Source organism: Nostoc sp. DSM 114159, assembly GCF_053470285.1.
This window is the reverse complement of record NZ_JBPFEH010000001.1, coordinates 1,501,957-1,559,627: the sequence shown is the minus strand read 5'-3', so window position 1 is coordinate 1,559,627 and position 57,671 is coordinate 1,501,957. Positions and strand designations below refer to the sequence as shown.

54 protein-coding genes (1 of these 54 running past the window's edge) are annotated in these 57,671 nt (G+C 42.4%); 27 read left to right on the top strand and 27 right to left on the bottom strand.

Annotated features, from left to right (window positions below):
• Positions 1–132: 132 nt before the first annotated feature.
• Complete coding sequence (locus tag ACR5KR_RS06230; protein ID WP_448265853.1) at positions 133–1,215, top strand: cupin domain-containing protein; 1,083 nt, start codon at positions 133–135, stop codon at positions 1,213–1,215.
• Between the two features lie 239 nt (positions 1,216–1,454).
• On the opposite strand, the gene ACR5KR_RS06225 is transcribed toward ACR5KR_RS06230, so the two are convergent.
• The 5 genes from ACR5KR_RS06225 to ACR5KR_RS06205 form a co-directional block, all read right to left on the bottom strand.
• Complete coding sequence (locus tag ACR5KR_RS06225; protein WP_448265852.1) at positions 1,455–1,796, bottom strand: transposase; 342 nt, start codon at positions 1,794–1,796, stop codon at positions 1,455–1,457.
• Positions 1,741–1,992 carry a hypothetical protein gene (locus ACR5KR_RS06220; protein ID WP_448265851.1) on the bottom strand — a complete coding sequence of 84 codons (252 nt, stop codon included), beginning with the start codon at positions 1,990–1,992 and terminating at the stop codon, positions 1,741–1,743. The genes ACR5KR_RS06225 and ACR5KR_RS06220 overlap by 56 nt, the downstream gene beginning before the upstream one ends.
• A 68-nt stretch (positions 1,993–2,060) precedes the next feature.
• Positions 2,061–2,540 carry a helix-turn-helix domain-containing protein gene (locus ACR5KR_RS06215; protein ID WP_448265850.1) on the bottom strand — a complete coding sequence of 160 codons (480 nt, stop codon included), beginning with the start codon at positions 2,538–2,540 and terminating at the stop codon, positions 2,061–2,063.
• Between the two features lie 186 nt (positions 2,541–2,726).
• On the bottom strand, positions 2,727–5,360 hold the full coding sequence (locus ACR5KR_RS06210; protein ID WP_448265849.1) for a tryptophan halogenase family protein: 2,634 nt from the start codon (positions 5,358–5,360) through the stop codon (positions 2,727–2,729).
• Positions 5,345–6,847 carry a tryptophan 7-halogenase gene (locus tag ACR5KR_RS06205; RefSeq protein WP_448265848.1) on the bottom strand — a complete coding sequence of 501 codons (1,503 nt, stop codon included), beginning with the start codon at positions 6,845–6,847 and terminating at the stop codon, positions 5,345–5,347. Before ACR5KR_RS06205 ends, ACR5KR_RS06210 begins: the two co-directional genes overlap by 16 nt.
• Before the next feature lie 402 nt (positions 6,848–7,249).
• Between ACR5KR_RS06205 and ACR5KR_RS06200 the strand changes: the two genes are divergently transcribed.
• From ACR5KR_RS06200 to ACR5KR_RS06180, 5 genes are all read left to right on the top strand, one after another.
• Positions 7,250–9,019: an MBL fold metallo-hydrolase gene (locus tag ACR5KR_RS06200; protein WP_448265847.1), complete on the top strand. Its 1,770-nt coding sequence runs from the start codon at positions 7,250–7,252 to the stop codon at positions 9,017–9,019.
• On the top strand, positions 9,019–11,334 hold the full coding sequence (locus tag ACR5KR_RS06195) for a lantibiotic dehydratase (RefSeq protein WP_448265846.1): 2,316 nt from the start codon (positions 9,019–9,021) through the stop codon (positions 11,332–11,334). The genes ACR5KR_RS06200 and ACR5KR_RS06195 overlap by 1 nt, the downstream gene beginning before the upstream one ends.
• 194 nt (positions 11,335–11,528) lie before the next feature.
• A complete protein-coding gene (locus ACR5KR_RS06190) occupies positions 11,529–11,699 on the top strand; it encodes a hypothetical protein (protein ID WP_448265845.1) in 171 nt (56 codons plus the stop codon).
• A 195-nt stretch (positions 11,700–11,894) separates the two neighbouring features.
• The gene (locus ACR5KR_RS06185) at positions 11,895–13,385 is read left to right on the top strand and encodes an MBL fold metallo-hydrolase (RefSeq protein WP_448265844.1); all 1,491 of its coding nucleotides are present in this window, start codon (positions 11,895–11,897) and stop codon (positions 13,383–13,385) included.
• 125 nt (positions 13,386–13,510) lie between these two features.
• On the top strand, positions 13,511–14,140 hold the full coding sequence (locus ACR5KR_RS06180) for a Uma2 family endonuclease (protein ID WP_445627307.1): 630 nt from the start codon (positions 13,511–13,513) through the stop codon (positions 14,138–14,140).
• A gap of 25 nt (positions 14,141–14,165) precedes the next feature.
• Here ACR5KR_RS06180 and ACR5KR_RS06175 read toward each other — a convergent pair whose 3' ends face one another.
• From ACR5KR_RS06175 to ACR5KR_RS06165, 3 genes are read right to left on the bottom strand one after another with little or no spacing between them, the layout of a single operon-like run.
• Positions 14,166–15,065: a glycine betaine ABC transporter substrate-binding protein gene (locus tag ACR5KR_RS06175; protein ID WP_448265843.1), complete on the bottom strand. Its 900-nt coding sequence runs from the start codon at positions 15,063–15,065 to the stop codon at positions 14,166–14,168.
• Complete coding sequence (locus ACR5KR_RS06170) at positions 15,065–15,697, bottom strand: ABC transporter permease (protein ID WP_445627309.1); 633 nt, start codon at positions 15,695–15,697, stop codon at positions 15,065–15,067. The genes ACR5KR_RS06175 and ACR5KR_RS06170 overlap by 1 nt, the downstream gene beginning before the upstream one ends.
• Positions 15,694–16,452, bottom strand: coding sequence for an ATP-binding cassette domain-containing protein (locus tag ACR5KR_RS06165; protein WP_448265842.1), 759 nt, complete (start codon positions 16,450–16,452; stop codon positions 15,694–15,696). The genes ACR5KR_RS06170 and ACR5KR_RS06165 overlap by 4 nt, the downstream gene beginning before the upstream one ends.
• A gap of 187 nt (positions 16,453–16,639) precedes the next feature.
• On the opposite strand from ACR5KR_RS06165, the gene ACR5KR_RS06160 reads away from it, so the two are divergent.
• Together ACR5KR_RS06160 and ACR5KR_RS06155 are read left to right on the top strand one after the other, a co-directional pair.
• On the top strand, positions 16,640–17,794 hold the full coding sequence (locus ACR5KR_RS06160; RefSeq protein ID WP_445627311.1) for an AAA family ATPase: 1,155 nt from the start codon (positions 16,640–16,642) through the stop codon (positions 17,792–17,794).
• Positions 17,791–18,396 carry a DUF4276 family protein gene (locus ACR5KR_RS06155; protein WP_448265841.1) on the top strand — a complete coding sequence of 202 codons (606 nt, stop codon included), beginning with the start codon at positions 17,791–17,793 and terminating at the stop codon, positions 18,394–18,396. Before ACR5KR_RS06160 ends, ACR5KR_RS06155 begins: the two co-directional genes overlap by 4 nt.
• A gap of 33 nt (positions 18,397–18,429) precedes the next feature.
• Here the strand turns inward: ACR5KR_RS06155 and ACR5KR_RS06150 are convergent, their stop codons facing one another.
• The 8 genes from ACR5KR_RS06150 to ACR5KR_RS06115 form a co-directional block, all read right to left on the bottom strand.
• On the bottom strand, positions 18,430–19,368 hold the full coding sequence (locus tag ACR5KR_RS06150) for an ABC transporter permease (RefSeq protein ID WP_448265840.1): 939 nt from the start codon (positions 19,366–19,368) through the stop codon (positions 18,430–18,432).
• Positions 19,369–19,519: 151 nt separating this feature from the next.
• Complete coding sequence (locus ACR5KR_RS06145) at positions 19,520–20,560, bottom strand: ABC transporter permease (RefSeq protein WP_448265839.1); 1,041 nt, start codon at positions 20,558–20,560, stop codon at positions 19,520–19,522.
• Positions 20,561–20,647: 87 nt separating this feature from the next.
• Entirely contained in the window at positions 20,648–20,857 is a 210-nt protein-coding gene (locus ACR5KR_RS06140; protein ID WP_445627314.1) for a hypothetical protein, read from the bottom strand.
• Complete coding sequence (locus ACR5KR_RS06135) at positions 20,850–21,425, bottom strand: zeta toxin family protein (RefSeq protein ID WP_448265838.1); 576 nt, start codon at positions 21,423–21,425, stop codon at positions 20,850–20,852. The genes ACR5KR_RS06140 and ACR5KR_RS06135 overlap by 8 nt, the downstream gene beginning before the upstream one ends.
• Before the next feature lies 1 nt (position 21,426).
• Positions 21,427–22,920 (bottom strand): ABC transporter ATP-binding protein, encoded by a 1,494-nt coding sequence (locus tag ACR5KR_RS06130; protein WP_448270104.1) that lies wholly within the window; start codon positions 22,918–22,920, stop codon positions 21,427–21,429.
• A 247-nt stretch (positions 22,921–23,167) separates the two neighbouring features.
• Complete coding sequence (locus ACR5KR_RS06125; RefSeq protein ID WP_448265837.1) at positions 23,168–24,223, bottom strand: BMP family protein; 1,056 nt, start codon at positions 24,221–24,223, stop codon at positions 23,168–23,170.
• Between the two features lie 161 nt (positions 24,224–24,384).
• Positions 24,385–24,780 carry a hypothetical protein gene (locus ACR5KR_RS06120; protein ID WP_229471082.1) on the bottom strand — a complete coding sequence of 132 codons (396 nt, stop codon included), beginning with the start codon at positions 24,778–24,780 and terminating at the stop codon, positions 24,385–24,387.
• A 142-nt stretch (positions 24,781–24,922) separates the two neighbouring features.
• On the bottom strand, positions 24,923–25,165 hold the full coding sequence (locus ACR5KR_RS06115) for a hypothetical protein (RefSeq protein WP_448265836.1): 243 nt from the start codon (positions 25,163–25,165) through the stop codon (positions 24,923–24,925).
• 259 nt (positions 25,166–25,424) lie between these two features.
• Here ACR5KR_RS06115 and ACR5KR_RS06110 point away from each other — a divergent pair, with 259 nt between their 5' ends.
• On the top strand, positions 25,425–25,670 hold the full coding sequence (locus ACR5KR_RS06110; RefSeq protein ID WP_448265835.1) for a hypothetical protein: 246 nt from the start codon (positions 25,425–25,427) through the stop codon (positions 25,668–25,670).
• Entirely contained in the window at positions 25,670–26,029 is a 360-nt protein-coding gene (locus ACR5KR_RS06105; protein ID WP_448265834.1) for a type II toxin-antitoxin system RelE family toxin, read from the top strand. The genes ACR5KR_RS06110 and ACR5KR_RS06105 overlap by 1 nt, the downstream gene beginning before the upstream one ends.
• Positions 26,030–26,376: 347 nt before the next feature.
• On the opposite strand, the gene ACR5KR_RS06100 is transcribed toward ACR5KR_RS06105, so the two are convergent.
• Positions 26,377–30,900 carry an NB-ARC domain-containing protein gene (locus ACR5KR_RS06100; protein ID WP_448265833.1) on the bottom strand — a complete coding sequence of 1,508 codons (4,524 nt, stop codon included), beginning with the start codon at positions 30,898–30,900 and terminating at the stop codon, positions 26,377–26,379.
• Between the two features lie 168 nt (positions 30,901–31,068).
• On the opposite strand from ACR5KR_RS06100, the gene ACR5KR_RS06095 reads away from it, so the two are divergent.
• Positions 31,069–31,290: a hypothetical protein gene (locus tag ACR5KR_RS06095; RefSeq protein WP_445627321.1), complete on the top strand. Its 222-nt coding sequence runs from the start codon at positions 31,069–31,071 to the stop codon at positions 31,288–31,290.
• Positions 31,291–31,753: 463 nt separating this feature from the next.
• Here the strand turns inward: ACR5KR_RS06095 and ACR5KR_RS06090 are convergent, their stop codons facing one another.
• A complete protein-coding gene (locus ACR5KR_RS06090; RefSeq protein WP_445627322.1) occupies positions 31,754–32,248 on the bottom strand; it encodes a DUF4363 domain-containing protein in 495 nt (164 codons plus the stop codon).
• 481 nt (positions 32,249–32,729) lie between these two features.
• Between ACR5KR_RS06090 and ACR5KR_RS06085 the strand changes: the two genes are divergently transcribed.
• Positions 32,730–33,014 carry a peptidase gene (locus tag ACR5KR_RS06085; RefSeq protein ID WP_174708855.1) on the top strand — a complete coding sequence of 95 codons (285 nt, stop codon included), beginning with the start codon at positions 32,730–32,732 and terminating at the stop codon, positions 33,012–33,014.
• A 95-nt stretch (positions 33,015–33,109) separates the two neighbouring features.
• Here ACR5KR_RS06085 and ACR5KR_RS06080 read toward each other — a convergent pair whose 3' ends face one another.
• From ACR5KR_RS06080 to ACR5KR_RS06070, 3 genes are all read right to left on the bottom strand, one after another.
• Positions 33,110–35,038 (bottom strand): ABC-F family ATP-binding cassette domain-containing protein, encoded by a 1,929-nt coding sequence (locus ACR5KR_RS06080; protein WP_448265832.1) that lies wholly within the window; start codon positions 35,036–35,038, stop codon positions 33,110–33,112.
• Between the two features lie 72 nt (positions 35,039–35,110).
• On the bottom strand, positions 35,111–35,527 hold the full coding sequence (locus tag ACR5KR_RS06075; RefSeq protein WP_445627324.1) for a DUF1824 family protein: 417 nt from the start codon (positions 35,525–35,527) through the stop codon (positions 35,111–35,113).
• 419 nt (positions 35,528–35,946) lie between these two features.
• The gene (locus ACR5KR_RS06070; RefSeq protein WP_448265831.1) at positions 35,947–36,795 is read right to left on the bottom strand and encodes a prohibitin family protein; all 849 of its coding nucleotides are present in this window, start codon (positions 36,793–36,795) and stop codon (positions 35,947–35,949) included.
• 335 nt (positions 36,796–37,130) lie between these two features.
• Here ACR5KR_RS06070 and ACR5KR_RS06065 point away from each other — a divergent pair, with 335 nt between their 5' ends.
• Entirely contained in the window at positions 37,131–38,939 is a 1,809-nt protein-coding gene (locus ACR5KR_RS06065) for an ABC transporter ATP-binding protein (protein ID WP_448265830.1), read from the top strand.
• A gap of 38 nt (positions 38,940–38,977) precedes the next feature.
• Positions 38,978–39,406: a beta-carboxysome assembly chaperone CcmS gene (gene ccmS, locus ACR5KR_RS06060; RefSeq protein ID WP_448265829.1), complete on the top strand. Its 429-nt coding sequence runs from the start codon at positions 38,978–38,980 to the stop codon at positions 39,404–39,406.
• 9 nt (positions 39,407–39,415) lie between these two features.
• Here the strand turns inward: ccmS and ACR5KR_RS06055 are convergent, their stop codons facing one another.
• A complete protein-coding gene (locus ACR5KR_RS06055) occupies positions 39,416–40,255 on the bottom strand; it encodes an Rpn family recombination-promoting nuclease/putative transposase (RefSeq protein ID WP_448270102.1) in 840 nt (279 codons plus the stop codon).
• 170 nt (positions 40,256–40,425) lie between these two features.
• Between ACR5KR_RS06055 and ACR5KR_RS06050 the strand changes: the two genes are divergently transcribed.
• Positions 40,426–40,596: a hypothetical protein gene (locus ACR5KR_RS06050; protein WP_448265828.1), complete on the top strand. Its 171-nt coding sequence runs from the start codon at positions 40,426–40,428 to the stop codon at positions 40,594–40,596.
• Positions 40,597–40,682: 86 nt separating this feature from the next.
• On the opposite strand, the gene ACR5KR_RS06045 is transcribed toward ACR5KR_RS06050, so the two are convergent.
• Positions 40,683–40,826, bottom strand: coding sequence for a tetratricopeptide repeat protein (locus ACR5KR_RS06045; protein WP_448265827.1), 144 nt, complete (start codon positions 40,824–40,826; stop codon positions 40,683–40,685).
• A complete protein-coding gene (locus ACR5KR_RS06040) occupies positions 40,810–43,200 on the bottom strand; it encodes a tetratricopeptide repeat protein (protein WP_448265826.1) in 2,391 nt (796 codons plus the stop codon). The genes ACR5KR_RS06045 and ACR5KR_RS06040 overlap by 17 nt, the downstream gene beginning before the upstream one ends.
• A 169-nt stretch (positions 43,201–43,369) precedes the next feature.
• Here ACR5KR_RS06040 and ACR5KR_RS06035 point away from each other — a divergent pair, with 169 nt between their 5' ends.
• From ACR5KR_RS06035 to ACR5KR_RS06025, 3 genes are all read left to right on the top strand, one after another.
• The gene (locus tag ACR5KR_RS06035; RefSeq protein WP_448265825.1) at positions 43,370–43,543 is read left to right on the top strand and encodes a hypothetical protein; all 174 of its coding nucleotides are present in this window, start codon (positions 43,370–43,372) and stop codon (positions 43,541–43,543) included.
• A 104-nt stretch (positions 43,544–43,647) separates the two neighbouring features.
• On the top strand, positions 43,648–43,875 hold the full coding sequence (locus ACR5KR_RS06030) for a hypothetical protein (RefSeq protein WP_448265824.1): 228 nt from the start codon (positions 43,648–43,650) through the stop codon (positions 43,873–43,875).
• 328 nt (positions 43,876–44,203) lie between these two features.
• Positions 44,204–44,896 (top strand): PD-(D/E)XK nuclease family protein, encoded by a 693-nt coding sequence (locus tag ACR5KR_RS06025; RefSeq protein ID WP_448265823.1) that lies wholly within the window; start codon positions 44,204–44,206, stop codon positions 44,894–44,896.
• 135 nt (positions 44,897–45,031) lie between these two features.
• On the opposite strand, the gene ACR5KR_RS06020 is transcribed toward ACR5KR_RS06025, so the two are convergent.
• Positions 45,032–46,414: a cytochrome P450 gene (locus ACR5KR_RS06020; RefSeq protein WP_448265822.1), complete on the bottom strand. Its 1,383-nt coding sequence runs from the start codon at positions 46,412–46,414 to the stop codon at positions 45,032–45,034.
• A 287-nt stretch (positions 46,415–46,701) separates the two neighbouring features.
• Here ACR5KR_RS06020 and ACR5KR_RS06015 point away from each other — a divergent pair, with 287 nt between their 5' ends.
• The 3 genes from ACR5KR_RS06015 to ACR5KR_RS06005 are packed head-to-tail and all read left to right on the top strand — an operon-like array spanning position 46,702 to position 48,381.
• The gene (locus tag ACR5KR_RS06015; RefSeq protein WP_194044647.1) at positions 46,702–47,334 is read left to right on the top strand and encodes a ParA family protein; all 633 of its coding nucleotides are present in this window, start codon (positions 46,702–46,704) and stop codon (positions 47,332–47,334) included.
• Positions 47,335–47,336: 2 nt separating this feature from the next.
• Complete coding sequence (locus ACR5KR_RS06010) at positions 47,337–47,975, top strand: hypothetical protein (RefSeq protein WP_448265821.1); 639 nt, start codon at positions 47,337–47,339, stop codon at positions 47,973–47,975.
• Between the two features lie 16 nt (positions 47,976–47,991).
• Positions 47,992–48,381 carry a tautomerase family protein gene (locus tag ACR5KR_RS06005; protein ID WP_445627341.1) on the top strand — a complete coding sequence of 130 codons (390 nt, stop codon included), beginning with the start codon at positions 47,992–47,994 and terminating at the stop codon, positions 48,379–48,381.
• Between the two features lie 297 nt (positions 48,382–48,678).
• Here ACR5KR_RS06005 and ACR5KR_RS06000 read toward each other — a convergent pair whose 3' ends face one another.
• Positions 48,679–49,566, bottom strand: coding sequence for an alpha/beta fold hydrolase (locus ACR5KR_RS06000; RefSeq protein ID WP_445627342.1), 888 nt, complete (start codon positions 49,564–49,566; stop codon positions 48,679–48,681).
• A 373-nt stretch (positions 49,567–49,939) separates the two neighbouring features.
• Between ACR5KR_RS06000 and ACR5KR_RS05995 the strand changes: the two genes are divergently transcribed.
• From ACR5KR_RS05995 to ACR5KR_RS05970, 6 genes are all read left to right on the top strand, one after another.
• The gene (locus ACR5KR_RS05995) at positions 49,940–50,251 is read left to right on the top strand and encodes a BMC domain-containing protein (protein WP_445627343.1); all 312 of its coding nucleotides are present in this window, start codon (positions 49,940–49,942) and stop codon (positions 50,249–50,251) included.
• Positions 50,252–50,333: 82 nt separating this feature from the next.
• The gene (locus tag ACR5KR_RS05990; protein ID WP_445627344.1) at positions 50,334–50,681 is read left to right on the top strand and encodes a carbon dioxide-concentrating mechanism protein CcmK; all 348 of its coding nucleotides are present in this window, start codon (positions 50,334–50,336) and stop codon (positions 50,679–50,681) included.
• A gap of 920 nt (positions 50,682–51,601) precedes the next feature.
• Positions 51,602–52,789, top strand: a complete 1,188-nt coding sequence (locus ACR5KR_RS05985; protein WP_448265820.1) for a HetZ-related protein 2 — start codon at positions 51,602–51,604, stop codon at positions 52,787–52,789.
• Positions 52,790–53,043: 254 nt separating this feature from the next.
• Positions 53,044–54,312 carry a GspE/PulE/PilB domain-containing protein gene (locus ACR5KR_RS05980; RefSeq protein ID WP_448265819.1) on the top strand — a complete coding sequence of 423 codons (1,269 nt, stop codon included), beginning with the start codon at positions 53,044–53,046 and terminating at the stop codon, positions 54,310–54,312.
• A 189-nt stretch (positions 54,313–54,501) separates the two neighbouring features.
• Positions 54,502–55,185, top strand: coding sequence for a Crp/Fnr family transcriptional regulator (locus tag ACR5KR_RS05975; RefSeq protein ID WP_448265818.1), 684 nt, complete (start codon positions 54,502–54,504; stop codon positions 55,183–55,185).
• A 113-nt stretch (positions 55,186–55,298) separates the two neighbouring features.
• The gene (locus ACR5KR_RS05970) at positions 55,299–57,338 is read left to right on the top strand and encodes a hypothetical protein (RefSeq protein ID WP_448265817.1); all 2,040 of its coding nucleotides are present in this window, start codon (positions 55,299–55,301) and stop codon (positions 57,336–57,338) included.
• 180 nt (positions 57,339–57,518) lie between these two features.
• Here ACR5KR_RS05970 and ACR5KR_RS05965 read toward each other — a convergent pair whose 3' ends face one another.
• Positions 57,519–57,671, bottom strand: the 3' portion of a protein-coding gene (locus ACR5KR_RS05965; RefSeq protein ID WP_448265816.1) for a vWA domain-containing protein. Its footprint extends 1,086 nt past the window's final position; 153 of the gene's 1,239 nt are visible here — the last part of the coding sequence; its start codon lies beyond the right edge, outside the window; it ends in the stop codon at positions 57,519–57,521.

The following is a 57,671-nucleotide window of genomic DNA, read 5'->3' as shown; positions in this document are numbered from 1 at the left end:
TTTAGCACTAACTTTGATTTTGAGAAATTAATTCAGCCTATCGATACCGTAACCTTCTTCAAAGAATACTGGGAGCGGCAGTGCCTTGTTGTTTCACGAAAAGAAACAGATTACTATTCAGGTCTGTTTTCTATGAAAGATGTTGACTCGCTCATTCGCTTTAGTGGCATTCGCTATTCTGACTTTAATGTATCCAAAGTGGCAGATGATTTTTCTAATCAAGCGAATAAATTAGGGGGAAAAGGCTCTATAAATCCCAATGCATCTCCTAGTATTTATCAATTTTATGATGCCTATAATCAAGGCAATACCTTGTGTATATTTCATCTGCAACAGCATTGGGAAGCGATCGCCACACTTTGCAGAAATCTGGAACAATATCTCAATCATCCAGCGAATGTCAATCTTTACCTGACCCCTAAAACTGCTCAAGGATTTCCTCCCCACTTTGATACACACGATGTTTTCGTTCTTCAGCTTTCGGGAACTAAACTCTGGCGCACCTATGATTCCTACTGGGATTTGCCAATGCTAGAAGATGCTCGGCGATTACCACAAGAAGTATTACGGGAGCAACTAAAGGCTCCTAATCATGAAGTTGAACTCAAGCCAGGTGATATGTTATATATCCCGCGTGGTTTTGTGCATGAAGCCAAGACGTTGGATACTTCCTCACTTCATATCACCGTCGGTATCGCTGTTTATCGCTGGGTTGATCTGATTCAAGAAGCTCTCACATCGATTGTGCAGCAAAATGTTGAATTTCGCAAAGCAGTTCCCGTTAGCTTTTTGCGTGACGATGATGCCAGGACGCAGACCAAAAATCAATTGAAAGATTTACTCAAAACCTTCGCTAGTAGCGTTGATATTGATGATGCAGTTGAACGACTAACTATTAAGTTCATTGGCTCACTGTCCCCACTCGCAGATAGCCATTTCAGTAAATTGGACGACTTGCAACAGATTGACTTGGATACTTACGTTGTCAAACGCCAAGGAATGATTTGCACAACCGTCAGAAAAGGAGATGTAGTGATGATTCAATTTCCCCAAAACAGAGTTGAAGGGCCAGCATACGTTGAGCCAGCTTTCCGCTTCATTGCTGAGTCAGAAGCTGCATTTGAGATCAAATCGCTGCCCGATTTTGCCAGCGACAATAGCAAGATCGTGTTGGTACGCCGTTTGCTCAAAGAAGGATTGTTAACGATTGTTTGAAAATAAAAATAGTCAGGACTTACGCTATTGCATTAGACTTCTTGCAGAAGTGGGGAAAAGCGTAAGGGGTAAAGGGAAAAGCGGCTCATAAAAACCCTTTTCCCTTTAACATGCATCCCTTTCCCCCCTCTTGCAAAAGTAACTTTTGCAAGAGGTCTATTAGTTCTGAAGGGTAAAAAAGTTCGTAGTAAGGACTTTAGTCCTGGATTTTTAAGCACTGAAGTGCTTATACCATTTCTTTATGAAGCTGCGCTAAATAAAGCTTCAAGAATAAAGTCGTAAGAAGTCAGAGAAGCAATCACCTCAGGTGTAATTGTTTTTAGTACATCAGTTAACTTCTGCTGTAGTTGCACAAGAGTTTTACAATTTTCCCATTGCAGTTTCGATTTGAGAAATTCCCAAACACGTTCAATCGGATTGAGTTCGGGAGAGTGAGGAGGTTGAAAAATAGGGATAATATTATCTGGACAATCGAGAGCTTTAGCTTTGTGAAATGACCCCTGGTCGAACTGTATGACTGCGATATCATCTCCTCTTGTCAGCAGACAGTAATTCCAAAAAACGTTGGAAACAATCCCCATTCAGGTAGGGAAACTCATAGAAAAAGCTGTATCCACTCAGAGGTTCGACAACACCGTATAGATAAAAATTCTGGCGTTGCCACTGGCTTAAGCCAACAGGTTTAACTCCTTTAGCTGTAATTAAACGTCCTGTAATTGTCTTTAATCCTAATCGTGTTTCGTCTTGACCGGAGGCGGAGCGTCTCCGGCTCCGCACAAGTACCTTAATCTCTTCCCCTCTCCAAATTCCTCCTGCAAGAATTTGAATGCTAGAGGAAGTTTTTTTTAAAGTGAGATAGACTTTCTGGTTGTTGTTTGGTGCTTTGAGGACGAGGTACTTTCAACGGGAGCACCTAAACGGTTGCGAACAACTTCATAGACCGTTTTATAAGCCAGTGAAAGCCCTAATTCGCTCTTGAGCCATTGTTGAATTTGACCATAGCTTTGAAAACCAGATGGCTCCTGTAACCGCTTTTTCAAGCGTTCTAAGTCTGAACCACTGATGCTCGGAGCTTTTCCGGGTGCATGTTTGACTTCAAGCAAGCCCCTTGTTCCTTCATCTTTATACTTTCTCACCCAACGAGTTATGGTTGCTTCATCACGCCCTAAACGTTCTGCCAGCGATCGCCTGCTGCTGACTTGACTACTCTTGAGCCAATAGAGCATTTGCAATCGTTCTTTGCTGCTTGCCGTTGTGGAATGTTTGAGAGCTTTCTCCAATTCTTCAAGGCTTTCTGAAATCTCGATTTGGAATGGACCACTCATCACAAAATTACTAAATGCATCCATCTATAAGTTTGACGTAGTTTGGCGCATCTTCATACAGAATTGGTATTACTACAAACTCAGAAATACAGCGTCCTCATATCAAGCCCCATTATTTAGTTATGAAGTTCCCTTTTCCCTTTCCCCTTTAACCTTTTCCCTACCCGAAGGGTTTGACATAGACCACTACGCAGGAAGCCAGGTGTGTAACCAACTATCTCGGCGCTTTGCGAAGTCGTAAAGTAAATCTTGCCGTTGCTCGCGCAAGCAGGAGAGGGCTTGATGTTGGGGCATGGCAGTGCTAGCCAGCCCTTTGAGTATTGCGAGTTGGCGTTGCCAAGTGGCTAAATCTTCCACGGGTTCCACAAAGCGAGCGGATACCTGTTGCCCAGCTAATAATGTGTCATAGGAGTGATCGTCAGAGAAAAACTCTGGCGGATGTAGTGTATAAAACATCGAATTTCGATAAGATAAGGGCGCTCGCTCGCTAAACAATGCTAATCGCTCTACTGCACCAGAGATATCTGTGTTTCTATTGGCTGCTTGCCAGAAGGGAGTAGATAGACGGTGATTGAACTTGTAGTGAATTCCAAGAAACCAACGCAGGGCATCCCAACGATCGCCAATTTTGCGGTTGAGTACAGATTTCACCCCCTCATCTTGCTTTGATGCTGGAAAGTTGGTAAGTAGGAGTTCCAATTCGAGAACGATCATGTGGATGGCTGTGGATTCTAAGGGTTCGACAAACCCATAAGAATTGCCGATCGCCACAACGTTGCCTTTCCAAAAATCCTCATGCCGCCCGGAACGAAACTTTACAAGCCAAGGATCGCCCATCCCCGGATTTTTGGCACGCATTTCCTCTAGGGCTTGATCGGCACTACAAAATGCTGAAGAAAACACATATCCCCGATGATCGGCATCTTCAAAAGGGATATTCCAGCACCAACCATTATTCATGGTTTCGGCGAGAGTATAAGGTTTAATAGTGCCATTATGAGGGACGGTAGCAGCGATCGCTCGATCGGTGTTGAGGGTATCTTGGTAACTTATGAATTTTGAGCCAAGTTTTTGCTCTAGCAACAACGAGCGAAAGCCGGAACAATCAATATATAAATCGTAAGTTAGTTTACGCCCATCCTCAGCGATTAGATGGGTAATGGTTTCACCATCGGCAGATATCTGGGCATCAGAAATTTGCACGTCAATATGCTGTATCCCGGCAGCGATCGCTTCCTCTTGTAGGTAACGAACAAACCGCCGATTATCGAGGTGATACGCCCAGCGAATCTGGTGAAGTAGAGACAATGGAGTACCATCGCCCCGATCGAAAATCGGAGCGCGATCGCCACTCATCAGCATTGCCCCTAATGACTGATTGTTCAGCGTTGAATCATAGAGAAGCGATTCTAGCAAGCGTCCGCGCTGAAACGGAAATGTAAATTCATAATCACCGGGCAGTCCCCACTGAAACTTAATCCCCAACTTCCATGTAGGAAGCACGCGCTGATAAAAATCAACGATGTCTAGCCCTAAAAAGCGGGGACTATGGAGAAACTTAACCAGTTCTGGAGTAGTTGCTTCGCCGACGCCGATCACCGGGATAGCACTTGATTCTAGCAAAGTTACCTTGATGTCTGGTCTGAGAGCGCGAAAGGCTAAAGCCGTGAGATAACCAGCTGTACCACCACCCAAAATGCCCACCGTTTTGCAAGGATCGGCTGCTGCACGGATTGTAGCATTGGGTGAGTTCGGCCAGATCCGACCGATTTCTTGGGCAGCCGCAGCGATCGCATTTCGTTGCAGCACTCCCAATGGTTCATCTAATTGCGATGTACACTGCTGACATTCACCGCTAGGAAGCAGCCGCTTAACAGTGCCATCGCCTTGTCGATTAATTTTTACAACGCTGGTGGCGCGAGTTGCTGTTAAGTTCAAACCTAAGATGGAAATCGCTTCTTCAATACATACCTGCGCTATGGAGGGCAAAAGTGGACTATTTGCCTGGTTAAGGATGGGGGTTGACAGTTGCGGCAAAATATCCTGTAAAACCGATGGAATACCTTCTAAGGTAATGACTCGACAACTAAAACAAGCAGTTGCACCCCGAATCACTGTTGGCCCGATGAGTGCTGTTTCTGGGGAAGCAGTGACAAATAAACACGGTGTGCCACTGGCTAGGGCTGATTTGTTGACATCGAATAGGGCTTGATACGGTACACCTTCCAAAGCGCAGATTACAAAGTCGAATTCTTGAAATTCAAGCCCAGAAACACTCACAGTCTCTAGACTATTTGCAGGCACTTTCCAAGAGCCATTGAGAAGTATCCGTTCTTGCTGGAGAGCGAGAAATTCCGGCGTTTGACAGGAAGCAAAATCTGTGAATGAGAAAGCGCGGTGATTTTGAAAACCATGTTTAGCAAAGGCTTGATTGAGAGTATCGAGTAACTGGTGATTGCCGATGATAGCGATCGCCTTTTGGCGTACTTGTTCGGGAACGATTGGCAATTTCCAGTCAGAATTTACGGGTGCAGTTTCAGTTACTACTTCCTCTAAGATATGCAACTGAGTTAAAGCCAAGACAATCTCATGTAAGTAGTTGCGATCGTAAGAATTTGCAAGTTCAGCATAAATTGCCTCAAGCGATCGCACCCCATCGATTAGCGCCAGTAGTTCCCGGATGGTACTGGGGCTAATGCCTTCGAGGGCGAACACTTCGCCGCCCACCCAGCTACAAACCTCACCCGTCTCACTGAGGATTAAATGGGCATTGGGGTTAACGCGAGGCACCTGGGGAATGGTATTTATGAAGTCAGCCATTGACATTTTCTTTCTTTAACAACCTGAATCGCCTCATGGATTGATAAGGCGTTAGTACACTGCTTCGTGAAATAATTTTGGATTTGTCGCCAACGATCTAAATCTAAGCTGTCATTGTGGCTTTGATACTTCGTAGCCACTCGTTGACCCATGAGTAAATTCAGATAACCGTTGTATCCAAAAACACTATTGGGGCAAAGCAGAATTTGACCAAGGCTTGATGGGCCATTGTGTTGAAAAAAGTCTACTATTGCTTCGGCATCACCAATATCAGTTTGATGCCAGCAGTGTTGCCAGAATTCTGATTCTACTCGGTGATTGAATTTGAAGTGAATCGACAAAAAATCACGAATATCATCCCACTTTTGGGCGATCGCTCGATTCGCAAGATTAATTAAGGCTGGGGTGGGTTGCTGGTCGGAATCAATCAACACATCGCACACACATTTAATGGTTTCGCCAATCATGTGTAATCCTGTTGATTCTAAAGGTTCTACGAAACCGGAAGCGTTGCCCACCGCGACGACATTATTTACCCAAAATCGTTGATGTCGCCCTGACTTGAACCTCACAATACTATGGCGATCGCTCATCAAAGGATTGTGCCGTTTCATCTCTTGCAGAGCATCATCATCATTGATAAAAGCGGATGAATATACATAGCCACGGTTGACTTTATCCGGCAAATCAATTTGCCAACACCACCCACTCTGCATGGTTTGGGCAGTTGTGAAAGGGTTGATTGCATCATCTCGCATCCATGTGCCTGTGACAGCAGAATCGCAAAACAAGCTGCTGGCAAAACTGCAAAAGGGTTCTTGCAGAATCTCTCCTAGCAACGTCGAGCGAAAACCAGAACAATCGACAAATAGATCGCCAGCCAGCATTGTGCCATCATCAAACTTGAGTTGGCGAACATAGCCATTTTCGGCGACTTCAATATTTACAACAGGTTTATCAATAATCTTGATATCAATTTCTGTTGCTCTTCTTTCTAAATAAGAAACGAAACTAACATTTTCAATATGGTATCCAAAGCGTTCATCAACTACGAAATCGCCATTTTCTCTGCGGAAGCAAGGTGACTTGCACTGCTCCATCAACAGTGAATAAAGGCTGGATTCTGTGGTGGAATCAAGGCAATAGTAAGCAGTGCTTTTGCTCAAAACACTGAGTTTATCCGCCAGATGAGTCACAAAAGGATAGTTGAAGTGAGACTGACTAGAATCTCCCCAAATAAACTTAATTCCTAGTTTCCAAATAGGTTGTGTTTCTTCATAAAATTGCTCTCGATTTAATTCTAGATACTTATGCAGAAACCAAGGTATCCAAGCGGTAGTCGCTTCACCCACTCCAATAATCGGAATGGTTGTGGAATGGACGACGACCACGTTCAAAGCTGGCATCTTCACCTTCAACGCTAAGGCAGAAAGAAATCCAGCACTCCCCCCGCCAAAAACTACAACATTGTGTATTGTCTTTTCCACACCTATGGCCAGAAATGTTAATGAGAACTTTAGCGCTTCTGGGTTGAGTTCAATACAGACCTAACCCCCAACCCCTTCCCTATAAGGGAAGGGGAGTAACATTCAAAGCCTCTCCAATAATAAAAGCTGCTCCTTTTCCCTCTCCTAAGAGGAGAGGGCTAGGGAGAGGTAGGAGAGAGGAATGAAAGTGAGGTCAAAGTGTATTGCATACAAACGAGAAGTGTTATATCTAATCTCAGTAATGCTCTATATTAGAGTATGCAAGCTTAATGGAATTTAGGAATTATTTGCTACCAATCTTAGCAATTGATATTTAGTTCTTAACTTCTTTAAACATTTCCATCTTTTGCTGTTTAAATCGGCTAGGATTTTTTGACAGTACCAGCTACGGAAACAATTCTCATGCGTGTCACTATCTGTGGTCATGCTGCTTTATACATCGAAACGATCGATCAACGCATCTTGCTCGATCCATGCTTTTCGGATACACTCGTCAAGGGTACGCTTACGTACTATCCTGGTCGAGTATTTGAGTTAGACAAACTGCCAAACTTAACAGCTTTGGTGGTAACTCATGGACACTTCGATCACTTTCACCTAGAAACGCTCGAGAAACTGCCGCGCGAACTGCCCGTAATTACTGCGGATGAACCGGCATTAATCGAACAGGTGCAAAAGATTGGGTTCTCAAAAATAATTATCTGTCAGCCTTGGCAAGCGATCGCCCTTGGACAAACTTACTTGCTCCCCACGCCTTCAGACCACGAAGAACCGGAGTTTGGGCTGTTAGTTCGAGATGCAACTGGCACATTCTGGCACATGGCAGATGCAGAAGTAACGGCGGAAATTGGCGAACGAATCACCCAAGAATACGGTGCGATCGATCTAATTTCCACCAAATATCAACCAGTAGTGCGTGCCAGCATGGGCTATCAGCACGGTATGGGAGCAACCTTCGATCGGCAAGGGGTAGTTAGTTGGTTGGAAGCAGCGTGTGCTTGCAACCCTGCGTTGGTTTTCCCTTATGCTTCCGGTCTGTGCTTTAGCGGTCGCCACGCCTGGTTTAACCGCTATGCCTTTCCCTTAAGTTCAGAAGAAACAGTTCGTTTGTTGCAGCGTCGGCTTGGTTCCCCAGAGCGAGCAATAACGGTGCGTCCTGGTGATGCGATCGAGCTGCGATCTGGGCAATCTCCGCAGCGACACGAACAGTCATCTGATTTTGTTCGGGCAAAGCCATCTCCTGAATTGCGTTGGGAACCAATCGATATCAGCACTCTTACAGGATTGTCCACACCTGAAGAACGGCGTACTTTGCAACGAAAACTGGATGCATTGCTGGCAGGATCTTTTATTTCATGGCTCAAACAAAAAGTCAAACAAGCTGATAGCAGTTGGGCTAGTTTCCCCGCCGAGCAAGTTGTTTGGCAGTTGGTGGTTCATGCTGGAGATGGAGAACGGCTAAATTATGCCATTGATTTCCGCTTAGAGGATTTTTCCGTGTTAGCGGGTGAGCATCCAGAAGCAAACTTCTTTACCCACATCGCCGGACAAGCTGTTGACGATGTGATGACGGGTAAAATGCCAGGGCTAATTTTTTGGCTGGCGGGTGAGGCTCGTAGTTATGAAAAGGTCGTTTGTGTACGCAATAATCGTTTCGAGTCTCCTAAGTGGCCGAAAACACCCGAAGATTTTCCATCAGACCCACTTACTTACTATCTGCGTCATTTTGGCACTGGAGAAACTTCTCTCGTTGAGTCGGAATTGGCTGATGGTGAGTTGGAGAAAGCATCAAATTCCCTTGAAAGTAGCGATGATATTCAAATTCTCACCCGCTTAGGTGAGAACGAAGAAGTGATGAGTAAAAAAGTCCTACTGGCTTATTTAGCAGTTAAAGAAGCAGAGCGTTTGGGGCTGAAGATTTCTGATGCGGAAATTCAAACAATGTCTGACTGCTTTCGAGAGCAGTTTGATTTGCTCGATGGCGAAGATACAGAGCAATGGTTAAGGGAAGCAGGATTGAGTCTTGAGGGATACTCAGCTGTAATGCGAGATTTTACCGCAGTAGTGAAGTTGGAGCAACATTACACTAAGGCGATCGCGCCACTGCTCACCAATCATCGCCGCGTGGCTACAGCGAGATATGCCCGCTCACGACGAGATATCAACGATTGATGAATCATCCCAGCAAACAATTTGAGCTTGCCCCCGTTGGCATCTTGCGGGCTGCTGCTTGGCCAATTGAGACTATTCAAAGTTTTGGCAATCAAGAACTCGCAAGCCTAGCGTTAGCAGCCAGCCGTACAAAGGATGCTGATATCTGGAAAGAATATGCAACAGCCTATCAACAGGTGCATGAAGACGATCGCCAGCAGCTTTGGCAGATGACCGCAGCAGATTCATGGTTTATGAAAGCCCTGCTGTTATCTAATCCGTCCCTGGTTACGGAGGTGCAGCGTGTAGCTTTCCCAAGGCAGGGAAAACGGACTAAAAAAATTCGCCATCTGGAGACGGCGCTGTATCGTTACCTAGCGCGGGCTGCGGGACGAACGACACCTTATGGTTTATGGGCTGGTGTGAGTTTAGTTGAGTTTACCAAGGCAGCACAGCATAATCATGCAGAAGCTCAGTATTCATTTACACCCGATCTCCGCCCTTTTCAAACAATATTGCGATCGCTAGCTCAACGTTCAATTTATCGTCAAAGTGCAACTTGGCGATTGAATCCTACCTTGAAGCGACAAGCAGATGGTTCCTGGCGGTTTTGGGGACGCACTTCAGATGGGTTAGTTGAGCAGCGCGAAATCGAGTCTCAGGAAATTGTAGACATCCTCTTGGAAGAACTGACGAAATTGGAGCTAGGGACATTAGACGAACTAAGCAAAACAGTAGCAGCCTCACCTCGTTGGAACCATGCAGCCCAAATACAAGATATTCTACATCTCTTAATTGATGGAGGTGTGCTTTTAGGCGGACTCGATCTGCCCCAGCGATTTGAAAATTGTTGGGAAGCATTAGCAGTTGTGGCAGACAAGCTGATTGAGCCAGATCGCTGTCTTTGGAACAGTGCTATTCAAGAACTGCATTCCCTTTGCGATACTCTGGCGGCAAAGCTTGATTTTATATCTCTAGATGCACTTACAGATTATCTACAACAAGCAAAGATTTATATCCAAGAACTCGCCCAAGCCCTTGGTGTTTCACTCGTTCAGCTATCCGATCTAGTGCTGCACTGTGATTTGGGGCTACCGTTCCGCATTGGCATCGATGAGGCGCAGCAAAACATTTTACTGCAAACACTCGCAGACTACGAGCGTTGCTGGATTCAGGGTGCGAGTCCAGCTTCGGCAATGCGGATGGGGTTTCGCGAACGACTGAAACAGGAATTTGCGGCGGGTATTGCACTTGGCGATCTCAAATCCACCCTGGTTTCCGAAATGAGAACGGCTCATCGCCACCCGGAAGCGATCGCTCGGTTGGAGGCGTGGGAGCGATCGCTGTCGCAAAATCAAGAGGTAGTCGTTCTCGAATCTGGCAGTAATTCGCCAAAGTCCGCTCTTTCCACAGCCCCTTTCGGTTGCTTATTCGCGGGTCTATTTGAGTCTTTCCAAGTGGTAGTTCACGGGATTAGTGACGATCCGGTGCCAATCTTTGCCCGATTTCAAGACTTACTCAATGGAAATAATTTATTATATTCTTGGTTTCAACAGAGGCTTGACTGTTTAGCCAGCCAACATCAAATTCAGGTTGCAGAATTACAAAGTCCCTTTGAGCCAAACCCAAATGTTTTAGCTCGTCCCAATTTCAATATTCTTCCTATTGAGTTGTGGGGCGCGAGTCAAGATAGTTTATCCCTAGTCGATGCAGAAATTTTTCTAGATCCAAAAACACAGTTGCCATTTTTAAAATTGCGATCGGCTTCGCTAAAACCTGTTGCAGTGTTTTGGTTTTCATTGGCTGCGGTTAATGCTCGCGACCCCATCTCTGAGCAGTTACTTTGGACTACCTTTCAAGATAACCCGATGGCAATCTTTCGCGCTGCCACAGTGCCGATGCAGATTGAACTGACTGTACCTCGTTTTACTCCTCGTATTCAGTTACCAAAAGAAGCGATCGTCCGTCCTCGGCGGACAGTTTTGAGTGGGCAAGTCTTAGCAGAACTCGCCCAATTGACTGGAATAGAGCGCTTTGCCAGATGGCAGCAATTAGCTGCTGAGTATGGCTGGCCGATGCTGCTCAATTTGCAAATAGAGGATAAGCCTTCACTGCTTTTACATCGGGACAGCCCTTTAGCCCTAGAGTCCTTTTTCAAAAAAGACTTACAAAAACACACCCGATGGTTAATTGTAGAAGAGTTAGTCAATCAACCTTGGCTAGTTGATTCTAAAGGGCAGCATTATATGGCAGAACTTGCCTTACCCTTTGCCCGCACCGAACATGGGTGGTCATCGCGTAGAGATGAAATGTCGATTATGAAGGTGGCTGGCTGAAAAAGAAACAGGACTTAGGAAAATCGAACCGCAGAGGACGCAGAGGACACGGAGGAGAATAAGAGTTTTAGAGATGTCTTGCGTAAGTTCTAAGAAAGGAGGAACAGGCGTACAGCTTGGTATTTCGTGCTTTAGACCTAGCGTGTACACACAAATCTTTTAGAGTTACTGTGTAACGTAGGGTAAATTAATTTTTGCAGGTCGATGCAATTAAGGTGCAGGTCGATGCAACTAAGGTGCAGGGCGATGCATTAAAGGTGCAGGGCGATGCATTAAAGGTGCAGGGCAATGCATCAAAGGTGCAGGGCAATGCAACTACGGTGCAGGGCGATGCCAATACAGTTTGGTTAAGGTTTTTTGATTGAGATTCTACATAACAAAGACGCGATAAATCGCCGTCTCTACAACAATCAATTCTTTGTAGAGACGGCGATTTATCGCGTCTCTTGCTTAACCGAACAGGTCGATGCAACTAAGGTACTTGTGTGTACACCTAAGGTACTTTAGATCAGGGCTAATCTTAAATTGTAGACTTTTAATTTTTAATTATTAACTTGCTTATGATACGTCAAAGATTAAGCAGCAACATTAAATTTCAACTCATCTATCAGGACGAAACCAAGTTTGGTAGTGCTGTGACTGGACAATGTGACAACACCATCCGTCGCTACTGCGCCAGCATCACAGCACACCGTAGTCGATATGGTCTTGCAAATGTGGTGGTTCATGCGCGTGAATTACTGGCACAGACAATGGTTTCGGGTGGTCTGGCGGATTTGTATCAGCGTCCTAATATCCTTTTGGAAGATTGGCTATATCCCGATCCTAAAGCCGTTAAACCCGTTGCCCTTGAGCTGGAACGCAATATTGGCGAAACTATCGTCATCCCAAAATTATCTTCCAATCTCCTATCTGAGCTTGCTTTGTATCTGGGAGAATGGCAACAAGGAAGTAATGCTCCAACTACAACCATTGCTCGCGAGTTATGGAACGCATTGGGTGATTATGGCGCACTGGTTGAAGTCAACGAATTATCCGTCAAGCCGCAACTAGGCCAAGCCACTTTTGTCGGTCACTCCACCCTCCGGCTCAGTGATGGCAACTTTAGCATTCTCTTCGATCCATTTCTGTTACCCAAGTCTGAAGTTTATCCGCCAAACTACCAACCCCTCAGCTTAGAGGAAATGGGACAACCCGATGCAGTATTTATCACCCATTCTCACCCCGATCATTTTGATTTAGGAACCTTGTTGCGAGTTGTTGCTAACACACCAATCTTTGTTCCCGAAGTGAAGCGAGAATCTGTACTGGCAATTGATATGGCGTTGCGGCTGCGTCAGCTTGGATTTGAGAATATTCACACATTACGCTGGTTTGACGAAACTCGAATTGGTGGAATGCGAGTGATTGCCCTGCCCTTCTACGGGGAACAGCCAACGGTTGCTCAAGCCCTCCACCCAGAGATTCGCAATGAGGGCAACACTTACCTGATTGAGTATTGCGATCGCCGTGTTGCGCTCACCGCAGATTCAGGGAGTGACTGTCTAGGAGATGTCAAAAAACTCGCAGCCGTAGCCTTAGAGCGTTATGGTTTTCTTGATACTTTATTTGGTGGATATCGAGGTTTTGGACTGTATCCGATTCAGTATCTCTTTTCATCAGTCGCTCGCTATCTTCCTTTTGTGCCGGAGAACAGCTGGCAAGTCCGCCAAAAGATGATGTGCGATGCCGATGATTTAATTGATGTAGCGGAAATTTGGAATGCCAAACGAATTGTACCGTACTCTGATGGCGGTGCGCCTTGGTATTGGCAGCGCGGTCTTGGCCCTTGTCTTGATGGATCGCAAGCACACATTATGGCAGTCGATCCAACCCCAGAGCATGTTTGCCAGGTAGCAACTGTGCGCTCTGGAACCCGCAAAGATGGAGCGATCGCTTCTCCTGTACCGATTTGCTTGCTTCGCCCTGGAGATGCCCTTGCGTTTGCCCAAGAGGATACGCAAGTAATTCAAAACCAATCTTGGCCATATTCTATGATTATTGACAACTAAAGTTATTCCAAAAATCGATTCAGGTAGCGTTATCCTTGATGTAATGCGATGTCTGGCGACAAGCCGCTTCTCTACGAGAGGCTTTGCCAACGCGTCTGTGCCAATATCTAAAATGTGAGCTAGCTATGGATACCGTAATTACACCAGAAAGAATCGAGTTACCACCTGGCGCAGTGTTGAAGCTTTTGGGAGATTGGAAAGACTATCAAGTATTGAGTCAGCAACTAGGCGATCGCTCCTCGCCTCGCATTAAATATCGCAAAGGAGAAATTTTACTGATGGCACCGCTACCAGAGCATGGAAGAGATGCGAGTTTGCTAGCAGATATTGCTAAGGTTTTGCTGGATCATTTAAACCGTGCATACGAATCATTTACGCCCATTACCATGAGCTTGCCAGAAATTAGTGGTATTGAACCAGACTTTTGCTTTTATATTGAAAATTCCAGAGCAGTAGTAGGCAAAAAAAGAATTAATTGGGAGTCAGATCCACCACCAGATTTAGCAATTGAAATAGATGTGACAAGCTACACTGACGTTAATGATTTCTTGCCTTATCGAGTGCCAGAAGTTTGGATATTAAAGAATAATCGGTTATTAATTTATCGATTGCAGGGAGAAAGTTATGCACTTACAGAAAGCAGCTACTTTCCTAACGTCAGAGAAATTGTGCAGCAATGTCTCCAAAGAGCTAATGAACAAACAACAAGTGAAGTCATTAAGTGGTTAAGGAACTATTTACATGGACAACAGTAAGAGCGTCATTACGAATTACGAATTATTATAATCCCTTCGATTTCCGAAACTCCTGGACAACATCTTTAACATTACGTAATTCTCCTTCAACTAAATAGTTTAATTGCCGCATTTCATCTGCTGAAATCTTGCCAGCGAGGGAAGCGATCGCTGTTCTTAATTCGGGATATTTTTTTAAAGTTTCTTGTCGAACAATTGGTGCAGCTTCATAAGGAGGAAAATATTTTTTATCGTCCTTTAGCACCACTACATCCAAGCGGGAAATCTGCCCATCTGTGGAACTACCCGCCACCATATCTACTTGTTTTTGAATCAAAGCACGATACACTAAACCCAAGTCCATAATTTGGGGAGGTTTAGCAAAAAGTAACCCATAGGTTTTAGCTAATCCCGGAAAACCATCTTCCCTTTCCAAAAATTCATAGCCAAAACCGCCGCGCCACTGAGGTGTATATTGAGAAGCTTGGGAGAGAGTTTGAATATTGTTACGCTTGGCATCTTCACCCCGGATAATCATCGCAAAAGTGTTTTCAAAACCCAAGGTTGGCATGACTTCTAAATTAAATCGCTGGGCATAAATTTGTTTTAACTTCTGATAAAGTTCTTTAGGGTCATTAATTGCTTTTTGCTTTAAAATTCCAGTAAAAGATGTGCCTGTGTACTCAATATATGCATCAATTTTTCCAGAAGTAATCGCACTATGACAGATAAAAGAACCACCCAAACGGAAGCGACGATCTACTTTTAAATTAGTTGTCGCCTCAATTTGCTGTGCTAATAGTTCACCTAAAATATCTTGCTCGGTAAAATCTTTGGAAGCAACAACTATATTACCACTGCTACTACTATTTAAATTCGGCGTGCAGGCAGCGATCGCCAATAACAAGGCAAAACTCAAAAAGCAAAGTGTGAAAAATCTCTTCATTAATTTTTAATTTTTAATTTATTCTCTATCCAGCCAATTACAAAGTCAGCCAATAATGCAATTACTGCCGCCGGAACTGCACCAGCTAAAATTAACTGATCGTTTACTACTGATATGCCGCGAAAAATAAATACTCCCAAACCACCAGCCCCAATTGCCGCGGCAATAGTTGCAATACCAATGGCAATTACTGTTGCGACTCGCACACCTGCTAAAATTACTCCCATTGCCAAGGGAATCTCAACTTGCAATAACAATTGTCTATCTGTCATTCCCATACCTCTCCCAGCTTCTCGAATAGCTGGATCGATGCTAGTTATACCTGTGTAAGTGTTACGAATTATCGGCAGCAAAGAATATACAATCAGGGCAACAATTGCTGGTACTGCACCAATGCCGCCAATTATGGGAATAGGAATGAGTAAGCCAAACAGCGCCAAACTGGGAATAGTTTGGAAAATATTCGCGATGCCAAGAATTGGTTGACGGAGATAAGTTTTACGTGTAATTAAAATACCTAATGGAATGCCTACAAGGATGGCAATTCCAATGGCGATGCCTACTAAAAAGAGGTGTTCTAGAGTATGCTGAAGAATTTCTGGGGCATACTTAACCAGGAAGAAATTTTTCATAAAGTATCTTGCAGGGAACGCAGACATTCGAGAAAGGCGAGGCTTTCTGGGTGTTGCGATCGCATAAATTCATCTTTTGTCCCCAATACTATCAATTTTCCGCCAGACATTAAACCAATTCTCGATGCCAACACAAAGGCTTCTTGAATATCATGGGTGACGAAAACAACTGTTTTGCCTAACTCTTGCTGCAAATGCCGAAACTCTTGTTGCAGTTCGAGGCGCGTAATTGGATCGAGTGCGCCAAAGGGTTCATCCATCAACAACACCGGCGGATCTGCTGCTAAAGCCCTGGCTACACCGACTCTTTGCCTTTGTCCTCCCGAAAGTTCGTGCGGATAACGTGTGGCGAATTGTGCTGGTTCTAAGCCTACCAATTGCAACAGTTCATAAACCCGCATTTTAATTTGTTTCGGTTGCCACTTTTCTAAAGACGGGACTAAACCAACATTGCGTTCGACAGTGAAATGGGGAAATAAACCAATTTCTTGAATGACGTAACCAATTTTTCGCCGCAGTTTAATTTCATCCCATTCAGTTGTGGGAATACCATCAAATAAAACTTCGCCTTGTGTAGGTGTAAATAGGCGATTGATCAACTTCATTGTCGTGGTTTTACCGCTACCACTGCGCCCAAGTAATACCAGTGCTTCTCCTTGGCGAATGGTGAAATTGAGGTTTGACACCAATGGGCGATGATTGCGGCTAAGGGTGACATCGCGGAATTCGATGGCGGTTTGGTTATTTTGCGGCATGAGTGGCTTTTGGTATAGGCATATATCACATTATTTGTTGATTTTGCTATTATGCTAACGCCTGCGTTGACCTATTCAGATTTTGGCGCTACTGCTAAGAATTGCCTTAAGGCTTTACAGTAGGGAAAAGATCGGAAAGTACAGACAGTAGAAAGCAATAGGTACAACAGTTGGTAATAACTATATTATGAACTCGTTTGAAAGTATAACAATTCAAGGATATCGTCGCTTGTATAATGTACAAGTTGATATGCATGAACGACCCCTGACGGTGATGATTGGTGCTAATGGTGTAGGTAAAACCTCTCTGTTAGAAATTTTTTCACTTTTAGCAGCATCAGCAAATGCTCAACTAGGAACCAAAATTTCCGAATTGGGTGGACTGGGTGATATTATGACGCGCGATCAAGCTAGAAGTATAACAATTTCCTTGTCCATGAGTGTGCCTGGTTATGCACCACTCGACTACTCGCTAGAAGTTGCTCCTAAAGGGTTAGCATATGAAATTGCTTTAGAAACACTTACTCAACAAAACGATCGCCATGCATCAGAACCCTTTAAACACATTGACTCTCGTGGTTTAGATGTTAAATATTTTAATACAGAAGATCAAAAGCTATTGCGCCCAAATTGGGATCATAATCCCTTAGAAACTTCTCTTGCTCAAGTTCCCAAAATGTACCAAGAGCCAGAAAATCTGCGAAAAAGATTAGCTTCTTGCACTTTTTATGGAGCATTAAATGTTGCTCCTAAAAGCCCAGTTCGTTTACCACAATCAATGCGTCCAGTGACCTTACCAGGTTCTCATGGAGAAGATTTAGTTTCCTGTCTTTATTATTTGCGAGAAACTGACTCAGAACGATTTGAAATTATTGAAGATACCCTTGCTGCTGCATTTACAGATTTTGAGCGTTTATCGTTTCCGCCAGTAGCAGCAGGAACTTTAGCAATGACTTGGAAAGACAAAAATTTTTCTAAGCCTCTTTATATGCACCAGTTGTCAGAGGGGACTTTACGATTTCTTTGGTTAGTAACACTGCTGCAAAGTCCAGATTTAACTGCTGTCACTCTTATTGATGAGCCAGAAGTCAGTTTACACCCAGAATTATTAAGACTATTAGCTGATTTAATGCGCGAAGCTGCCCAACGAACTCAGCTAATTGTGGCAACCCATTCAGATAGATTAATAAAATTTTTAAAACCTGAAGAAGTTCTAGTTTGTGATTCTGAGGATGGTTTAACAACTATGAATTGGGGTGACTTTTTTGATTTAGAAAAATGGCTAGAAGATTATAGTTTAGATCAAATTTGGGCGATGAACTTAATCGGTGGTCGTCCATGAGAATAGCAATTTTAGTTGAGGGTGCAACAGAAAAAGCTTTTGAGCCGATTTTACGAGATTTCCTGAAGTCGCGCTTGCAACAAAAAATGCCTAAACTTCAGTTTATACCTGATGATGGTCGGATTCCCAAAGAAGAAAAACTCAGGCGTAAGGTTGAGAATTTACTGACAGGGAGAGATGCTTTCAATGCTGTGATTGCACTAACAGATGTTTATACAGGAACCAATGATTTTCAAGATGCAGCAGATGCTAAAGCAAAAATGAAAATGTGGGTGGGGAATAACCCAAATTTTTATCCCCATGCAGCGCAGTATGATTTTGAAGCTTGGCTACTACCTTTTTGGCCAACTATTCAAAAATTGGCTGGACATAATAAGTCAGCACCAAGGGGATTACCTGAGCAGGTGAATCACAATAAACCTCCGTCATATCATATTAAAGAAATATTCGAGTTAGGTAAAAAACGCAGTTATAGTAAAACTCGCGATGCTGCCAAGATTTTAAAAAACAATAATCTAATGGATGCAGTCAATCTGTGTGCTGAATTAAAGGAATTTTTGAATACTATTCTGTCTCTTTGTGAGATTGATTTGATTCCATGACTGAACTGCCTCAATTAAACGGCTCGCGTTAAATTAGTCTGAGTGGTGATTTTCGCCAAAGTAGGGAGTACCTAAAGCTTTCGGGGGTGTAGATTTCCCCAGCTTACCCACTAATGCCAATAAAGCGATCGCATAAGGTAGCATGACTAAAAATTGGTAAGGGATATTTGCCCCTAATGCCTGAATTCGCAGTTGTAAAGCTTCTGTAGCCCCAAACAGCAAACAAGCTAAAGCACTACCAAAAGGATGCCATCTGCCAAAAATTAATGCGGCGATCGCAATAAATCCTTTACCTGCACTCATCCCCTCGGCAAAAAATCTTACTTGTACCAGAGTTAAATAAGCACCTCCTAAACTTGCAAGAGTGCCACTGATCGCTACAGCGATATAACGAACAAATGGTACGGAAATTCCTGCCGTGTCAGCAGCTTTCGGAGATTCACCCACTGCCCGCAATGTCAGCCCAAAGCTAGTTTTAAATAAAATGTATGTAGTTAAAATAACTAAGATAAATAAGAAATGTACTAAAATATCTTGCTGAAATAGTAGCGGCCCAATCAGGGGAATATTAGCTAAACCAGGAATCATAATTGTCCCAATTCCAGGTAACTGCTGCGTACTACTGCCATTAAACACTAATCGAGCTAAAAACGATGTTAACCCAGCTGCGACAAGATTAATTGCTAGCCCAGATACCAATTGATCGACACGCAAAGTTACACACAAAATAGCATGGAGTAGTCCGACTAATCCCCCCGCAATCAAGGATGCAAGGATACCAAGCCAGGGATTGCCGGTGTAGAAAGTGGCAGCAGCACTAGTAAAAGCACCTGTAAGCAACATTCCTTCTAAAGCGATATTTAACACCCCCGATCGTTCCGAGTACAATCCTCCAAGGGCTGCAAATGCTAAGGGGACGGCTAAACGTAAGGTAGCTATTAAATAATCAGAGAAGAAGTTGAGATTATCCATAGAGTTATACCATTGTAGAGACGCGATTCATCGCGTCTTTACCCAAGGATATGTTGCAATCATTAATTGAATTGGTAGTATTTTTTTTAAACGCAGAGGAACGCAGAGGGAAGCGCAAAGTATTGCAGAGTTTTCTTTGTGTTCCTCTGCGTTAAACCTTTGCGTCCCTTTGCGTTTTTACTCTTATTTCTCTTTCGACTGCCAAACCGATCGCAATAAATAACACCATAAACCCCTGAATCGCGTAAACTACAGTTACCGGGACACCTGCACTACGCTGCATCACATTTGCACCACTGCGAAGCGCTGCAAAAAACAAAGAAGTTAAGACTACACCGACTACACTACCACGACTTAAAAAAGCGATCGCAATGGCATCAAATCCATAACCTGGGGAAACTTGTTCAAATAGCCGATATTTCAACCCCATCACCTCGCAACTTCCAGCTAACCCAGCGAAACCACCCGCAGCAGCCATCACCAGCATAATGGTACGTTCAACTGATATGTGGGCATAACGGGCGGCAATTGGGTTAAATCCCACTGCTGTAATTTGATAACCTAGAGGCGATCGCACTAACAATACCCATAAAATACCTGCGGCAATTAAACCGAATAAAATACCAGCATGGGCCAGGCTTTGGGGTAATATAATTGGCAAACGCGATGTCTTAGCAATTAATGGCGAATAAGGACTAGGCGCACCTGTTGCCATTAATGGGTTTTGGACGAGGTAACTAACTAAATTCACGGCGATATAGTTGAGCAACAATGTAGTAATTACCTCATTTACTCCACGCATTGCTTTGAGATAACCAGGAATCCAACCCCAAACTGCACCAAAGAAAAATCCTGCTAAAAGTGCTAAGGGGATATGAATCACCGCAGGTAATCCTTGCACGTATAACCCAATTAAAGTACTTCCCAACGCACCCAGATAAATTTGTCCTTCTCCACCGATATTAAATTGCCCAGCCCGCAATGCTATTAATACGCCTAAACTAGCGAACAATAGCGGTGTCATTTTGGTGAGGGTGTTACCAAATCCAAAGTAGGTAGAGAGAGATTCTTGAAATAAGATGCTGTATGCAGTGATGGGATTTGCCCCAGCAATTAGCATCAGGATAGCACCGACGATCAGGGCGGAGGCAATGGCAATTAGCGGTGATAGGATTGGTAACAGGAATTTCATGCGATTACTTGCGATCTTTAGGTTTGGAGATATGATTTTTTATGCAGTTCATTCACTCCTCAAAGTTGAATCAAATTGAACAATTCATCAGACATCTATCAGGTTAATTTTGTTTTGAGTGTTCTGCTGATTTTGAAATGCTGCAATCTCATCAGCAGTTAAAGTCACAACCTTACCATTTTGCATAATACTAATTGATTGCCCAAGCTTACGATGTCTTTCAATCGCTGCTGCAATTGCGGCTTTGACTCCAGCATCAATTTTGCTTGATAAAAGCTCTAATTCTTGTTCAGCCATTTTCCTGTCCTCTGATTTGATTCCAAATTGCATTTTTATAAACAACTTGTTGTTGACCACGACAATACTCAGCTACTAACTTAGTATCATTGTTACAGTTATCATAGATAATCCAGCGATCGCACAAAGATAAGTATAAAGAAATCAAATTTCTTCGCCCTTGTTGGTAGCGTCTACGAATAACATATTCTGGAATCGAGTGTCCACCACTAGCAACCCTTGCTGCTACTCGTTCTACTGCTAAGTCAACGCTTTGTAACCAAAAGTATATCAAGTTAATTGTGTAGCCTTTTGCTTTACAATCAATAATAAAAGGTGCAAAACTTCTAGCTGCTAGCGTCGTTTCAAAAGCAAAATCACTACCGGAATTAGATAATGTCCGCAATCGCATAATCATTAATCTTCCTGCTTCTATAGCCATTGAATCGGGATTTAATGGAGATAGTCCAGCAGCAATAGCATCTGCATTTACGTATTCAAAACAGTCTAGAAAATTTGGTAACAAACTCATCGATACGGTGGTTTTTCCTGAACCATTTGCACCACCGATGATATAAAGACTCGGCATTTTACTCTCTGGGTGTGCCCCCAGCCATCAACAAACCAATATCTTCTACCTTCGCCGTAGCTGCATCCAAAATAGCCACAAACTCACCTCTGTAGATTACAGCAATGCGATCGCTCATCGCCATCACTTCTTCTAACTCAGTAGAAATATACAAAATTGCGGCACCGCGATCGCGTTCTGTTAAGATTCGAGACTGCACGGCTAGTGTCGCGCCGACATCTAACCCCCTGGTGGGTTGCATGGCGATAATTAAAGCTGGTGTTTGCGCCAGTTCTCGCGCTAACACCACTTTTTGTTGATTTCCTCCCGAAAGCTGACTTACCTTGATATCAATGCTATTCGCCCGAATGTCAAACTCTTGCATTGCAGCTTGGGCACGATTTGCGATCGCTTCTGGTTGTAACAAAAAACGGCGACAAAATGGCAGATATTTAAAAGCTTTTAAAATCAAATTTTGGGCGATGCTAAATTGCAACACCAATCCCATTGTCTGCCTATCTTCTGGGATATAGCCCACTGAAGAATGTTTGGACTTAAACTCAATTTTACCCTGTTTAATAGTTCGCACAAGAGCGATGTCTGCGACGGGCTTTGCCAACGCATCAGCTAATTCTCGCTGTCCATTGCCATCGACACCAGCAATTCCTAAAATTTCTCCCGCCCGCAGTTCAAAAGATACGTTATTTACAGCAAGAATATTTCTTTCATTAGTAACTTGTAAATTTTGCACCGATAAGATGATTTCTCCTGGTAATGTCGGACTTTTATTTAACTGTAAAGCTACTTCCCGTCCTACCATCAATGTTGCTAACTGCTGAGGTGTCGCCGCTTCAGTTGATGTTGTTCCTACTACTTTTCCCTGACGCAAAACTGTGACTGAATCACAGAGATTCATTACCTCTTCTAATTTATGACTGATAAAAATGATTGTATTCCCTGCGGCTGCTAATTGGCGCAAAATAGCAATCAATGATTCTACTTCTGGCGGTGTCAAAACTGCTGTAGGTTCATCAAGAATCAACAACTTTGCTCGACGGTAGAGAACTTTCAGAATTTCTACGCGTTGTTGTGCCCCAACAGATAAACTTTCAACTTTGGCAGTGGGGTCAATTTCTAATCCGTAAGCTTGGGATAAGGCGGCAACTTCTTGCTGTTTATCTTGTAGATTTAACCGCCAGGTTTTCTCCATCCCTAAGATGATATTTTCTGTAACAGTCAATTGCGGTACAAGCATGAAGTGTTGGTAAATCATGCCAATGCCCAATTTAATTGCCTCATTTGGTGAGGGAATTTTTCTTGGTTGTTCTTGAAGATAAATCTCACCAGCATCAGGTTGATAGAGTCCAGTAATAATATTCATTAAAGTACTCTTACCTGCGCCATTTTCCCCTAGTATTGCATGAATAGTTCCAGATGCAACAGAGAGGTTGATATTGTCGTTAGCAACAAAAGACCCAAAGCGTTTGGTAATATTTTGTAAGCGTAAATAGTTCATGTTCACAAAACTGATAGTTCGTTGAGGACTGTAGTATACCTCTTGCAAAATTTCCTAACATCCACCCCCAACCCCTCCCCTTGGTAAAGCTAAGGTGTACACACAAGTCAGATCCAGTTTTTAGGGATAAGCCCCCATTGTAGAGACGCGATTCATCGCGTCTAAAATACTGGCGCATTAGACAGACGCGATAAATCGCCGTCTCTACAAAGACAATTATTCCTGTTTTTAATATAGTCTGCTAAACCTACGTTGTTGCTTTCTTCACACAGCGCGTATCCTTACCAGCCTCTTTGCAATCTTCAAAAACGATTTTTTTATTAACAATCTCTTGCTTTGCATTCAATACCTTTTGCTTAACTGCTTCCGGTATGATTGCTCCGAATTGCCCTAAAAATAATATCTCTGCTCTTTCTAAACCAATTGTATATATTTGTCCTTTGATTTGTTTTTGTTTAGCTAATTCTGCTATGTAAGCAATAGCTAAATCTAAGCGTTTGACAGCGCTGGTTAAAACAGCTTTTGGTGCAACATCTAATTGATCCTTGGTGTTACCAAAAGCATATACTCCTTTTTCACCTGCTGTTTGTAAAACTGCGGCTGAGGCATTATCTAACCATTGATAGATGACATCAGCCCCGGAAGAAATTAATGCCAGAGTCGCTTCTTTAGCTTTAGCAACATCATTCCAATCACCTGTAAAAGTAGAGGTAATTTGGATATTTGGTTTAACAGACTTTGCGCCTAATTCAAATCCCCGCAGTTCTCCCTCAGTAGCAGGAAACTTCTCTCCAGCAATATAAGCTAATTTATTAGATTTAGTCACAGAAGCACCGATAATGCCGCACAAATAACTAGCTTGTAAGTGATCTATTCGTAAAGAAGCAATATTCTCAGCTTTGAGATTACCATTTACTCCCACAAAAAATGTGTTGGGGAACTGTGAAGCGACTTGTTCAATTGCGGCATCAAATTGTCCGCCATGCGCAAAGATGAGATTGTAGCCTTTACGAGCAAAATCTGTTAATACTTCTGTTTGATCTGCTTGTGCTACTTTTTCGACATAGGCGGTTTGGGCGCCTAACTTTTGTTTTGCTAGATTGATTCCTTCATAACCAGATTGATTCCAGCCTTTATCGGTAATCACTCCAGGGAGAGCGATCGCTATTTTAAATCCTTCAGCACCACCCTTTGTTATCGCTGTTGGTGGCGTTTGATTACTACAAGCTTGCAGCAGGAAGCTGGTACCAAACCCTGCTGAACCAAGCAAGATAAATTCACGCCGACTAAAGTTTGTTGTCATATCTCGCCTTCAGATAGCTATTTGAGTTATTTCAACACTCTAAAATCGGAGGTGGTACTTTGGAAACAATTTCTCTGGGATTTATTAAAGACGCGATAAATCGCCGTCTCTACAATAATTAGTCTTTTGTACACACGGCGATTCATCGCGTCTATTGCATTTTATGCAGTTTTAGCATTTTCATCAGATGCTTGTTCTGCAACATTTTTCAAGCGGCTCGATCTGATTTTGCGGATGCGATCGCTATAGCGAACACCACCCGCCATTTCATATTCGCGGCTGTCTTTGCCGTACTTGATACCAACCACCATCAGCATCTTCTCAGAAAGTTGACTCAAGTTTTTTTCCATCTCTTCAATTTCAGTTTTAGAAGAGTCAACTACAGACAGAGCAGTATTATAAACATCAATTTTGCTGCGTAACTGGTCGATTGACTCAACTAATTTTTCTAGACTATAATCTTCATCAAATTTGACGCTTGGAACAATCGATTTCAGTCCGGCGGATCTTAACTGAGCTTTTTCTAAAATGCGGGATGTGCGTTTTTTACGAGACATAAAACTACTCCTTTAAAATTCTTATAGAGCTAGCTTGCCTCAATTAAACTGCATTCTGGTTCAGCAAAACTCGCAGTTTTTGTAATAAATTTTTCAAGTTATAGCAGTAAATTTTCGGAATTTTATTACTAGATATTGGTATTTATATAGATAATTGTCTAAGCTTCATCAAAACTTTAAGGGACACTGCTCCCACAAGTTCTGTAGCTGCTCCCGTAAGTTCTGTAGCTGCTCCCACAAGTTCTGTAGCTGCTCCCACAAGTTCTGTAGCTGCTCCCACAAGTTCTGTAGCTGCTCCCACAAGTTCTGTAGCTGCTCCCACAAGTTCTGTAGCTGCTCCCACAAGTTCTGTAGCTGCTCCCACAAGTTCTGTAGCTGCTCCCATAAGTTCTGTAGCTGCTCCCGTAAGTTGGGGAGTGGGTAGGCAAAAATCTTGTAAGCGATCGCTTTATTCTGTCAGAAAGACCGATATAGGCGATCGCAGTTTAGACAAATCCAATTACTACGCCATACCACACAAGCACGAAATTTAGATGCATTTGTCCTGAAACACAACTCAAAGACTTTCAGCTTGACAAAAATATAACTGTTAAAATCAGCATAATGGTGTCAAAATGCGAAACAATACACCCAATAGGAGAAAAATGCCAGCCATTGTTAAACTACAACTCTCCTTAGAAACTTTAGCAGAAGCAATATCTTCTCTTGATTTAACAGAAAAACGTCAACTTCAAGAGTTAATTGAGCAACAAATTTTTGAAGCCGAAGAAGCGTTGTACGAAGACGATGCAGAAACACTGGCAGAAATTGAAACAGTTCGCGCTGAGTATAGCGATGGTGAGTCTGTGACGATAGATGAATATCTTGCTAACCGCTCAGAGCAGAGATAATGAGTTATGCGATCGCTATTTCCAAGTCGGTACAAAAGCAGATTGATAACTTACCAAATGATATAGCTCTGCATGTTATTGAGAAAATCCAATATCTTGCTTTGGAACCACGTCCCGATGGAATTGTCAAGTTAAAAGGTTTTGATAACGAGTATCGTATTCGGATAGGTGATTATAGAGTTCGTTATGAAATTGATGATGAAAGTCAACTCATACAAATTTTGCAGTGCAAGCATCGGAAAGATGTTTATAGAAAAAATTATACCAATTTGAAAAAAAATGCAACAAATAGACCACTTGTAGAGACGCGATTCATCGCGTCTTTCTTTCCCCAAGGATGTGTTGCAATCATTAATTGAATTGGTATTAGTTTTGAGATGCTCAACGTCAACGCGATCGCCTAGTATTTTGTAGGAAAGACCAATATAGGCGATCGCTCATCGACAGTCTAGACAATTTCTGGTGATGATTTTATGACTAATTGCGATCGCTCACTCATCGACACCAGAGAGAGTTTGTAAATTCGATACATGCTTGATGGTTGAGTAGCTGTAAAAGGCGATCGCACTTCGCTTAAAACTATAGATCCTGCATCCCCTTATACCAATTGACCAAAATCAGGCTACAGATGCAAGTTAAATCTAACTCTCTTAAATTACGAATTAGGTTGCCGAGCGAAGCCGAGGTACGAATTACGAATTACAAATTATTTCCACCATCGCCCCACATCCACAATCGCACGAGCAATTTCTACCGTTGCTGCTTCGCCACCTAATGCAAAGATAACTGGAAACAATGCTTTGATATCTTGCAGCAAATCACGACGAGTGCGAAGGGATAGCTCATGAAGTGTATTTTGCCAAAGGGGGAAAAGTTCCGTAGATGGCATTTGTGACAAACTCTCAGCTAAGGCCCTCAAGGCATTAGCACGATAACGCTCATCCTGAATTGCCCTGGCAGCAGCAAGGGCTTCTGGCAATAACTCTGGCAGTTTGTCAGCTAAGGCACTCAAGGCATTGGCACGATAATCCTCATCCTGAATCGCCCTGGCAGCAGCAAGGGCTTCTGGCAATAACTCTGGTGGCAGTTTCTCAGCTAAGGCACTCAAGGCTTCGGCACGATAACGCTCATCCTGAATCGCCCTGGCAGCAGCAAGGGCTTCTGGCAATAACTCTGGTGGCAGTTTCTCAGCTAAGACACTCAAGGCATTGGCACGATAACGCTCAAACGGAATTGCCCTGGCAGCAGCAAGGGCTTCTGGCAATAACTCTGGCAGTTTCTCAGTTAAGACACTCAAGGCATTGGCACGATAATACTCAAACTGAATCGCCCTGACAGCAGCAAGGGCTTCTGGCAACAACTCTGGCAGTTTCTCAGCTAAGGCACTCAAGGCTTCGGCACGGTAATGTTCATCCTGAATTGCCCTGGCCGCAGCAAGGGCTTCTGGCAACAACTCTGGCAGTTTCTCAGCTAAGGCACTCAAGGCTTTGGCACGATTCGACTCAAACTGAATTGCCCTGGCAGCAGCAAGGGCTTCTGGCAACAACTCTGGCAGTTTCTCAGCTAAGGCACTCAAGGCTTTGGCACGATTCGACTCAAACTGAATTGCCCTGGCAGCAGCAAGGGCTTCTGGCAACAACTCTGGCAGTTTCTCAGCTAAGGCACTCAAGGCTTCGGCACGATAACGCTCATCCTGAATCGCCCTTGCCGCATCTAGGATTTGTGGCAAAAACTCTGGTGGCACTTTGTGGGCTAATGCTATCAGGAAATTAGCGTGAGCCGACTCAGACTGAATTGCCCTAGCGGCAGCGAGTGCTTTTGCCAACAAATCTGCTGGCAGTTTGTCAGCTAATGCAATCAGGGCTTCGACTTGATCGCTCTTATCCTGAATCAACCTTGCAGCCTCTAAGAGTTTTAGCAACAACTCTAGTGGTAGTTGATCGCTTAATGCAATCAGGACTTTGGTACGATAAAACTCATCCTGAATTGTCGTTGCTAGTTCTACTACTTGTGACAACAACTCTGGTGGTAGTTTGTCCGCTAATGATATCAGTAAATTAGCGTGACTGCTCTTAGACTGAATTGTCGTTGCTAGTTCTACTACTTGTGACAAAAACTCTGGTGGTAGTTTGTCCGCTAATGCTCTAAGGGCACAGGCACGATAAAACTCATTCTGAATCGTCCTTACCGCCTCTAGTAATTGTGACAACAACTCTGGTGGCAGTTTGGCGGCTAATCCACTTAGGGCATAAGCACAATAAAACTCATCCTGAATCGTCCTTGCCGCCTCTAGCAATTGTGACAACAACTCTAGTGGTAGTTTGTCGGCTAATGTTATCAGGACTTTAGCGCGATAAAACTCATCATCAATTGCCGTTGCTGCCTCTAGAACTTGTGGCAGCTGATCGCTTAATGTAGACAGAACTTCGTCGCCATCATACTCATCTTTAATTGCTCTGGCAGCAGTGAGTTTTTCTGGCAACAATTCTGGTATTTTCTCGACCAATACGCTCAGGACTTTGACGCGATAAAACTCATCCTGAATCGCCCTTGTCGCATCTAGAACCTGTGGCAATAACTCTGGTGGTAGTTTATTAGCTAATATCCCCAGGATTTCAGCGCGATATTCCTCATACCAAATAGCCCTTAATGCCTTTAGAGCTTGTGGTAAGACTGAGGGCAGTTTATCAGTTAATGTACTTAAGGCAAGGGCATAATACCTCTGATCCTCAATCGTCCTAGCTACCTCTAAGGCTTGTGGCAACAAATCTAATGGTAGTTTATCCGCTAATCCAAACAAGACTTCGGCGCGATATTTTTCAGATTGAATTGCCTTTGCTGCGGCAAGTGCTTGTGGCAACAAATCTAATGGTAGTTTATCCGCTAATCCAAACAAGACTTCGGCGCGATATTTTTCAGACTGAATTGCCTTTGCTGCGGCAAGTGCTTGTGGCAACAAATCTAATGGTACTTTGTCCGCTAATGTGCTTAGGGCATCGGCGCGATATTTCTCAGACTGAATCGTCTTGGCAACAGCAAGGACTTCTTGCAATAACTCTGGTGGCAGTTTCTCAGATAAGGCACTTAAGGTTTTGGCAAGAGAATCATCATCTTGAATCGCCCTGGCAGCAGCAAGGGCTTTTTGGAGTGCTAATTTTTGAAGATTTGGTGACAAATAATTGACTAGTTCTGCCAACGAATTGACTTTCTCTTGTGATTCTGGTTTTTGCAGGGCATAACCTAGTCCTTGTTCAGCAGTCCACACCTTTTTTTTGACCAACGCTACCAGTAGATTTGCTGCTAGATTAGCTGCCAAACTATTCATCGATGCAGTAATCAAAGCATAACGACACTGCAAGCTTATTGTCGATTCAGTCCGATTCGCTTCTGCTAATTTCCATGCACGAGAAATATCTGTGATGTAACCGCCAGTTTGTGCCAATTGTTCTCGCACTTCATACCAGCCATTGCTTCCAGTTGCAGACTCTTCCCGCAATAACTGGTGAATCTCTTCTAACTGTCCAGCCTTTTCCAAATGCCAAACTAAATGCTGATAAATGTAACCATCATCGAGTAAAGTATGCCATAAACCATTCTGGGTTTTCTGCCGATATTTCTCCAACAAACCAGCGTGAACATCAGCAAGGTTTAAACCCAACCCAGCCAAATCTCCTGGGCGCTTTGGCTGTGAGGGAGCAGTTAACAAATTACAAGCTAAATCGTGGAATAAGTCATGTAAGCGATAGGTAGGCATACCATCAGCAAGCGGTACTCCTGTTAATAGCAATGCTTTATTCCGTAAATATTGCAACATCTTGGCAGCATCACGCTTATCCATCTGCCACAGCGTTGCCGCCATCATCTTATTAATGTTGACATCCTCCGGCAATACCCCTAACCAAGAGAAATGCTGCTGCTTTTCTGGTGGCATTCTCTTGACACTCAAATTTAATGATGCCGTTAAACTCAGGCGTTTTAAACTAGCCTCATCAGTAATTTCTTCGGCTTCCGGTCGGTCAAAACTTGTTAATCTGGCTACTTCTTGCTGAATATCTGCCAACAGTTCATTCCAAGTCGTACCACAGGCAACTTCGGCGGCTGCAAGTTCCAATGCTAGGGGGAGATAACCAACACCTTTGGCTAAATTTTCTGCTGAGTGACGTTCTATGCCAGTAATCTCGCGTCTTAATTTCTTCGTCAGCAATTCCATTGCCTGGTCTGGTTTCATTATATCCAGGCTGTAGATGCTAGCTGCTAAGGCATCGGCAATGTGACCTTCACGAGTAGTTACTAAAACTTGACAACGGGCACCACCAAAATTAAATGCTCGTGCATCTTCGGTATTCCAAGCATCATCCACCACCAGCAACACAGCTTTGTCATAAAGCAGAGTCCGCAAATGCATAGAAGTTGCTTCTACACTTGTCGGTTTAAAGCTATAGTCTCCTAGTGCTTGCACCCAGCCACTAAGTAAAGCCAGCACATTGGGTTGTTGACCTAATGTTGCCCAAAGAATGCCATCACAAAAACGAGATTGTATTTCTGCATTATGGGCTAAAGCCGCCGCTAAAGTAGATTTGCCCACCGAACCCAAACCGTGAATTGCAGTAATTACTAAAGTGCGACTGTCAGCCGATGAATCATTTAAAAGACGAGTCTTTAAATCATCGCTATACTCTGGACGTTCTACAAAGTATGTGGGTAAAGGTGGCGCTTGAAATATACTTGTGTGACCTAACCCCCTAACCCCCTTCCCTACAAGGGAAGGGGGAACATTCAAAGCCTCTCGAAGAGTGGGGGAGAGGTTTGGAGAGGGGTTATTTAATTTCGATTTCTTTGGTCTACTACTTTCCCAAGCCTCATCAAACCGTTTTAAGTTCTTTCCCCTATCTCTTGACCATAGCTTGAGTGTAAAGTGCCATTCCTCAACACCCTGAGTTTGGAGACGGTTATCTTCCAGAATCTTCAAAAAATCCTTGAGCAAATTCAGCGCTTCTCGAATTTGCGCTTTAGTTAACTTGCCAGAATATTTATCTTTTTGCGTCAGCAACTCCAATGTGACTAAGGTAGTCTGCACAGTCAGCTTGGGGTTAGCACTGTCTGCTTCTTTCCAGTCGTACTCAATTTTAAAGTTAGCGTCTTCAAATTCTCCATCGGCAAAACAAAGCAACGCTTCTAAGAGACGCTTGACTCGCTTTTGAATTTGAGGCCCATAGGTAATTCGTGGCATTACATCCAAAAAATTGAGTAAGAAATTTGGGGCTACCCCAGATTGAAACTACCACCCCAAACTCATGTAATCCAGATTCTAAGGCATTTTCAGCAAGTTTAGGGTATTTGCATCAGGGCACAACCCCAAAGAGAACCTATATCTATCAACTCTTTGGGGCATAATCAAATGCAAGTCCGTCAAATTCTCGGTAAAACCATTGGTTTGTTGCTGGCAATGCAAGTATTCTTAATTGGTCTACAAGCTAAAAGCCGAATTGACCAAGGTAACTCATCCATTGAGGCGTTGATTTGGATGACTCAACAATATATTTCAGTGCTGGTTAAAATTCGCAGCTTGCAGGATAAAAGGGAGAAAAACGATTCTCCAAAGCTCAAAAGTAAAAGATGAAATGGTAGGTTGTGTTAAGCAGAGGCGATGCCGACGGCGGTAAACTACGCAGTTTATCAGAGATAGTAGCATATAGTGGAAGTGCGATCGCCATTCTCATAACTTCCAAACCAGAAAAACCCTATCCCATCAAAGTTACGCTTTGTCTCACATCTTCGCAAGCAAAGAAGGGGTGTACAATAGACCTCTTGCAAAAAGCACTTTTGCACTCTTGGGGGAAAAGGGTAAAGGTTAAAGGGGAAGGCGACTTTTGCAGTACCTTTTTCCCCTTCCCCCTTTCCCTTTTTCCGACTTATGCAATAAGTCTAATGTCTAAGTTAATTTTGATAGCTTGTAGTAAGCACTTTAGTGCTTAAAATAATCAGGACTAAAGTCCTTACTACAAACTTGCTTATCTATCAAATTCAACTTGACGTACTACTAGCAAACTAGCCAACAAATACTCAGTCTATGTATTTGGCTCTTAAGGCTTGGCTACACTAGTGACATCCTTGTTAAGAACCCCTAAAGCTGTTGACAATTTCGGTTTATTTGGTGCGGAAGCTTTCAGTCCTGCCTTAATCTCATCAGCTTTATCTTCAATTTCTTTGTAGGTAGTGGGAGATTTAGCTTTCACTCCATCCTCAACCTTTGACCAGAAATCTTCAAATTTATCAAATTCCCCTTTAGCTTTGGTAAAATCTCCCGCCTGAACTGCGGCCTTAGTATTGGTAACGACACCTTGTAGACCTTGAAATTCGCTTGTCGCAGCCGGAGTGGCTGCTGCATTAGGGGTGGTTGTCGCAGCCGGAGTGGCTACTGCATTAGGGGTAGTTGTCGCAGCCGGAGTGGCTGTTGTATCAGAGATAGAACTCCCAGCAGGTGGCGTTTGTGCAGTAGGTTCTTCAGCCTTATTGCATCCAACCAAAGTCATCATGCTGATTGCAGCAACTATTAGTACTGGATTAAAACGATTCATTCTAAACTCCTCATCAAAACTCGTTTGTGTAGACTAGTAGTTCGCCAAGTGAACTTGGCGGGGTAAAGGGCAAAGGGGAAAGGGGAAAGGTTTTAAATCCCTTACCCTTTCCCCAGCCCTCACAAGCGCATTTTTGGGTTGCCATACTACTAGTACCGCAAAGCGGAAATCAAGGCTTCTCTGCGAGAGGCTGCGCCAACGGCTTCGCTCAACCTTGACCCTGAGCGCAGTCGAAGGGTCAAAAGTCTTTCATTTTGGGCTTTCTAGCTGTAATGAAATATTAGGTTTTTTTCCGCCGACTGGTACTAGCGTTCATATTTTACGCTGACTATCAACAAAAATATTACCTAATATTTTTGTCATTCAAATATTAATGCTATCAAGGTAAAAAACTCGATTTTTCTCATTTCATTTGCATTTCAGGTGATATTGAGCCTACATTAGCGTATTGGGAAAAAGTTTCTACTACCGGAAAAAGACCATGAAACGTTCATTTCGTAAGTATCATCGCATCCTTGGCATTATCCTATCTGTGCCACTGATGTTAACCGTGCTGACTGGAATATTAACAACCTTTGTCCGCGAGTGGTCTATTGGTATAGGAGTTCCAGCTAGCTTCCTGTTAAGTATCCATACAGGCGAAATCTTTCATCTGCAAGGAATCTACCCAATTTTGAATGGATTAGGACTTCTGGGATTGTTGGTGACAGGATTAAATATGTCTGGTTTATTTGGTAAAAAAACTCGGCAAAACCCTAATAATTAAACTAAGAGTTCGTAATTCGTAATTCCCATTGTGTAAGGGTTTTAGACATTTCAAATGGGTAACTAATTTACGCCGAACTGTACTAGCGAGTAATTTCAAGACTCTATTTCAGCTAATTCTAACCAGCGTTCAGTCGCTACATCGATGGCGTGCTTGAGATTTTCCACCTGATTATAGAGTTTTTGCACTTCGCTATAATTCCCCGGTGAGACATTCGCCAGTCTTTTCTCGGTTTCTGCTTTCTGGTCCTCTAACTCGGCAATTTTAACTTCCAACTGCTCAAATTCTTTTTTCTCCCAATTCGATAATCTCCGCCGCTTGGTATTCTCTACCTGTTTGGGTGAAGCCGCACCATTTTGGATTTCGGCATTTTTGGGCTTCTCTTTAGTAGTAGCAGCTTGTTGCTGTGCTTCTTCAGCTTTCTTATAGTCCAGATAAATCGAGTAATTACCTGGATATTGCCGCAGATTACCGCCTTCTTCAAAGGAAAATACTGTGTCGATGGTGCGATCTAAAAAGTAGCGATCGTGAGAAACTACAATTACACACCCGACAAAATCTTCTAAATAATCCTCTAATACTGCCAAGGTCTGAACATCTAAATCATTTGTCGGTTCATCTAAAATTAAGACATTGGGCGCACTCATCAAAACCCGCAACAGAAATAAACGGCGTTTTTCCCCACCCGAAAGTTTACTAATTGGGGCATACTGCTGATTACCAGGAAACAAAAACCGCTCCAACATTTGGGAAGCGGTAATTTGAGTACCATCGGTAATTTTGACAAATTCTCCTTCTTCTTTGATGTAGTCAATCACGCGCTGATTTTCGTTTAAGGCTGTGAGCAATTCTTCCGAATGCTGGTCAAAATAACCGATGTGAACTGTAGTCCCAATTTCTGCAATGCCGGAATCTGGCTTAACCCGTCCGGTAATGATATCCATTAAAGTGGATTTACCAGCACCGTTAGCGCCAATAATGCCGATGCGGTCTTCTGGACTAAATTCGTAGGTGAAATTATTAATTAGGGTGCGTCCATTGTATGCCTTAGAAATGTTATCTAACTCAATAACCTTTTTCCCAATGCGACGACCAACTGTCGAAATATCAACTTTACCCTGAACTTGTTTAAATTCAGTATCCCGCAGAGCGTGAGCGCGGTCAATTCTCGCTTTTTGCTTGGTACTTCTAGCTTTTGGGCCTTTTTTGAGCCATTCCAACTCGCGGCGCAATAAGCCTTGATGTTTGCGTTGACTGCTGACAGCAGATTCTTCAGCTAAAGCTTTCTTTTCCAGGTAATATGAATAGTTACCTGAATAGGTGTAAATGTCGCCTCGGTCGATTTCAATAATCCGGTTGGTAACGCGATCTAGAAAATAGCGATCGTGGGTAATCAGAAACAATGCGCCGCGATAGCGATTTAAATAACTTTGTAACCATTCTACAGAAAGAGCATCAAGATGGTTTGTCGGTTCATCCATGAGCAAAGCATCTGGTTCTGATAGCAAAGCTGATGCTAAAGCAATGCGTTTGCGATAACCTCCAGATAAAGTACTTATCTTGGCATCAAAGTCAGAAATTCCTAATTTTGTCAGAATGATTTTGGCATTAGTTTCTAATTCCCAAGCACCAGTCGTATCCATCTGTTGCATGACCACAGAAAGGCGAGACATCAGTTGACTATCATCTGGATAGTGAACCAATTTATCAGAAAGTTCTTCATACTCGCGTACTAAAGCCATGTGTTCGCCACTGTCGGCAAAAACTTGCTCTAAAACTGTGTGATTTTCATCTAAATCTGGCTGCTGGGGTAAGTAGATAATTTTAGAACCGGAGTTAATTAAAATTTGACCGCTATCAATGGATTCTAACCCAGCGATCATTTTTAATAGAGTTGATTTACCTGAACCGTTAGTACCAATTAATCCAACTTTATCGGTAGCATCAAGGCTAAAGCTAGCATCTTTTAAAATTTCCTTGATTCCAAAGTCTTTTTTTACTGATTGTAGTGTAATAATACTCATAAGATTGAAGTCATTAATTATTTTTCATTAGTGAGTAGGTAAGGTATTTGCCTTACCTACATTCGCAAAACTCTATACAAATAAGTCCAAGGGAAGGTGTCCATACATTTCGTTGATTCCATCTTCGTCATAAGACTGGCAAGATACTAATACACCACGATGATGTCCATCATAGGAATCAAGATAACACAAGCCGTTTTTGCCATTTAATTTGATATAAACTGGCCCTTCGGGTGTAAGTAAATTGTTTGGTGGTTCGTAACCCAAAGCCAGAGAATAGGTTTTCATTGCCAATATTCCTTCTTCTGCGGTATCAGCACAAATTCCCAAAATTTGGTAATCAGTAAGCTTGGTGAGCAAAATTAAGGCATTACGAATTACTATTTTTTCTGATGAGTTGAGGATAGGGGCAATGTCTAGACAGTTGAATTTGTTCAGGAATTTTTTCGCTTCTTCGGCAGTGAGATTTTGAGGATTGGAGGTTGACATAAACTTCGACTATTTTCTGGTTAGTTTTTCTGTGGTGTTTGAGTTGGGACTAGTACCGCAAGGCAAAAGTCAAAAGTCATACCATTTTGGATTTTAGATTTTAGACTTCGGCTCCTTTCGACTTCGCTCAAGGCAAGTCGCTCAGTCGAACGATTTTGGATTGTGAAACATCTATTGGATAAATGTTTCAGTTTTCCATCTGTCGCAATCATTTTTCAAATTGGTATCACTCATGCTTAAATTTTGTGCTTTCTGGCTGTAATGAAATGGAACGTTTCCACTGACCTGTACTAACCCAACTTATACCATTCTGGATTTTAGGTTTTTAATTGGAAATAGTCCAATGTATTGTAGAATTTGTCTGAGGTCAGAGCAAATTCCATAATTTTAGACCTTGCGATCTCATGCCCACTTCCCTTTTATGGTTGATTTTGGACATTCCCAAGGTTGAATATAAAGGGTACGCCATTTTTTGAGTCATTACCCATAACCAAGACTTTCGGCATCTGAGCGCCACCCGTCTTCCAAGCTTCAATGGCTTCTTTTTGCAGAACCAACTGCCCTCCTTGAGCTTTGAGTGTCTCTGCTAAGAGTCTTTGAGCTTCTGCCCTACCTTTGGCACGATTAATGTCTGCTTGCGCTTCTTGTTCGGCTTCTCGTGCTACATAAACGGCTCTTTGCGCCCGTTGTTCAGCAATTTGTTTTTCTTCGACTGCTCTGGCAAATTCTGGTGAGAATGCTAAATCAACTACGCTAGTGTCTAATACAATTATCCCATATTTGTCTAAGCGATCGCCTAAGGCATTATCGAAGTCTTCTTTTAACTCACTTCGTTTGGTAATCGCTTCTTCTACTGTTCTTCTAGCTGCGGCAATTTTAAATGCTTCTTGTGTCTGAGGGGCAATGATTTTTGAGACAATATTCTCTAATGTTCCTTGTTTTCTTCTAACTTCAACTACCTGTATCGGATCGAGGCGAAAGTTAATTGCAAATCTTGCAGATAAATTTTGCAAATCTTTAGTAGAACTCTCTGCTGGCACTTCAAACTTTTGCACCGTCAAATCATACACATCTATTACGGAAATAAAAGGTGGTTTTAGGTGAATACCTTCTAATAAAGCGCCATCTCTGGCTTTACCCAAGATGCTGATTACTCCTGCTTGTCCTGGGTTAATAATAATAAAGGAATTTAGCCCAATAATCACCAGTGTTGCTAACACAATTCCCAAAACTGTGGTTTGCCAATTTCCCAATTGCTGATTTTTCAAATTCCTTTCTCCAATATTTAGTTAGTCATTTGTCATTTGTCATTTGTCATTGGTCATTTGTCATTGGTCATTTGTCATTGGTTATTAATTCTTCTCCCTCACTCCCCCATCTCCCCCATCTCCCCCGGTTACTGAGCGTCTTGTCTTGAGTTTCGACTGCGCTCAACTACCGCGAAGTCGAAAGGAGTCGAAGTATGCTCCCCTGCTCCCTAGTCCTTGAATAAACTCAGTTACTAGTTTCTCATTAGTCTGTCTGAATCAATTTTCAGACTCAGGACTTAGGACTCAAGACTTTGTTCCGTGGTAATATCAGTCACACGAAACCGCAAAAAACCGTGGCTACTGTATTAAAATCTCATCGGGTATCAAGAAGGCGTAAACATTCAACGTATCCTCTCCTGCGTTTGTTGGAGTATGGACACGAGTATCGCAAACAAATTTGGCTGGCGACTATTTATTCTATCCTCAATAAATTTTTCGATTTGGCACCACCTGGCTTAATTGGTGTGGCGGTGGATGTGGTAGTTAAGCAACAGGATTCCATAATTGCACAGTTAGGGGTGCGGGATGTCTTTGGACAATTTTTGATTATTTCCTTCCTGACTGTGGTCATTTGGATACTAGAATCGGTTTTTGAGTACGCATACGCTCGACTTTGGCGAAATTTGGCTCAGAATATTCAGCATGACTTGCGTTTGGATGCATACAAACATTTGCAAGAGTTGGAATTGGCTTATTTTGAAGAACGCAGCACTGGCGGTTTAATGTCTATCCTCAGTGATGATATTAACCAATTAGAGCGGTTTTTGGATGGAGGAGCGAATGATATTATCCAAGTTTCTGCAACGGTTCTAATTATTGGCGCTGCTTTCTTTATTCTGGCTCCTAGTGTAGCGTGGATGGCCTTGTCACCGATGCCATTTATTCTCTGGGGTTCTTTTGCTTATCAACGACTACTTGCGCCTCGCTATGCTGATGTCCGCGAAAAGGTAGGTTTTCTCAATTCGCGGTTGTCAAACAATATCAGCGGAATTACTACTATTAAAAGTTTCACATCTGAAGCTTATGAAGCTTATCGTTTGGAATTAGATAGTGACGCTTATCGTCGTAGTAATAGGAGAGCAATTACTCTTTCTGCTGCTTTTGTGCCGTTAATTCGGATGCTAATTTTGGTGGGTTTCACAGCATTACTTTTATATGGCGGAATGGCAGCGGTTACTGGAGCTATGTCTGTAGGTACTTACAGCGTATTAGTGTTTTTAATCCAGCGATTGCTGTGGCCTTTAACTAGATTAGGCGAAACATTTGACCAATATCAAAGGGCAATGGCTTCTACTAATCGAGTTATGAATTTATTGGATACTCCTATTGCCATTCATACAGGTAATGTATCTTTACCTGTAAATGAAGTGCGCGGAGAAGTGCAATTTAAAAATGTTTATTTTGCCTATAAAGATAGATTCCCAGTAATTAAAAATCTGTCTTTAAACGTTCCGGCGGGGAAAACCATTGCGATTGTCGGTTCTACTGGTTCTGGTAAAAGCACTTTAGTCAAACTCTTGTTGCGGTTATATGAAGTGCAAGCTGGAAGCATTACTCTCGATGGCATTGATTTGCAAAATTTGAATTTGCAAGATTTACGTCGCTGCATTGGTTTGGTGAGTCAAGATGTGTTTCTATTTCATGGCACTGTAGCGGAGAATATTGCTTATGGTAGTTTTGAGACTAGAGAGCAAGAGATTATCACGGCGGCAAAGATAGCCGAGGCGCACGACTTTATTGTTGAATTGCCCCAAGGTTATGAGACAATTGTGGGGGAAAGAGGACAAAAGTTATCTGGTGGACAAAGACAACGGATTGCGATCGCCCGTGCAGTTCTCAAAAATCCGCCAATTCTGATTTTAGATGAAGCGACCTCGGCGGTGGATAATGAGACAGAAGCAGCAATCCAGCGATCGCTAGAACGGATTACAGTAGATAGAACTACAATTGCGATCGCTCATCGTCTTTCCACTATTCGCAATGCTGATTGCATTTATGTCATGGAACATGGGAAATTAGTAGAGTCGGGAACCCATGAGCAATTGCTAGAGAAAGACGGTATTTATTCCGGCCTCTGGCGCGTACAGTCGGGTTTGAAATAAGTTGCGCCTATTGTCTGTGTCTTCATTACGAATTATTTATGTTTTTTGGTAATAGTCAACCAGAATCAGGTGATAACAAGTGGCGTCGCCAGTTGGATAAGTTTGTCAAAGCAAATCAGCAAGAATTGGCGGCGCTGTTTTGGGGATTGTGGTTAGCAAATGGTGACAGTCAGGGTACTGTTGGTATTGATTTGCAGCCAACGCCGCATTTTGTTTATTGTCCGAAAGAGCAGATAGAGAATTTAAATAATAAGGTTGAGAATCGGCTTCAGGAAATTTTGGGAATTGTCGAGAATCACAAGCCGGAAGTAGAAGTTGTGATGATTGGGATTGGGAAGGGGGAAATTAAGTTAATTCAGTTTGCACCAGAACCAGCGCCGCCGATTTGTTTTGAGCAAGCTGGGAAGGATGTGGATGAGTTATTGGATGTGCTGGAAGAGAGGATGAGGGAGGAGATTGTTTTTTAACGCAGAACATCACGATTCAAATATTTGTCTCACTTCCTCTAGAGTTTCAGCTATGAGAATAGAACGTTGAATTGCCTTGAGTTCTTCGATATCAGATTTTTGAGAAATTTTTGGCATAAAATTCAATCCTTCATTGCCGAATTTTACTTCTAAGGTTAATTCGATGCTCGATAGCCTATCTTCTCGTTGTGCACCCTGGAATATTTCTTCATACCAGGGCGAAGAACGTAATACTGTCATATCCCACCTCATAATTTGTTGGACTAAAGCACTATCTAATACAAACGTAGCAAAAAATGCTAAGACCGTTTCAAGTTGATTTAATTGTTCATCTGTTTGCAGTAAATGCAATGCTTCTCGGATTGCAGACTCGTTTCCACCACCTTTAAGAATTGGAACAAACGGAAGTAACGAAGGTAAAGGTTGTTCAAAGGCGATGCTAACATCTACTTCCCAGAGATTAATAACGCGGTAATCTTGGCGTACTTGTAACCCAGCAATATTAGACTCGTATTGTGTGGGTATTTCTACATCACTCGTTTTGAGGATATTGATGAGTACGGGATAAGTTGGTAATTTATATTTTTCTTCTGCCAACCCTGCGTATGCACGCATCCGTCTTGGCATTTCGGGTTTATAGCGCAATTGCAATTCATTGAGAACGAGAAATTTTCCATACTCTTGACTTTCGACGCGGATAAGTACATCACTTTCTCTACTAATCCACTGAAATTCAGAATTGAGGATTTCCCCAGCAACGACATCAGGAATTTGTGTCACCCATTTTACCCAATTGTTGGGTGCGAGGCTAATTAAGCGTTTGGTGCTGACATCAGCAGGTTTTGACATGGAAATAACGGATGCACTCAAGAACTGCAACTCATGATACTTGATGTAGTTTAGTAATATTTGGTAGATCGCTTCTCGGTTTACAATCTAAATAACAGCGATGTCTTTGACGGGCTACGCCTACGCCCTCATAACACCATCATTCCACCTCAAAACAAGAATATTCTCGTTTGGAACAAGAACGTTCTCACTTCAAACAGAAATGTTCTCGTTCGGAACAAGAACATTCTCACTTCAAGCAGAAACGTTCTCGTTCGGAACAAGAACATTCTCACTTCAAACAAGAACGTTCTCGTTTAGAACAAAAACATTCTCATTTGAAACAGAAATGTTCTCACTAAAAACAGGAATGTTCTCGTTTAGAACGCGAAACTTGCTGATAAAAGCTTGATTGATGAGGTTGGGAACATGAATTTTACTGTTGTGATTAAAGAAAATCGTGTAAATCTGCTAAATTTTCACGCACAATAAGAGTATTAGGATGATTCACTCCTAACCGTCGCTCAAGAATATCCAAAGCTTGGATAAAGCAGGGTTGGGCTTCGCTGTATCTCCTATCTCCCTTGTTCACGATGGAGTACCGCTAGGTTGTTGAGGATATTGGCGACATCAGGATGTTCTTCTCCCAGCAGCTTGCGCCTGATTGCTAAAGCTTGGATGTAAAGGGGTTCGGCTTCGCTGTATCTGCCTTGGGAACGGTAGAGTAACGCTAGGTTGTTGAGGCTAAATGCAACATCAGGATGTTCTTCTCCCAGCAGCTTGCGCCTGATTGCCAAAGCTTGGATGCAAAGAGGTTCGGCTTCGCTGTATCTGCCTTGGGAATGGTAGAGTATTGCTAGGTTGTTGAGGCTAAGTGCAACATCAGGATGTTCTTCTCCCAGCAGCTTGCGCCTGAGTGCCAAAGCTTGGATGCAAAAGGGTTCGCCTTCGCTGTATCTGCCTTGGGAACGGTAGAGTAACGCTAGGCTAGTGAGGCTAAATGCAACTTCTGGATGTTCTTCTCCCAGCAGCTTGCGCCTGAGTGCCAAAGCTTGGATGCAAAAGGGTTCGGCTTCGCTATATCTGCCTTGGGAACGGTAGAGTAATGCTAGGCTAGTGAGGCTAAATGCAACTTCTGGATGTTCTTCTCCCAGCAGCTTGCGCCTGAGTGCCAAAGCTTGGATGCAAAGGGGTTCGGCTTCGCTGTATCTGCCTTGAGAGTCGTAGAGTGCCGCTAGGTTGTTGAGACTAGTGGCGACAGATGGATGTTCTTCTCCCAATCGCTTTTTAGTAACTTCTAGACATTGTTCATACCAGGGTAAAGCTTGGTTATATAAACCTTGACCATCATAAAATGTAGCGTTACCGATGAAAGGCCAAGATAAATCATCATCACTGAGGTATTGAATCAGATGATTCGCTACTTCAGCTATATGAGGTATAGCAGGGGAAACGACGTTGATTTGCTCAAGAGTGGGAGTTTCAGGAATATCTTTAGCAACTGCTACCATTACCCCACAAAGCGATCGCTTTAATTCCTCTGCCTGTTGTAAATCGGTAAGCTTATATTGGAAAAACTTGCGCAACAGTGGATGTAATTGGTAAATTCCCTCACCTTTGCGCTGGAGTAAATGCAAATTCAATAACTTATCGTCCCGAATTTCCTCTAACTCTTCCTCGTCTTTTTCTGGTAAACACTGTTCCACCAAATCCCAAGCTATAGGCGCGGGTGCAAATAAACTCAATAAACAGCCCAACTGCTTATCATCGTCGTTTAATTCTTGCCAACTCAACTCAAAAGCTGCTAACACACCCCGTTGTGCAGTCATGTCGCCTTCTGGTTTATCCCAGGCAGGTTTTTTTAGTCGCTTTTTCTCCAACCGTCGCAACATTTCTGTTAAAGAAAGGTTTGGTTTCCGCTTGAGATATCGCCCCACTAATTCCAAATCCAAAGGCAAATATCCCAACCACTCACACAACTGATTTGCCACAGCTAATTCTTGCTCAATTCGCTGTGGTGTTTCTTTAAAAAATGACTTTAATAACTCCAGCGCTGCTTCTGGTTGCAATACATCCAGAGATAATTGCTTAATAGATGCTCCCAAGTGTTGGCGCGTGGTAATCAACACTTTAAACCGGGAAGATGACGAGGGTAAATAAGGTTTAACCTGCTGATATTCCCCAACATCGTCTAACATTAGCAGCACATCACCCTCGCGCCAATGCCGCCAGCAGTATTGCACTTGGGCGAAGACATCCAAACCTTCTGGTAAGTTTAAATCAAGCACACTTCTGGCAAACTGCACAACTTGAATGCCCACATCACCAGATTTTGCCAGCAACCAGCAAATTCCACCCTTGTAAATGTCGCGGTGATTCCTGGCATATTGTAGGGCGAGTTCAGTTTTACCAACTCCACCCATACCAGCAACAGCAGCTATAGCCACCTGTTCGTTTTCCTGCAAAAGCTGGTGGAGATTTTGGAGGTCTTTTTCACGTCCAACAAACTCCACCACCCCACTTAAGGGAATATTTTCGTAAAACGTCGGCTTGGGTTTAGCTTTTCTCGCTTCAGCACGCTGCACACCAGGCTTTTGTTCTCTAAGGCGTTGCCATTCTGCATCGAATTTTCTCAAATTCCCATCTTTATCGCCTTTGTCATGCCAAAGCTTCAGCCGAAAGTGCCAGTCCTCTGAACCTCGCTTGTGTTCCCGCAAATCTTCTAGAACACCCAAAAACTCAGCAAGTGCCTTTAGTGCTTCTCGAACTTGTTCTTTCTCTAAACCACCAAGTTCTGCCAAAACCCTTAGCTGTGTTCTCATAACTAGTTGCTTTGGTGTTTGCCAATTAAAGTTTCTTTCAAAACGCTCACCGTTTTCTATCTCATCATTGGCATAAGCCAACAACCTTTCTAATAGCTGCCTTACCCGCGCTTTAACATCATCACCATAGCTAACACGCGCCATCGGTTACTTTTGCTCAAATTTGGATAAAGTTTCGGGAATCCCCAAACTTAATCTAGCATCCCCAAACTCAAATCTCTGGGTATTCACCCATTACAGCCAACAGACAACTGTATTTGCTTTCACTGACTACCCCAAATTTACCGTTGCTTCAGTATTCAAGGTGAAGCAAATGCAAAAGGTAACGAAATCTATCAATATTAAAAAGCTGGTGACAGTTTTACTATTTGTAATTCCCTTAATTGCAGACTGGTTAATCCCAGGTTCGGGTATTTTGATTGAAATTACCTTTCTAATTTGGGAATTGCTGGAACCAGAGGAGACACAAGGGGATGATTTGAAGTAAAAGTAATATGTAGAGTCGAATGTCACTTACTTAAACTGGATTTAGACCCCCGACTTCTTGAAGAAGTCGGGGATCTGGGCAGCTAATAACGCTAAAGTCATAGTATGACTACAAAAATCACAACCCAAATGCAAACTGATAAATACCCTTTTGCTCAAGAACTGATTACCGATATGGAAGGTAATATCCGTAAAGTAGTCATAGATTTTAATGACTATCTACGCTTGCTAGAAGCTATTGAAGATGAAGGACTTATCTTAGCAATGAAGGCAGTAAAACATGAAATACCTCTAAATATAGATGAAGCATTAACACAACTAGAACAAGAGTGATTACCCAATATCTACCCAGCTTTATCAAGGATATGAAGGCTCTGAAAAGTACACCTTACTATGAGAATATTAGAACCCTTGCTTTTGAAGAAATACCACAAATATTAACCTTTGAAGAAATTACTAACCTCAAAAAACTTTAGGGTTATGAAAATGCTTATCGCATCCGCGTCGGTGATTATCGTATAGGACTTATTTTTGATGGAGAAACAGTCCTATTTCAGCGAGTGCTGCACCGGAAAGATATTTATCGTTATTTTCCAAAATAAAACCATCTTAATTACAAATTACTTTAGCGTAGCGAGACGTAGCCCATTACGAATTACAAATGCAATTTAATACCCAACTCCTACCTCGAATTAACAATAAATCCTTGAGAGAAAATGGCAAACAGTATTATGTAGATGCCAAAGGAAACCGCTTCCCTAGCGTCACCACAATACTTAATGTCACCAAACCCCAAGCAGACAGAGACAGATTATTAAATTGGAAAGCGCGTGTAGGAACAGAAGAAGCCACCCGCATATCTACAAACGCCAGTCGTCGGGGAACCCAAACACACAAACAAATTGAGCGCTACCTCCTGGGGCAAAATCCTGTTTGTCCAGAAGCCAGCCGCCCTTACTGGGAAAGTATTCAGCCAGTTTTAGCAGAAATTGATACAGTAAAACTCGTAGAAGGCTCAGTTTTTCATTACGATTTGAGCTATTCTGGCAAAGTAGATTGTATTGCCAGCTATCAAGGCATCCCCTGTATTTGCGAGTGGAAAACAGCAGACAAACCTAAAGGTTCAATCGAGCATTTATACGAACATCCACTACAACTTACAGCATACATTGGAGCAATTAACAACTATTATCGAGATTATGGGATTCAGCTAAATCATGCTTTGTTGGTAGTCGCAATTCCAGAGATGCCAGCCGAGGTATTTTGGTTTGAACCAGCAGCGATTAAAAATTACTGGCAGCAATGGGAAAAAAGAGTCGCCGAATATTGGGAACGCAGAAGTGTTTGGAGTTGATGAGTGGGATTCTGGTTCAAAGATGCGGTAAGTGCTTTGATTTAAATTGGTGCGATCGTATGATTTTGTAATTCGAGTTTTGTCATAGTTATTACCCCATAGTAGGGTGGGCATTTTAATGCTCACCCTAGTTACCTAAACTAGCGCTGGTGTATTTGCACGCTGAATTTGAGGTGTTGCAACCATCCGCATTCCGGCTGGTGCAGCTAAAGTTAACCCACGGCGCACAGGACGCACGGGACGTTTATTCACTAGCGAAACTTGAAATTCTGACAAAACAGTTGCCAAGACAATTTTCATTTCATACTGAGCAAATGCCATCCCAATACAGCGACGATTACCGCCACCAAAGGGTAAATATTCATAAGGCGAATATTGTCTTCCTAAAAAGCGTTCTGGTTTGAACTGCTTGGATTGTGGGTAAACTTCTTCCCGATGATGCGCTAAATAAATGCTGGGGATTATTACCGTTCCCTCTCGCAGTTCGTAGCCCATAATTGTAATTGGGGTTTTCACAATCCGGGGGAAAGCAGTCATGACAATTGGGTAAAGTCGCAATGTTTCTTGGCAAACTGCTGTCAAATACGGCAATTTAGCCACACTACTCAAATCGTGGTTAACTCCAATGGTGTTGAGTTCCTTTTGCAACTTCTCACGCACCTCTGGTAAACGATCGATCCAGTAAAAAGCCCATGTCAATACCGAAGCAGTAGTTTCATGTCCCGCAACTAGCAGCGTCATTAACTCGTCGTGTAATTCTTCATCTGACATCCCTTGACCATCGTCGTAACGAGCCGCCATCATCAAACTGAGGATATCTTGGCGATTTTGATCGGCTTGGGCCCGACGTTCTCGAAGTAAAGCATAAATCAGTCGATCGATTTTTTGCCGTTGTTGCAGAACCCAACCCCAAGGACTCCACGCACCAAAATCTTTTTGCATGAACTGGAAGAAGAAGGCGCTGGACATTACAGGCGAACTAATGAAATCTAATAAGTCACTTAGCGATCGCCTCAGTTCTTCAAACAGCTGTCCATCATTCAAACCAAATACAACCCGCAGAATAACACGCAAGGTAATTTCTTGCATCGACTCACGGATCTTAAAAGGCTTGCCAATTTGCCATTCATGAGTCACCTGTCGGGTTATTTCTTGAATTTCCTCCCCATAAGCCCGCATTCTTTCGCCATGAAAGGGAGGAGCTAATAATTGCCGTTGCCTCTGGTGGCGATCGCCATCCGCTAACATAAAAGAGCGATCGCCAAGCAAAAATTTTAGTCCTACGTTCCCTCTGCCAACCTCAAAATGCCTAGAATCAGCAGTAAAAATCTGCTCAAGTGCTTGGGGTTGACTAAAATATATTAGATGGTTATCCGAGCGATTACTCCTGATCGTGAAAGTGTCACCGTAGGTTTGGGCAAAATCATCCACATATTTCACTGGCTGACTAATAAACTTGATCATCCGTAACCAGCGCGGCATTTGAGGCCCATCGGGTAAATTGTAAGTAGTTGTCATAGAATTTTAGGGAGTTGATGGCTTCTAAATTTTATTGTTACGACTTTTCATGTTACTTAGGGTTACAGAAAGCGGTATATTCATCATTGAGGACTAGAGACTGGAAACTGGGTACTGAAAAAGAAGACAAAGAGGATAATAATAACTCTTGTACAGACGCGATTAATCGCTCCTGTACAGACGCGATTAATCGCGTCTGTACTCTTAACTCAGAACTCAGCACTCAGAACTCAGCACGGGCTAAACGCCCCGCTACCGCTAACAAAAGGCAGCATCGGAAGTAAGCAGTGCCAAAAATCATCGCTATTCTCAACGGTAAAGGAGGAGTCGGTAAAACGACTACCGCAGTCAATCTGGCTGCAAACTTTGCGAAGAAAAAAAAGGTGCTGCTGATTGATGCAGATATTCAAGGTTCTGCCAGTTGGTGGTTTGGGCGCAGTCAGCAGGGAATGGGATTTGATTTATCTCAAGAAACAGATCCCGCACTTTTAAGTGATTTAGCAAAGATAACAGGTTACGATTTAGTAGTGGTGGATACACCTCCCGCGCTACGCTCTGAAGCATTAGTGGCGGTAGTTGCGATCGCAGATTATCTAGTTTTGCCGACACCCCCATCTGCAATGGATTTAGCAATCCTCGTGGAAACAGTCAAGGAAGCCGTCATCCCTGTGGGAACCCCCCATCGGGTATTGCTCACCAAAGTCGATACTCGCAGTTTGGGGGAAGCACAAGAAGCAAAAAACACTCTAACTCGCTTAGGTATTCCTACTTGTAATACTTTCATCCGTGCCTATAAAGCTCATGAACGAGCAGCACTAGAAGGTGTAGCGATTACTCAATGGCGAGGCGGAAACGCACGGGAGGCGGAATTAGACTACCGCCGTGCAGCTGATGAATTACAGCGTGATTGGAGAAAATAATAATGGCTAGGAAACAAAGTCTCTCTGACTTACTACAAGAAGAGGCGCAAAAATTTACACCCCCAGAAGGTGAATCTGCGATCGAAGTTACAGCAGAAAAAATTGCCGAAGAACAGGCTGCATCTGATGAGGAATCGTTAGGACAACCACTTGAGCCAACTTCTACTAAACGCAGTCCCACTAAAGCTGATTTAGAAGCAACTGTCAAAGAATTGACAAGTAATCTAGAAGCAAGCCACAAAAAAGAAGCATCTCTTGGACAAGAAATTGCTGATTTGCAATCAAAATTATCTAAACAAAAAACCTTTGCATCCGAACAAAAATCATTACTAGAACAGCTAACAAAAGAACTTGACGAAACCAAAAAAACAGCACTGCAACTTGCAGAAGCAAATTCCCAGCTTATAGAAGAAATTAATTCTTTCAAACAAAAAGTAGAACAAAAAGCAATACAAAAAGCAGAAGAGAAATCTAAACTTGTTGTCAAAGAAACTAGCGCGATCAAACCAGTAAAAGACCATTACAATCCACTTAACTACAAAAAATCACATCGCTCATCGGAAACGCTAGCTCAAAATCAACCTCAAAATCAACCGAATGAGTATCCCGATAGTTCTAATGAGATGTGGTTACTTGACTAGAATCAGTTAAAGATTAATGGTACAAATCAAAATCTATGGCACTGCTTCATTTATTCGTCATTCTCGCAGTGCCATTTCTGACGCAATTCATTCTTGTGTTACTGAAGCTTTAATATATCCTCAAGACAAGCGTGCCCATCGGTTCTTTCCTCTCGAACCCGATGATTTTATCTATCCTTTAGGACGTTCAGAGAAATACATCATCATTGAGATTAGTATGTTTGAGGGACGCACTATTGAAACGAAAAAGAAACTAATTAAGTTGTTGTTTTCCCGCTTATCCGAACAAGTTGCAATTGCACCTATAGATATAGAAATCACGATTACAGAAACCCCAAAACACAACTGGGGTATTCGGGGAACAACAGGAGATGAATTAAACCTAAATTACCAAGTGCAAGTGTAAATCTTTGGAGCTTGTAGGGTGGGCATTGTAATGTCATTATAATGCCCACCTAAATGCAAGACAGGTTTGCGTTAGCGTTCGCGCAGCGTTCCGCAGGAAAGCTCACCGTACTCCTTTGGAGAAGCAAGCTACGCGTAGCGTCTCGTAGAGAAGGTATCGCTCTAGCTACATTCCCCTAAAATTATGTGAAACATAATTAAAGACAAAAATAGTAGCTATATCACAGAAGCCATTAGCAACAGATACAACACTTTCCAGATCGCCGTTATAGAAAAATTATTGAGATTTGAGCTATCTTTAAACTCGAAAGTCTAAAATATGCTGCGCGGTGATTTGTGGTTGTTCCAAGTGTGGGAGATGACCACAATCTTGAATCCACGTAAGAGTACTGTGTGGAATTGCCCTTTTAAATCTCATAGCATCCTTAGTACCCAAAATTTGATCGGAATCGCCCCACAAAATTAGCGTTTGTTGCACAATTTTTGATATGGTTGTGAATCTAAAAGCACTGTAACCGCCACTTTTGGTAAAAGAAATCAGAGCTTGATGCCAACTCGGCATTTGTAAATGTAATGCTCCACAACATAACGCATCGATAGAGGCAAGAGTTTGATTTTTATATCCAATGCGAGAAACGCGATCGCGCACTTTCATATTACTCAAAAACTGAGTTGCTAAATAATCTAATGGGGGAAACATGAATTTGCTCAATGGCGAACCACCCGCCAATCCCGCACTGTCAATTAAAACCAGCTTTTTGACTACTTCTGGGTAAGCCAATGTAAAATCAATCGCCGTCGCACCACCCATCGAAGCGCCCACTAAAATTACAGGTTGGTTAATTAAGCTTTTCCAAAAATAATAAAGATGGGTTTTAATTGCAGTTGGGCTATAAGCAATTCCTGAGAGTCTATCTGTAAACCCAAAACCCAACAAATCCACCGCCCAAGTTTCATTATCTTCAGAAAGTAGTGGCAAAAGCCGCCGAAATTCTAACACAGAACTGTCAAAGCCGTGAATTAATAAAATTGGAGTTCCACCACTCCCTTGCTTGACAAATGTTGTAGTTACTGCTTGATTAGTTAAAGGAGTAGCGATCGCAGTTGTTTGAATACTCCGAGCTAGTGCGATCGAAGTAGGTTCTGTGAGTTGCTCAACTGCTGTAGGAAGAAAATTCGGAAACATAAATTTCAGTCGATCGTACTAGTACAGGTCGGCAAAAATAAATCACCCATTCCAAATCAATGAAATGCTTATGCTGTATTCATTTTTAATTTTTAATTCCACCTTGCGCTACTAGCTTGCTTCCACCCATAACTAATTTTGTTAAACAATAAAGTTACACAACCTAAGATACTGAAGTATTATTTGTAATATTATATATATAAAACATAAGCTAGGGACTATCAAAATATTCTAACTCCCAACAGACATGATTAATCGCGTCTTTACTCCCCAAAAAAATATGGCATCAAAGAAAGTTTTCCAAAATGTCAAAATGGGGACTAAAGCCACGTACAATTAAAATCGCTTATCCCTTAATCCAGGAGCTAATGCCATGCCAATGGCGGTTGGCGTAATTGAAACTTTAGGTTTTCCGAGTGTCTTAGCAGCAGCAGATGCAATGGTCAAAGCTGCCGCAGTTACAATTGTGTATTATGGTCAAGCGGAGAGCGCTCGCTTGTTAGTTGCCGTCCGGGGACAGGTTTCTGAAGTAAATAGAGCTGTTGAAGCCGGAATCGTAGCTGGAGAGGAAGTAAAGGTTGGTACAGTAATTACCCACTACATCGTTCCCAATCCCCCAGAAAATGTCGAAACCATATTACCAATCCATTTCACTGAAGAATCAGAACCTTTCCGCATCTTCTAAGCAATTTTGCTATTCATTATCTGTAGCGAAGCTTCGTACAATTAACTTGTAGCCCCCAGTTTGTTCATACAGGAGATTAATAATGTCATTACAGGCAGTTGGAGCACTTGAAACTAAAGGTTTTCCTGCCGTGCTAGCAGCAGCAGATGCTATGGTAAAAGCTGGTCGAGTTACCCTCGTTGGTTATATCAGAGTGGGTAGCGCCCGTTTTACAGTTAATATTCGTGGCGATGTTTCTGAGGTAAAGACAGCTATGGCTGCTGGTGTTGAAGCCGCAGAAAATGTTTATGGCGGTACACTTGAATCTTGGGTGATTATTCCTCGTCCCCATGAAAACGTTGAAGCTGTTCTACCAATTGGTTATACAGAACAAGTCCAAAGGTATCGAGAATCTGTAGAAAATCCCATTGTTAGATCGAACAATCGATAGATTTAACCTCCTGTGGGGGAATTCAAAACAAAAACTTCCCATAAATGAATTTAAAGAGAAGTTTTTTGTCAGGCTTCTGATTATCAAAACTTTAGAGGATTACATTTCTTCTGTTTTTAGATTTTGCATAAGTTGAATTTGGAAGCAGACAGAAAACAACAGTTAGAGTCAATAGTCAAAACCAATATTGACTGTTGACTGTTCATTTTTAGAAATATAAAAGCTTTCAGAATAACTTACCAATATGAAAGGTGTAGTTGTGACTGAAGCTAGTTTAAAAAAGATAAATTTGCCTATCAATTCTTACTATTATTTTATACAACGACTTACCAAACATCTTTTGAAACAAAGATTACCGTATATACACTTAATTCAATCAATAAATATCACAAAACATAACTTAATGCAATTCAGTGAAAGCCCGATCCTCTTTCAAAAGCAGGGAATTCAGCCAATTTCTTCAGGAGAATTAGGGAATCTTCCAAGGCAAAATCTTATGAACACTAAGTATATGGAGATTAAACTAAATATTATACGACGCAAGGGTTTGTACAGAGTTGAAACTTATACTAGTGAAATAACGTCCAATTTTGAGTTAAATTAGATTCGTTCCTCGGATCTGTTACAAAATGTTAGATTTACCCGATCCATTTTGTGAAAAGTGTATCCTCCACACTTTAAGCAGATTTCTGTTCTCAACTAAAAAAACATAACTTTACAAAAAATTTAAATTGGCAGAATGCCCCAAATGCTTGATATATATTGATTTTGGACTTTTTAAAGTAAAAGCGAAACATCAATGTAGAAATTTCTGCATAATTTTAGTGAATTCAGACGTAATAAAAGTAGAATCACTGAGCTATTTTCATGAAACTCATGAAATCTGGGGCAGCTGCCAGTTAAACAATTAGGTGGGACGAATGGGGGTTGTAATGCAAACTTCAAAATTGAGTTTCGAGGAATGCAATCTCATTATGACAATAGATGTGGAAAAACTGGCTCTAGATTGGCAAAAGCGCTTGGCTGTGGAATGTCCAGACCAAAATGAAGCCGCAAGGCAAAGCATTATTCTCTGGCTGTTGGGATCTGACTCAAAACGGTTCGATCTGTATAATCCTAAAGAACTAGATATCGCCAAGCAAGCGATGGAATATCGCTGGAGGATTTTACGTCAACGCTACTTGGGGTTGGGGCGAGAACGTGCTTATCGCAACTTGATAACCCGATTGGGGAGTTTAGTAACATTACGGAATAAAATTCAGACTTGGGTTTCCCTCAGCCGCGATCGCCAGCGCAGTGTAATGGATGTGTTACAAGAAGTACTCCAAGAGTTACTCCAAAACGACAGCCAGATGCAACAGCAAATGGCTGATATTGCCAAATATACAACCGATAGACGATTGGGAGATGCTCTGCTATTTGCCAGTTTAGAAGAATATTGTCTGCGACCGGTACGCAATCAACCCCTATTAGCTTATCGATTTGTGAATTATTTGCGTCGCACTCAGCGCGGTGGTTTAACCCAAGTGCCAGGACGTGATTTGGTTCGACTAGTCTCAGAAGAAGTTCTTACAGACGACAGTGACAATCGAGTTAACTTAGTCGATAATCAGGCGATCGCAGAATATATTGAAGCACAACAACTAGAAGAACAACAAGGGCTGCGCCAGTCAGTACAAAAAGAATTTGAAAATTATTTACAAGAAAATCTCGGCACAGAAGCAGTGGAATGGCTGCGGCTGTATCTGCAAGGGAAGTCCCAAGAAGAGATCGCCAAAAAACTGAATAAGCCGACTAAAGAAGTCTACCGTCTGCGAGAAAAAATTAGTTACCATGCTGTACGTGTTTTTGCCCTCAAAGGCAATCCAGAACTCGTAGACAACTGGCTCTCAATTTCCTTGCAAGAACATAACTTGGGATTAACCCAAAACCAATGGCAGCAACTTGATGAAAAATTGACTCCTCTCGGGCGACAAATCTTAGATTTGCGCAGAGCAGGTAATTCAATAGAAGCCATAGCCGAACAGTTAAAACTCAAAACCCATCAAGTGCTAGGTGAATGGACGAAAGTCTATCTTGCAGCCCAAGCTTTAAGAACGCAAGAGTAGCCTGTAGTGAAAAATGGAGCATAGGGAAGTCGGGAGTGGGAAGCAGGGAAACAGGGGAGAATAATTAATGCCCAATGCCCAATGCCCAATGCCCAATTTTCAGTATTATCCCCAGCCCCTAATCTAAAATTCATACTTTACTTACATTGACTTAAGTATATATAATTGGAATTTTAACAATTTAACAAAGTATCTTTATTAACTACCTATTGAATTAGAGGCAAAATATAAGTAAACACCAACGAATCAAATCTATGTTGTCTTCAAAGGGCGAACTAAATGATACCGTAGCAAATGGACAGCAAATGCTAACTGCCGCTCAAACTAGGTGGGAGCAAGAAGGCGATCGCGAACAAATATTCCACCTAATCGATCATCTTTTGTCCTTTGAAGCTTGCCTCTACCACCAGATTTTACCCTTTAGATTAGAAGACAAAAGCCTCTTGCTAGGTATGGTTTATCCAGAAGAGAGCGAAGCCCTAGATTACGTTGGTCGCATTTTGTCTTCTATCAATTGCACAATGGTGATTGAGGCGATCGCAGCCGATGCTCACCGCAGAATACTATCAGCCTACCTCAACCATAAGAATATATCCCAGCTAGATGCCCAACAAGTGCATCAGCCAACAGTGGACTTCCCCCCAACAAATAGCCCAGCTACGATTACTGACATACCTAGTCCTTCTTTAGATGCCGACTCAGAATCAAATCAACAACCTGTATTGATGGCGTTTCAGACACAAAAGCGTCAAAATTCTGGACAGCGGGTAGACTTGCCTCCGATCCCAGAGCTAGACCAATCATCTCAAACTACGACGTTCTTCACCCCTATTTCCACAACTCAGTCGGGAGAGGATTTTGAACCCACATCATCAAACAATTTACCTATTTTTCCCACACAAGCTTCCGAACTACTGAATCCCATTGAGTTGCTAACAACACTGCCACCAAAAAAATTATTAGAAGAATTACTAGGGCGAATTTTTGCTGGGGGAATTGGTCGGCTGTACTTAGAAAGACAAGCTTACGAAGGCAGAATACTGTGGAGTGACAATGGAGTTTTACAGTCTGTATTAGACAAACTGCCACTCTCAGTTTTTCAAGGAGTATTGAATGAATTAAAGCGGTTTGCTTCCCTGCCTGTAACCACGCTTACAGAACCAAAACAGGTAGAAAAGGAATACGTGTATCAAAAAAATCGCTTATTATTACGCTTGCGAGTCATGCCGGGAATCTACGGCGAAGAAGCAACACTCCAAGTATTGCGGGGAGCAGCATTAAAATTCTATCAACAACAACAATTGACGCGTATAGGCCGCGATGCTTTAGGAATTTCTCAGCAACTAAGCATTAAGTTACATGAACTACAAGAACAACTTTTACTGAATCCTAGCCTTGATTCTCAGCAATTAGAGGCTTTAGTTACCCTGAATCAATTAGTGAAAAATTTAGACCAACAGATCAAAATATTGGCACTAGATAGCAATCCACCAACAAAGAGTAAATCATCAGTCAGTAAGTGAAAACGCTGATTTCGTTAGCATACATAATTGTTATGTTGTAATGGAATCTCAGACTGATAAAGCTTAGAGATTCATCTTCAAATAAATACAAATTTTGCGAGCGTATTCTGAGTAAGATTACGGTTTAAACAAACTTAAATAGTAGCAAAGTTAGTTTTCCCTCTTAAATCCTATTGTTGCAAATATTTCATGCTAACTGAGGTTTTTAGTGAACTTTTTCCCTTAATGAGTACAGCCAATCCACAGACTTTGGAATGGCTACTCAACGTTGCAATTGAACATGAATATCCATCTGGACGAGCCGTTGTGATGGAAGATGCCTGGGGTAACGCCGTTTATTTAGTGGTTTCTGGTTGGGTCAAAGTCCGGCGTACCGTCGGGGAAGATTCAGTAGCTTTGGCAATTTTTGGGCGTGGCGATTTTTTTGGAGAAATGGCAATTTTGGATGAATCTCCACGCTCAACTGATGTCATTGCCCTTTCACCCGTGAAATTGCTTAGTATCTCCAGAGAGCGGTTTATTCAAATATTGTTTAAAGACCCGCAGTTACATCACCGGATGTTGCAATTAATGGTGCGGCGATTGCGACAAATTAACCAGCGCCTACAAATGCGGTCTTCACCACCAGCAGTCAAACTCGCGCATACTCTAGTGACTTTGGGTGAAAGCTATGGTCAGGAATCAAACTTAGGAAGAGAAATTTTTAACGTTCCCTTTAAAGATTTAGCAGAGGTGACAGAAATCGGCGTTGAAGAAACCACCAAAATTATGGAAAAGCTGCATGAAAAAGGGTGGATAAAAATTGATAGCGTCAACAACATTACTTATCTTGTGAACTTCAAACAGTTGATGAACTTGGCTGGCAAAGTGTGATTGTTTTATTTATTCAACGATACAAATTTTGGCATTAAGAAAGTCAACCGACAAGATGCTTCGGTTGACTTTCTTATTACAGGTGTAAATACTTCACAAATTGAAACTTCATAATGGATGACACCACTCCACCCCTGACAAAAAACGTCACACAGGCACAATTAGCAGCAGCAGAACCTAGTACTGACCCTGAACTGTTGCGGGAACTGGCATTATCTACTGACCAAAAAACCCGTCAGTCCGTTGCAGGTAATCCTAATACTCCTGCTGATGTCCTGTTGAAACTGGGAGCAGAATTTCCGTCTCAATTGCTAGATAATCCAGTGTTTCCATTACTGCTTTTGGAAAATCTCAATTTAGTTGCAGAAATTCCCTTAAATACTTTGCGAAGCATTCTTAGGCTGGAAAATGTTCCTGTGTCTATTCTAGAGAAATTAGCCGATAAATCAGATTACAAAGTACAACTACTAGCGCTAGCCGAAAACCCCAAAAATGAAAAAGTAGTGTTCAATCGGATAAATCAAATCAATGATTCTCTGATTGTCGAATCTGCTCGTCTACACATCAATTTGGCTGGAGAATTAACAGAGGGATACGAGCAAAAAGTTAAAGAGGTAATTCAAGGAGCTATATTTTCTGATCGCAATGTTGATGCTTACGATCTTGTTGTCCCCGCTCAAATTTGCTTTATCCCAGAATTTATTGTTGAATGTTGGGTAAGGGAGCCAATATATGAACATTATTTGTGTAGGAAGATTGCTGATTCTCCTGCTACCTCTGCCAGTATTCTCAAACATTTAGCCAACCATACTGATGGTTATACACGAGATAGAGTAGCCGAAAATCCCAATACTCCCCCAGAGGCTTTACGAAAATTGGCAAGCAAACAGGAAGCAGGAGAACCTCGAATTTTTCTTGGTCGCAATCTAAATACACCTAGTGATGTTTTGGAGAGTTTGAGCAAAGATCGAGATAAAAAAGTTCGTATTAGCGTCGCGGAAAATCCCAACACGCCCCTAACTATACTTCAATATTTAGCAAACGATACAGAGAGAAATGTTGCTGAGGCTGCTACTAGAGCAATACGAGAACAACAAGGAGAATATACTGCTGAAGCAGTCAGAAAAAACCCGAAAACTCCCCCCCATGTGTTAGAAAAGTTAGCACAAAAAGACCCCCAAACTGTCTGCCAACACCCAAATACACCGTCCGAACTGTTTTTAGAATTCTCCAAAAGCCTTAACTCACAAGTTCGTGAATGGGTAGCTAAAAACCCCAACGCACCAGTGAATATTTTAGAACAGTTGGCTGATGATGACTCTTCTACAGTTCGGCAGGAGGTTGCCCGAAATCCGAATACACCATTAAGTCTTCTGTTTAAGCTATTTGCTAGAGACGCATCGTTAAGCGATACAATAGCTTATCAAATGTCAAGAGAACAATATCACTCCCCCCAGGCGAAGAGTATCTTAAATATCCTAACTGAAGAAAGTACCAGCCCCCTAGAAACTATTTTGCAGAGATTAGTAAGGGAAGGAGTAGAGGCGACTCGTCTGTTTTTAGCTCGTCGCGTTGATTTACCTGCTCATATATTGGCACAACTTGCTGAAGCAACAGAGGTTGAGGTGCGCCAAGCTGTAGCTCAAAATCCGAATACACCAATCAGCGTCTTGGAAAAATTAGCCAGAGACGAAGATTGGCGTATTCGGATGCATACCGCTTCAAAAATCAACTTGTCGCCTGAGATTTTAGAAGAACTAGCGGTTGAGAAATCATCTAGTGCAGTGCATGAAAAGGCGATGGTGAATCCCAGTTTACCAAAAGAAGCGGTGGAACGTATTCTTTGCGGACAATATGCAACAGATTACTTGAAACTGAATCCTGATTTTCTATCTCGTCATCCTGATAGCAAGGCTAGGGTAATCAATTACTATGCCAAGTCCGAGTCTTTTTGGGTTCGCTTTATTGCCCTACTTCAACCCCAGATTTCTCAGGAATTACTACACGAAAAAAGCCTTTCTATTTACTGGTTGGAACGATTAGCTGTGGCTCAAAATCCACAAGCCGATCAAAAAATCCTCAATCAGCTGGCAAAAGACGGCAATCAGTTGGTTCGAGCAGCAGCAAAAGCTACATTGCGGGATCTCTCTTAATCCTATATTCGCAGTAGAAGATTTAGGGACTTCCAAATAAAAAAACATCCCAAAATTGAGGCAAAAATTCTCTCTATTTCTTTTCTCTCTGTGTTCTCTGTGTCTCTGTGGTAGCCTACAGCAAGCCACTCTGCGTCTACGTTTATTTAAATAATTTATTTATTGGAAGTCCCTTATTTTTCAAACCGACAATAACCGTACTGCTTCCCCAAAAGGAAACTCCGCCAAAGTTAAACCACCAGGAGTTACCACCCACAACACAGGTAATTCCGGTACTTTATCGGGGAAAATACCATAACCATCTGTTAAATAAATACAAACACCTTGAGTTTG

Excerpts from the sequence above, each read along its gene's own strand:
- ACR5KR_RS06230 (WP_448265853.1), top strand. The coding sequence starts at position 133 with ATGAAAGATGTTGACTCGCTCATTCGCTTTAGTGGCATTCGCTATTCT.
- ACR5KR_RS06225 (WP_448265852.1), bottom strand. The coding sequence starts at position 1,796 with ATGGGGATTGTTTCCAACGTTTTTTGGAATTACTGTCTGCTGACAAGA.
- ACR5KR_RS06215 (WP_448265850.1), bottom strand. The coding sequence starts at position 2,540 with ATGAGTGGTCCATTCCAAATCGAGATTTCAGAAAGCCTTGAAGAATTG.
- ACR5KR_RS06210 (WP_448265849.1), bottom strand. The coding sequence starts at position 5,360 with ATGGCTGACTTCATAAATACCATTCCCCAGGTGCCTCGCGTTAACCCC.
- ACR5KR_RS06200 (WP_448265847.1), top strand. The coding sequence starts at position 7,250 with ATGCGTGTCACTATCTGTGGTCATGCTGCTTTATACATCGAAACGATC.
- ACR5KR_RS06195 (WP_448265846.1), top strand. The coding sequence starts at position 9,019 with ATGAATCATCCCAGCAAACAATTTGAGCTTGCCCCCGTTGGCATCTTG.
- ACR5KR_RS06185 (WP_448265844.1), top strand. The coding sequence starts at position 11,895 with ATGATACGTCAAAGATTAAGCAGCAACATTAAATTTCAACTCATCTAT.
- ACR5KR_RS06180 (WP_445627307.1), top strand. The coding sequence starts at position 13,511 with ATGGATACCGTAATTACACCAGAAAGAATCGAGTTACCACCTGGCGCA.
- ACR5KR_RS06175 (WP_448265843.1), bottom strand. The coding sequence starts at position 15,065 with ATGAAGAGATTTTTCACACTTTGCTTTTTGAGTTTTGCCTTGTTATTG.
- ACR5KR_RS06170 (WP_445627309.1), bottom strand. The coding sequence starts at position 15,697 with ATGAAAAATTTCTTCCTGGTTAAGTATGCCCCAGAAATTCTTCAGCAT.
- ACR5KR_RS06165 (WP_448265842.1), bottom strand. The coding sequence starts at position 16,452 with ATGCCGCAAAATAACCAAACCGCCATCGAATTCCGCGATGTCACCCTT.
- ACR5KR_RS06160 (WP_445627311.1), top strand. The coding sequence starts at position 16,640 with ATGAACTCGTTTGAAAGTATAACAATTCAAGGATATCGTCGCTTGTAT.
- ACR5KR_RS06155 (WP_448265841.1), top strand. The coding sequence starts at position 17,791 with ATGAGAATAGCAATTTTAGTTGAGGGTGCAACAGAAAAAGCTTTTGAG.
- ACR5KR_RS06150 (WP_448265840.1), bottom strand. The coding sequence starts at position 19,368 with ATGGATAATCTCAACTTCTTCTCTGATTATTTAATAGCTACCTTACGT.
- ACR5KR_RS06145 (WP_448265839.1), bottom strand. The coding sequence starts at position 20,560 with ATGAAATTCCTGTTACCAATCCTATCACCGCTAATTGCCATTGCCTCC.
- ACR5KR_RS06140 (WP_445627314.1), bottom strand. The coding sequence starts at position 20,857 with ATGGCTGAACAAGAATTAGAGCTTTTATCAAGCAAAATTGATGCTGGA.
- ACR5KR_RS06135 (WP_448265838.1), bottom strand. The coding sequence starts at position 21,425 with ATGCCGAGTCTTTATATCATCGGTGGTGCAAATGGTTCAGGAAAAACC.
- ACR5KR_RS06130 (WP_448270104.1), bottom strand. The coding sequence starts at position 22,920 with ATGAACTATTTACGCTTACAAAATATTACCAAACGCTTTGGGTCTTTT.
- ACR5KR_RS06125 (WP_448265837.1), bottom strand. The coding sequence starts at position 24,223 with ATGACAACAAACTTTAGTCGGCGTGAATTTATCTTGCTTGGTTCAGCA.
- ACR5KR_RS06120 (WP_229471082.1), bottom strand. The coding sequence starts at position 24,780 with ATGTCTCGTAAAAAACGCACATCCCGCATTTTAGAAAAAGCTCAGTTA.
- ACR5KR_RS06115 (WP_448265836.1), bottom strand. The coding sequence starts at position 25,165 with ATGGGAGCAGCTACAGAACTTGTGGGAGCAGCTACAGAACTTGTGGGA.
- ACR5KR_RS06110 (WP_448265835.1), top strand. The coding sequence starts at position 25,425 with ATGCCAGCCATTGTTAAACTACAACTCTCCTTAGAAACTTTAGCAGAA.
- ACR5KR_RS06105 (WP_448265834.1), top strand. The coding sequence starts at position 25,670 with ATGAGTTATGCGATCGCTATTTCCAAGTCGGTACAAAAGCAGATTGAT.
- ACR5KR_RS06100 (WP_448265833.1), bottom strand. The coding sequence starts at position 30,900 with ATGCCACGAATTACCTATGGGCCTCAAATTCAAAAGCGAGTCAAGCGT.
- ACR5KR_RS06095 (WP_445627321.1), top strand. The coding sequence starts at position 31,069 with ATGCAAGTCCGTCAAATTCTCGGTAAAACCATTGGTTTGTTGCTGGCA.
- ACR5KR_RS06090 (WP_445627322.1), bottom strand. The coding sequence starts at position 32,248 with ATGAATCGTTTTAATCCAGTACTAATAGTTGCTGCAATCAGCATGATG.
- ACR5KR_RS06085 (WP_174708855.1), top strand. The coding sequence starts at position 32,730 with ATGAAACGTTCATTTCGTAAGTATCATCGCATCCTTGGCATTATCCTA.
- ACR5KR_RS06080 (WP_448265832.1), bottom strand. The coding sequence starts at position 35,038 with ATGAGTATTATTACACTACAATCAGTAAAAAAAGACTTTGGAATCAAG.
- ACR5KR_RS06075 (WP_445627324.1), bottom strand. The coding sequence starts at position 35,527 with ATGTCAACCTCCAATCCTCAAAATCTCACTGCCGAAGAAGCGAAAAAA.
- ccmS (WP_448265829.1), top strand. The coding sequence starts at position 38,978 with ATGTTTTTTGGTAATAGTCAACCAGAATCAGGTGATAACAAGTGGCGT.
- ACR5KR_RS06055 (WP_448270102.1), bottom strand. The coding sequence starts at position 40,255 with ATGTCAAAACCTGCTGATGTCAGCACCAAACGCTTAATTAGCCTCGCA.
- ACR5KR_RS06040 (WP_448265826.1), bottom strand. The coding sequence starts at position 43,200 with ATGGCGCGTGTTAGCTATGGTGATGATGTTAAAGCGCGGGTAAGGCAG.
- ACR5KR_RS06035 (WP_448265825.1), top strand. The coding sequence starts at position 43,370 with ATGCAAAAGGTAACGAAATCTATCAATATTAAAAAGCTGGTGACAGTT.
- ACR5KR_RS06030 (WP_448265824.1), top strand. The coding sequence starts at position 43,648 with ATGACTACAAAAATCACAACCCAAATGCAAACTGATAAATACCCTTTT.
- ACR5KR_RS06025 (WP_448265823.1), top strand. The coding sequence starts at position 44,204 with ATGCAATTTAATACCCAACTCCTACCTCGAATTAACAATAAATCCTTG.
- ACR5KR_RS06020 (WP_448265822.1), bottom strand. The coding sequence starts at position 46,414 with ATGACAACTACTTACAATTTACCCGATGGGCCTCAAATGCCGCGCTGG.
- ACR5KR_RS06010 (WP_448265821.1), top strand. The coding sequence starts at position 47,337 with ATGGCTAGGAAACAAAGTCTCTCTGACTTACTACAAGAAGAGGCGCAA.
- ACR5KR_RS06005 (WP_445627341.1), top strand. The coding sequence starts at position 47,992 with ATGGTACAAATCAAAATCTATGGCACTGCTTCATTTATTCGTCATTCT.
- ACR5KR_RS06000 (WP_445627342.1), bottom strand. The coding sequence starts at position 49,566 with ATGTTTCCGAATTTTCTTCCTACAGCAGTTGAGCAACTCACAGAACCT.
- ACR5KR_RS05995 (WP_445627343.1), top strand. The coding sequence starts at position 49,940 with ATGCCAATGGCGGTTGGCGTAATTGAAACTTTAGGTTTTCCGAGTGTC.
- ACR5KR_RS05990 (WP_445627344.1), top strand. The coding sequence starts at position 50,334 with ATGTCATTACAGGCAGTTGGAGCACTTGAAACTAAAGGTTTTCCTGCC.
- ACR5KR_RS05985 (WP_448265820.1), top strand. The coding sequence starts at position 51,602 with ATGGGGGTTGTAATGCAAACTTCAAAATTGAGTTTCGAGGAATGCAAT.
- ACR5KR_RS05980 (WP_448265819.1), top strand. The coding sequence starts at position 53,044 with ATGTTGTCTTCAAAGGGCGAACTAAATGATACCGTAGCAAATGGACAG.
- ACR5KR_RS05975 (WP_448265818.1), top strand. The coding sequence starts at position 54,502 with ATGCTAACTGAGGTTTTTAGTGAACTTTTTCCCTTAATGAGTACAGCC.
- ACR5KR_RS05970 (WP_448265817.1), top strand. The coding sequence starts at position 55,299 with ATGGATGACACCACTCCACCCCTGACAAAAAACGTCACACAGGCACAA.